Origin of the sequence: Algibacter miyuki (genome assembly GCF_030409805.1) — a bacterium.
Taxonomy (GTDB): domain Bacteria; phylum Bacteroidota; class Bacteroidia; order Flavobacteriales; family Flavobacteriaceae; genus Algibacter; species Algibacter miyuki.
In genome coordinates this window covers 1-44,094 of record NZ_JAUFQP010000019.1, presented here as the reverse complement: position 1 = coordinate 44,094, position 44,094 = coordinate 1, and the positions used below count along the sequence as shown (strand labels likewise).

The following is a 44,094-nucleotide window of genomic DNA, read 5'->3' as shown; positions in this document are numbered from 1 at the left end:
CCACTAATTTCTTAGTTGGATCCATACGCCATGCTGACGAATTATCAACCACCGTAGTACCTGCTGCAGCAAATTTGGAGCCCACTCTATTGATGTATCACCACCTGCAGAAAATATAGCAATCTCTGGCTTTGCAGCAACAGCATCAGCTAAACCAATTACGGTATATTCTTATTTTTTAAAGGTTAATTTCTTACCTACAGAACGTTCTGAAGCTACCAATAATAGTTCGGTAACAGGAAAGTTACGTTCTTCTAACACTTTTAGCATCACTTCGCCTACCATTCCAGTGGCTCCTACAACTGCTACTTTCATAATTTTATATTTAATAAATTTCTAAGAACAAAACTAAGTATTAATTCCATTGTAAAATCTAAAAAAAGCCCTCATTTTCGAAAAACGAGGGCTTTTTAACAACAAATAACACGATGTTATATAATTAACAGTTTGTTATTTTTTAAGTAAATCTCTTATTTCAGAAAGTAAATCTTCTTGAGAAGGTCCTGCTGGAGCCGCTTCTGCAACTTCTTCTTTCTTCTTCATTTTATTAACACCTTTTACAACCATAAACATAACAAAAGCAACAATAATAAAATCGATAATGTTTGTTAAAAACGCTCCCCAAAGTACAGCTACTTGTCCTTCCATAACACCTTCTGCATTTACTATTCCCTTTAACAACGTATTTTAAATCTTTGAAATCTGCATTGAAAATTAATCCAATTAACGGCGATACAATACCTCCTGTAAATGATGTTACCACTTCTTTAAAAGCTGCACCCATCACGAAACCTACTGCAATATCAACAAGGTTGCCCTTCATTGCAATTCTTTAAATTCTTTTAACATAATTAATTCTTTATTAAATTGTTTTGTAGCACAAAAATATGCAAAAATTATTTGTTAACTTAAAATAATGCGTTTTACACGTTGTGAAATACTCGTAATCAGCTCATAAGAAATAGTATTTGCTGTCTGAGCCAAGGTTTCGGCCGTAGAGTTAGCATCGAAAACAATAACCTCATCACCTTCAAAACATTGAATATTGGTTACATCCACCATAATCATATCCATGCAAACATTGCCAATTATGGGTGCTTTTGATTATTGATGGTTACAAAACCTTTACCATTTCCGTAGATTCGACCAATACCATCGGCATGTCCAATAGGTAATGTGGCCGTTTTTAAAACCGATTCACTTTTAAAAGCCGATTATACCCACCGTTTCACCTTTATTTATTTTATGAATTTGAGAAATACAGGTTTTCAATGCCGCTATGGGTTTAAAATTTTGATTTTCTACTTCGGAATTACCAAATCCGTACAAACCGATACCACTTCTAACCATATCGAAATGCGCCTCAGGGTAATTTAAAATTCCGAGGTATTACACATGTGAAGTAAAGGTTTGTATTAAAAACCTTTTGAAAATTATCAGCGATAGTTTTAAAAGTTTCTATTTGTTTTTAGTGAATTCTTTTCATTTAAATCTTCGCTAGCTGCTAAATGCGAAAAATAGATTTTACATAAATACTTTTGGTTTCACCTATAGTATTATTAACCATTTCAACATCACCTTGCCAAAACCCTAATCTATTCAATCCTGTATTAAACTTAAGATGTACAGGATAATTTATTTTATTTTTTTTAGAAACAGCAAGAATAAATTCTTTTAATATTTTTAAATTATATAGACTCGGCTCTAAGTTATATTTAATCAATATATCAAAATTTACAGCCTGTGGATGCAGCACTAAAATAGGCTTTGTAACCCTGCATTTCGTAGCGCCACACCTTCGTTTATATAAGCTACAGAAAATAATCGACACCCAAACGCTCTAAATATAAAGCCATTTCATCGGCATCATTTCCATAAGCAAACGCCTTTACAACTGCTAAAAACATGGTGTTTTTATCCAATTTCGATTTTAAATGCTTATAATTTTGTTCAGCTTAGATAAATCGATTTCAAGAACAGTTTCCGCTGCCTTATGCATTAGATTCTTTTTTATTCAATGCCACTTCATCAGCAGTGTTCATTTTCATGCTTCTCAGTTTATCACTTGCCATCGCCTTATAATATGCTGCTCGGCTTAATGGTTCGTACTCGTCCACTTCACCTAAAAGCACCAAATTATCGCTTTTTGCTTTACGGTAACTGTACTGCGCCAAATTCCCTGTGCGGGTACAAACGGCGTGCACTTTGGTTACATATTCGGCAGTAGCCATTAAATTTGGCATGGGACCAAAGGGGTTCCTTTAAAATCCATATCCAACCCGGCCACAATAACACGAACACCTTTATTGGCTAAATCATTACATACTCGAACAATTTCATCATCGAAAAACTGGGCTTCATCTATACCAACAACCTCGCAACCATCGGCCAAAATAGGTATGTTTGCTGCAGCTGGCACCGGTGTAGACCGAATTTCATTAGCATCATGAGACACCACTAACTCTTCGTCGTAACGTGCTACTATAGAAGGTTTAAAAATCTCTACTTTTTGCTTAGCAAATTCACGTTTTAGCGCGTTTTAGTCGGCGTATCAATTCTTCGGTTTATGCTCATCAAACGTTTTCACGCTGCCATCAGGTAATGTAATATGTATCATAAAATAAATTAAAATCCGAATGCAAAGATAATAGTATAAAGCCCCACGTACAACATATATAGTCATATAATTGAATCAATATCCTTTCAACAATAAAATTTGGGGCGTTCCCCTTCGGGTCGGGCTTTCCGCTATATCTTTTTTTCGCTAAAAACTCAAAAAAGGATGCCGCCTCAATCCCTAACGCGGGCCAAGCTACCAAAGTTGGTGTTGTAGTTTAAGGTTAAAGTTTAGCAGCTATCATATTAGTGATTGTTATGTATTACTTGATTTTTATTACAATATTAAATTTAGATCTTTTAGAGATTCTAAGGTTGTAAGAAAAAAAAACAACAATATCCGTTATAATTAATGCTTTAGTGAATCAATTTTATATATTTGAAATTATAATTTGTTAGCTCTCTTAATTTTTTACTTTTTCCGTTTTCACATGGTTCTTATACTCTCAATTATCATGACTAAAATTATAAAAAAAACATTCGGTTTTATTCCCCTTTATACTCATGCAGTGAGTGTACAACGTGTGATGAATAAGAGAGATTAGGATAAGAAATAACGACATATAAATTTTGAAAAACAACGAATTAAGCGATAAATTATGGGAGGAATTTGTGTCGGGGAATGCAAATGCTTTTCAGCAATTTTATATCACTTATTTTGAAGAACTTTACAGCTATAGTTTTAAAATTTTTCCAAACCAAGATTTCGCTAAAGATTGTGTGCAAGATGTGTTTGTAAGCTTATACGAGCGTAGAGCATTTCTCTCCAAACCTCAGAATTTAAGAAACTATTTATATCAATCGGTTCGAAATGGTGCTTACAGAAAACTCGAACGCGAAAATAAATATAAAGATTTAAAAGTAGATAAATCCGAACATATTGTAGAAAACGAAACCTTTAACGAGGAAATTTACGACAGAAAAAAAGAAGTTTTATCTATTTTAATCCGTAATTTATCAAAGAAACAACAAGAAATTTTGTTTTTAAGATTTTCACGTGGTTTTGATTACGAAGAAATAGGAGACTTACTTGGCATAGATAAAAGTTCGGTTAGAAAACAAGTTTATAGAGCCATTAAAAAAATTCGAAACAGTCAGGACTTTTCAAAATCTATCGATGTTATTTTGATGTTAATTCCTTCTTTTTATTAAAAAATATAGTATTCTTTTTAAATTAAAATAACGTTGTTTTGATTACAACTTTATACACGGCTAAATCTCTAAAAATAGTCGATTCTTCCTTTTTTTTTAAACTATCTGTAATTAAATATGTGCGTTTTTTGTGAAAATTCAACATTATTGCTTATGTTGCTAAATGGTGCTTTTGTTATTAACTAGATAAAATATTTTGTCTTTTTTTATGGATTTCTTAAAAATAATCATAAAAAATGTCCACATAATTACTTCTCGTGTATCTATAGGTTAGTTAGCTCCATAAAAATGAAAAAATATTTAAACAATCCAGACTTTATTAATTGGGTATATAACCCGAACAATGAAAATTCCAAACGTATGGAAGATTTATTGTTGAAACATCCAAAGGACGAACAATTAATAAACGATCTGAAAACAATTTTGTTAGCTATAGCAGACGAAAACAAAATTTCTATTCCCGATTTTAAGGATGAAGTTTTCGAGGCTATAAAACTTAAAATTGAAGCGAATGCAAAACAACGAAATAAACCACATGGGTTTTCTCGAATTTATAAATACGCTGCTATTTTAGTTATAATTTTTGGAGTGGCTGGTTTTGGTTTTTTAGCACAAGAAATCAATTTTTAAGTTATGACGATATAAAAATGGAAATCTAGATTCCATTTCTAATACGCAACTTATTTTAGGAAATAAAGACGCCTTAGTTATTGATGAGCTTAGCGATTCAAAAGAATCTGAGGTAGAGTATAAAAATGATGGAAATATTGTTGTAAACAATAAAGAAGCCGCAAAATCAACTAAGCAAAAAGAGGAACTCAACCAATTATTAGTGCCCTACGGGAAAAGAAGTAAAATTGTTTTAGAAGATAATACAATTGTGCACCTAAATGCCGGAAGTAAATTTATTTTCCCCTCTAGTTTTGCTGGAAAAGATAGTAGAACCGTGTTTTTAGAAGGTGAAGCTTATTTTGAAGTTGCTACTAATAAAGAACAACCTTTTGTAGTAAAAACCTTAAATGATGATTATGAGATTAGTGTTTTAGGAACCAAATTTAATGTTACGGCCTATGCTTCGGAAAATACAATTCAAACCGTTTTAAAAGAAGGCTCGGTAAAAATACTAAAGAAAGAAATATATTTTCTACTTCGGAAACCTTGTTAAAACCTGGGCAATTAGCGCACTGGAATAAACGAAATAAAGCTATCCAGCTATACGAGGTAAATCCAGATGTTTATTTTACTTGGATAAATGGATATCTCTCGTTTAACAGAGACCGATTACAGAAAATTGTTAGAATATTAAATAGGTACTATAATGTTTCTATTAAAATTGAGAATGACGCATTTAAAGAAAATAAAGTAACCGGTAAATTAGATCTTAATGACGATATAGAAACTACACTAAAAAATCTAGGATTAGCTTCCAAATTAACAATTAATAAACTTAAGAAAAATGAATATATCATAGAGTAGCAACACTAAGCGTGGGAAATACTAAGCTCTCATGCTGTATCTGTTAACAGTTAGCGGATACAAAACAAACAACTATAACCAACTAAATAAAATAAGATTTTATGAAACAAAAATTATTCGATTTTAATTTTGAATACAAAATTAGGGATAGTATAAAAAAATCAGTGAAGTGTTTTGCTGTTTTTCTCTTAATTAATGTCTGTTACGCTTTTACAGACTCTTACTCGCAGACTAAAACATTTAATATTCAATTTAAAGATGTTTCCTTAAAAAAGGTGATTTCAGAAATTGAAAAACAAAGTGAATTCGTTATTATTTACGACGATGAAGTTTGGGGGCTTTTAAATAAAAGAGTCCGAAACTTTGAAGTAAAAAATAAGAACATTAGAGAGGTTCTTAATAAAATATTAAGTGTCGATGAGTTTGCTTACACTATAAATGATAGGCAAGTTGTAATTCATAAAAGGGAAGGGAAACCCCTTGAGGTTACCGAAGCTCCTGTTTTACAAACAAGAACAATAAGTGGAACTATATTAGACGAAGGAGGCATGCCAGTGCCAGGTGTTAATATCTTAGTCGTGGGTACAAAACGTGGTACACAAACAGATTTTGATGGTCTATATAACATTAAGGCAGATAAAGGAGAAGTTATCGAGTTTAGTTTTGTGGGTATGGAAACCCAACGAGTAACGGTTGTAGATAAAGATGTTATTAATTTAACCTTAAAAGAAGATGCTGCTGCTTTGGATGAAGTGGTTGTTGTGGCCTTCGGAGAACAAAAAAAGGAAAGTGTTGTTGCCTCAATTACAACAATTAAACCAAGTGAACTTAAAATACCTTCTAGTAATTTAACTACAGCTTTAGCAGGACGTGTTTCCGGATTAATATCTTATCAACGTAGTGGAGAACCTGGAGCCGATAATGCGGAGTTTTTTGTTCGTGGGATATCTACTTTTGGTCAAGGGGCTAGTCCTTTAATTCTTTTGGATGGGTTTGAAATTTCAGCGAATGAGCTTTCTAGAGTACAACCAGATGATATTGCTAGTTTTTCCGTAATGAAAGATGCTACAGCAACATCCCTATACGGAGCAAGGGGGGCAAATGGTGTTATTTTAATAACAACAAAAGAAGGTAAAGAGGGGAAAGCTCAAATTTCTTTCAGACATGAAACTTCTTTTTCTAGACCAACGCAAATACCTCAAGTGGTTGGCGGGGTAGAGTATATGGAACTTTATAATCAAGCGCAGTTTAATGATGATCCATTATTGCCTAAGTTTTATAATGTACAACGTATTGAAAATACAAAAAACGGACTTAATCCATACGCATTTCCAGATGTGAATTGGTATGATGAATTGTTTAAATCGCAAACAGTAAATTCAAGATATAATATAAATGTAACTGGTGGAGGTAAAGTGGCAACCTATTATTTAGCGGGTTCTATACTAGTGATAACGGGCTATTAAGAGTAGATAAAAAGAATAATTTCAATTCAAATATTCAAATTAACAATTATAACCTGCGTTCAAATTTAAATATTAAGCTAAGCCCTAAAACTACGGTAGGATTAAAAATTAGTTCAGATTTTAATAGATCTAATACACCTACTTCTAGTGGAACAGCTATTTATAATAGTGTCATGGCTATAAATCCAGTGGAGTTTCCTAAGTATTATGCGGCAGATCCAGCCAATGAGTTTACAACACATATTTTATTTGGTAATTCTTCAACGGCAACTTCAGAGAATCTTTTTACAAATCCATATGCAGAAAGTGTAAAAGGATTTAAAGATTATTTTTCTGCAACGGTATTGTCTCAATTATCAATAAAATCTGAAATAACGAAGAATTTAACGTTTAGCGGTAATTTCTCAATTCAATCGTTTGGTGAGTTTTCGTCTTCAAGATCTTATGATCCTTTTTATTATAGATATAAAGATTACGATCAAATCACAGATACGTATACGTTGGAGCAAATTAATGATGATGGATCTGCTGCTTTAAGTAACCCATCGGTAAGTCGTAATTCTAATTCACGTAATTATTTTGAAGCACGTTTGTTATACAATAAAACTTTTGACGAAAAACATGCTGTAAGCGGTTTGCTTGTAGGGCGTGCAGAAGAGAAAATGAATCAAAGTGCTGGCAGCGGTATCTATGCAACATTACCGTCTAGAAATAATGGTATTTCTGGAAGACTTACGTATGGTTATGATTCTAGATATTTAATTGAAGCGAACTTTGGCTATAATGGGTCTGAGAAATTTTCAGAAAAAGAACGCTACGGATTTTTTCCAGCAATTGGGTTTGGTTATTTAATGTCTAACGAGGAATATTGGAAAGGGCTAGAAGATGTTGTTAATACCATGAAACTAAAATTTACTTATGGTTTAGTAGGGAATGATGCTATTACTTCAGCAGGCAATCGTTTTTTCTTTCTTTCTCAAATTAGTAACTCAGGAAATGGGTATACGTGGGGAAGTAATTATCAAACCAGTTATAGTGGGTATACTGTAGAGCGCTATGCAAACAACCTAATTACTTGGGAGGTTGCAGAAAAATTTAATTTAGGAGTTGAGATGAAAATATTAAATGCTATTAATCTTAATGTAGATTTCTTTAAAGAAAACAGATCGGATGTTTATTTAACTCGTGATTTTATTCCAAATTCTGTTGGATTAAGTGCTGCTATTTATGGTAATGTAGGGGAAGCAACCTCTCAAGGGATTGATGGCTCTTTAGATTTTAATCACTCTTTTACTCCAGATTTATGGTTAAGCGGTCGTTCTACATTTACGTTTGCAAAAAGTAAAATAATTGAAGATGAAAAACAATATCTTTATGATTACCAAGATCGTAAAGGAGCTTCTATAAAACAAGCCTGGGGATTAGTTGCAGAACGTTTATTTGTAGATCAAGCAGAAATAGAGAACTCTCCAGTTCAAGAATTTGGTCCTTACCAAGCAGGAGATATTAAGTATAAAGATATTAATGGTGATGGCTTAATTAATAGTAATGATGCAGTGGCTATTGGAGATCCAACAAGTCCAGAAATTATTTATGGTTTTGGGTTATCGGGAGGATATAAGGCTTTCGATTTGTCTTTCTTTTTCCAAGGGTCGGCTAAATCTTCTTTCTTTATTGATTCGCAAAAAGTAGCTCCTTTTGTTGGTAGACGAAATGCTTTAGATATTGTAGCTGATGATTATTGGAATTTAAATAATCCAAATCCAGAAGCCTTTTGGCCAAGATTGTCTACAACTGTAGTCGATAATAATACGCAACAATCTACTTGGTGGTTAAGAGATGGTGATTTTTTAAGACTTAAAAGTTTAGAAGTTGGTTATACTATACCTGAAAAGATATTAACTAGATTTCACTTAGAAAAATTTAGAGTATATGCTAGTGCAACTAATTTATTAACTATAAGTAAGTTCGATTTATGGGATATAGAAATGGGAGGAAATGGCCTAGGTTACCCAGTGCAACGTGTCTTTAATGTAGGGTTACAACTTTCATTGTAATAGCAAGCTTTTTTAAATTAGAAAAAAATAAAAATATGACAAAATTTATAAATTATATAAAGGTTTTAGTAATGCTTTTATTATGTGGCTCTTGTTCAGATTACCTAGACGTAGTACCAGATAACACAGTAGAAGTAGAGAATTTATTTGAAACAGAAATAAAAGCCTATCAAGCTTTGGCGGCATGTTATTCTTTTATGCCTCATAATGATGACGTAAACAGTAGTATGTTAATGTCTGGTGATGAGTTTCTTGGTAGATTAGACATAGAATATGCCGGTGAATCAGGTCGATTGAGAGGTTCAAAAATAATGAGAGGCGGTTGGCAAACAGCTAATGATCCACTATTAAACTTTTGGACTGGTAGGAATGGAGCTACAGGTCTTTATGATGGAATAAGGGTATGTAATACTTTTTTAGAAAATATTAATGATGTGCCAGATATGACAGAGGCAGATAAAATAGATTGGACTGCCCAAGTAAAATTCCTTAAAGGCTATTATCATTTTTATTTATTAAATAAATATGGCCCAATTATACTTGCAGATGTGAATATTGAAGCTTCCGAAGGTATTGATAAGGTAAGACAAGAGCGTCAACCAGTTGATGTTTGTTTTGATTATATCATTAATTTGTTTGATGAGGCTATTGATAATCTTGAAGATACTAGGTCTTTATCTTTTCTTGGACAAATAGATAAAACAATTGCTATGAGTGTTAAAGCAAAAGTGCTTATGTATGCTGCTAGTCCGTTATATAATGGTAATACAGAATATTATGGTTCATTTGTAAATGCAGAGGGTGTGCCTTACTTTAATTTAACAGCAGATCCAGAAAAATGGAAATTAGCATTAGATGCAACTGAGGAAGCTATTGCTCAAGCATCATCAGTAGGATATAAACTATATACCTATGAGGGAGGAGCTGAACTTTATGATGAGGAAGATTGGGATGTTTCAGGAGTAATGAAATATGCATATAATAATAGATTTTCAATTGTAGAAGAATGGAATAGCGAACTTATTTGGGGGCTTTCTAATATCAATGATAGATCTACTTCCGGATTTCAAGTAGCAACTAATATGCGTAGTGCTGTTAATACTACAAATAATAGAAGTGCTTGGCAATGGTTAGGAGCTAGTTACCGTATGGCCGAAATGTTTTATACCAAAAACGGTGTGCCAATAACAGAAGATATAACCTTTGATTACGATAATAGATTAGCAATTACGGTAGTTCCAGAAGAGGAAGATTATTATAGAGGGTATTTACAACCTTTAGAACGAACCATTAATTTACATTTAGATAGAGAGCCTCGCTTTTATGCATGGTTAGCTACAGATAGAGGAGTTTGGAGAGCGCAAGGTGCTCGTAATAATTTAAAAATGAGAAATGCCGAATTCCCAGGAGGAAGAGCGCATGCAACAGATTTTTATGCTTCAGGTATTGGAGTTAAAAAGTTTGTTCATCCAGAAACAACATCCGATCATTGGACTACAGTGGTGCATTATGCAAAACCACTTATGAGATTGCCAGAACTTTATTTAATGCGTGCCGAAGCTCGTAATGAATATAGTGGGCCTTCTCAGCAAGTGTACAGTGATTTGAACGTTATTAGAAGACGTGCGGGACTGCAGGATATTGAGATTGTTTATAATAATCCAACAATAGTTAAAACGGTTGGTAAGCATTTAGATAAATCAGGATTAAGAGATATTATTCATCAAGAAAGACTTATTGAGCTTAGTTTTGAAGGGCATCGATATGATGATATTAGACGATGGAAACGTGGTTCTGAATTTTTTACATTACCAATTCTTGGTTGGGATGTCGAGAAAAACTTAAGTACAGAGTTTTATACGTTACAAACTAAGCAAACCCGTCAATGGATTACCCCTCGTGATTATTTCTTCCCCCTAGAGTTAAACGAGTTAAGGTTAAATCCAAAGTTAATTCAAAACCCAGGTTGGGATAGATAATTTTTTAATTAACAAAATAATAATTATGAAAAAAAACATATTAAATTATAAAATAGGTGCTATTCGTTTTTTGGCATTGGTTTGTATAAGTATAGTATTCATGTTTAGTTCATGTAATAGTGATGATGACGGCAGTACGGATACAACAGCGCCTACACAGGTAGCTAATGTAACATTTAAACCTAATAATGGAGGAGGGACGTTTTTTTACGACGTACCTGTAGATGAGGATATTTTATTTGTAAAAGCAGTTTATACCTTAGATAATAATGAAACCATATATAGAGCATCGAGTTTTTACGCAGATTCATTGGGTATAGAAGGCTTAGGCTCGGTTAAACCTTATAATGTAAAGTTGGTTTCTGTAGACAGAACAGGTAACGAATCGGCACCAGTAACTCAAGAAATCACACCTTTAACACCATCTACAGATGTTGTTTTAGATGGATTGATAGTAATTCCTTCCTTTTCAAGTGTTTATGTTTCTTGGGAGAATCCACAAAGAAAAAACATGGTTATAGGGGTGACTTATGAGGTAGACGGACACTCTATTGTTGCTAAGTATGCAACTAATGATTTGAAAGATAATTTCTTAATTGATAATTTAGATATTAAAGCATACAATTTTACTGTAGATATAGCTGACGATTTTGGTAATGTAACAGGCTTAAAGGAGTATAATGACATTACACCCTTTAGTGATCAATTACTTGATAAAACAAAGTTTACTTTTCTAAGGGATGAATTATTACCGGACTCCATGAACGAAACCTGGGTTGATCTTGATGAATCTGGGCAAGAAGTTACAATGACTCGAACTTTGCTTCGTGCAGAAAAAGAAGGCGGATATAAAGGCGAATTGGGAGATGAGATTAATTGGAATGCAAGAGAACGTAGTTTAGATGGAGAAATTCAACTTTTTTGGGATGGTATTATAGATGATGGTATTTTAAGAAATAAGAACTTTTTTAGTACGGGTATTACAGGAACTATACCGTTTTCATATTATATTGATTTAGGTGAAGAAGTGCAAATGAGCAGATTTAAAGTATGGCAACGCGATTGGGATTATCGAAAATCAGGCGCAGACCAATCAGGATATGCCTATGATGGTGAAAATGTTGAAATATTCGAATTATGGATAAGTAATGACAAAGTGAATTGGGAACGCGTACGTAGAGCCAACATTGTCAAACCTTTTGATGAAGTTGAAGCTAGAGAAGAAGTACTTGCAGGACATCACTTTATTGCGTATCCAGAGAATCCTCAGTTTACAAAAACATTTAGATACCTTGAGTACAGAGGACTTAAACGTTTTGATGGCGGAACTAGTGTATGTGTAGGATCTGAGATTTCTATTTTTGGGAATTCTGTGAACTAAACTTTTGTTCAAAAAATACAATGTTATATTTAACAATATAAAAACAAAATATTATGAAAATTAATAACTTAATAATAATAGGACTCCTCTTGATCTTCTGTTTTTCTTGCGAAGAACAAGACGAGATTTATAAGCAATACCTAACGGAAACTGTATACCCAGGAAAAGCAGATAGTTTAAGGTCATACATCGGTATAGAAAAAGTCTATTTAGCTTGGGATGCACCTACAGATGCTAAGGCCGAAAGAATGGTAATAAAGTATAGTGCTACAGATAGTATTATTTCCGAAACAGTTATAGATACTATAGTGGTCACAGGACTTAATTCTGGTGAAACCTACAACTTTGAAGTTTTTAGTGTAGACGCAAAGGATAACCAGTCTATAAAGCAGTATGCCGATTTGTTCCCTGTATCTGAAGATTGGGTAAGTAAAAACATGTTTATTGCTAAACCCCAAATATTACCTACAGACGGGGTGAATGTTAATAGTCTTACTTTTAGTTGGGCGGCGTTAGATAATGATGTTATGAAATACAAGGATGGACTTGAATTTACAATGACGGATAATCAGGGTAACGCGCTAGTAATTGATCCTGCAAACATTAGTAATAATGTTGAAAATGGAAAACTATCCATTATAGTGCCTAACTTAGAAGAGGAAAGAGCTTATACAATTACGTATAAAATGCTTTTTAGTCCTCAAATAGATAATAAAGTTATTTTAGATACAACCCCGTTGTCTGGTGAAATAACGTTTGTGCCAGCTGATTATTCTTTAGATCCTATTTTTATGTTAGTAGAGTCTATTGGATGGGATGCAGCGTCATTTGTAACACTTTCAGCTCTTGAACCAGGAAGATACTTTGGTGAAAATATTTATTTAAAAGCTAATGATGTTATTAGAGCTTTTCATGATAAAGAATTAACGTCAGAAAAACAATACGGTTTTTCTTTCTTTAATACAATTGCCGATTTTATGAGAACCAGTGATGATGGAAATGATAATATACAATTGGATATTAATGACGGACCCTATGATATCATAGTAGAAACAACTAGCAAGGTTGTAAATATTACCGGTCCTTATAATGGGCCAATTGAAGTTCCAGGTATCGTTGAAGCGGAATTTTTTAATATTGGTGGTCAGGGCATAGCTTATAATGATGCAGATACAGCCAACCGTGGTAAAGGATGGAGGTCTGAAGGTGTAGATGTAGAGGGGAGTTTAACAGGTAGAAGTAACTTAGGATACACATCAGATGGAGAATGGATGATCTACACAATAAATGTTCTAGAAACAGGAACCTATCAGGTAGACGGTATGTTGAGTTCTAGTACAGGGTCTGGTAATTCGGTTGGGCAATTAGCTGTGTTTATCGATGATATTGAAGTAACACTTATTGAGGTGGAAGGTACAGGTAACTGGGGAACTTATAAACTTCAACCTGCTAATAATAATATTCAATTAGAAGCTGGTATTCATAAATTAAAGTTATTTATGAGAAGTCCTAAATATAATTTTGACTATACAGTTTTTACTAAAATAAATTAAGTAGTTTATATAGTGAGTTTGTGTAAAGGCCTGATAAGTTTACTTATCAGGCCTTTAGTATTAAAATAAAACCATAGTAAAATAAACATCGTTGAAAATCAAAATTTGGGCGTTCCCCTTCGGGTCGGGCTTTCCGCTATATCTTTTTTTCGCTAAAAAACTCAAAAAAGGATGCCGCCTCAATCCCTAACGCGGGCCAGTCCGCCGGGTTTGTTTTTTTTAAGTTAATACAAGTCCTATATATAGGAGGAGGTTTTTTGAAATCCAGGTCAGCAATTATAAGCATTATCAAATATTAGTCAACCCTCATCCCATTAACCCTTAGTCTATTAAAAACTAAATGATCTTAATCTAAAAAAAACACGAATAAAAAGGTTGTCAGAACCAAAAAGGTATCTATATTTGCACCCCGCTAAAAAAGGTAACACTTCAAAGCGTAACGTTCATATCAAGGTTAAATAATTCAGAAATTAAAAGGGAATAAATTTCTTTTAAAAAAAGGATTAAAAAGCATGGTGAGTTTCAGAAAAGGTTGTAAGTTTGCAGCCGCTAAAAACGGCAACGAATTTAGTGAGAAGTTCATAAAAAGATTATTGAATTGTTATAAAAAAGGGGTTTAAATCTTTTTTAAATAAAAGTTAAATAATTATTGTGGAAGTTAAAAAAGGGTTTTATATTTGCACCCGCTTAGCGAATTAGTTTGCTAGTAAAGATAGAGAAAAAAGTTCATAAACATATTGAATTGACAGCGTAAGATTAATTTGGAAACGAATTAATTTAACAAAGAGAATAGACCATTTTGAGTATTAGAGATTCTAATTAGTTGTTAAAAGTAATAGTGGAAACACTTAAAAATTTAACGATGAAGAGTTTGATCCTGGCTCAGGATGAACGCTAGCGGCAGGCCTAACACATGCAAGTCGAGGGGTAACATTGTGCTTGCACAGATGACGACCGGCGCACGGGTGCGTAACGCGTATACAATCTACCTTTTGCTGCAGGATAGCCCAGAGAAATTTGGATTAATACTGCATAGTATGCATTAGCTTCATGGCTTTTGTATTAAAGGTTACGGCAAAAGATGAGTATGCGTCCTATTAGCTAGATGGTAAGGTAACGGCTTACCATGGCAACGATAGGTAGGGGCCCTGAGAGGGGGATCCCCCACACTGGTACTGAGACACGGACCAGACTCCTACGGGAGGCAGCAGTGAGGAATATTGGACAATGGAGGCAACTCTGATCCAGCCATGCCGCGTGCAGGATGACTGCCCTATGGGTTGTAAACTGCTTTTATACAGGAAGAAACATCTCTACGAGTAGAGACTTGACGGTACTGTAAGAATAAGGATCGGCTAACTCCGTGCCAGCAGCCGCGGTAATACGGAGGATCCAAGCGTTATCCGGAATCATTGGGTTTAAAGGGTCCGTAGGTGGATAATTAAGTCAGAGGTGAAAGTTTGCAGCTCAACTGTAAAATTGCCTTTGATACTGGTTATCTTGAATCATTATGAAGTAGTTAGAATATGTAGTGTAGCGGTGAAATGCATAGATATTACATAGAATACCAATTGCGAAGGCAGATTACTAATAATGTATTGACACTGATGGACGAAAGCGTGGGGAGCGAACAGGATTAGATACCCTGGTAGTCCACGCCGTAAACGATGGATACTAGCTGTTCGGAACTTGTTTCTGAGTGGCTAAGCGAAAGTGATAAGTATCCCACCTGGGGAGTACGTTCGCAAGAATGAAACTCAAAGGAATTGACGGGGGCCCGCACAAGCGGTGGAGCATGTGGTTTAATTCGATGATACGCGAGGAACCTTACCAGGGCTTAAATGTAGATTGACAGGTTTAGAGATAGACTTTTCTTCGGACAATTTACAAGGTGCTGCATGGTTGTCGTCAGCTCGTGCCGTGAGGTGTCAGGTTAAGTCCTATAACGAGCGCAACCCCTGTTGTTAGTTGCCAGCGAGTCAAGTCGGGAACTCTAACAAGACTGCCAGTGCAAACTGTGAGGAAGGTGGGGATGACGTCAAATCATCACGGCCCTTACGTCCTGGGCTACACACGTGCTACAATGGTAGGGACAGAGAGCAGCCACTGGGCGACCAGGAGCGAATCTATAAACCCTATCACAGTTCGGATCGGAGTCTGCAACTCGACTCCGTGAAGCTGGAATCGCTAGTAATCGCATATCAGCCATGATGCGGTGAATACGTTCCCGGGCCTTGTACACACCGCCCGTCAAGCCATGGAAGCTGGGAGTGCCTGAAGTCCGTCACCGTAAGGAGCGGCCTAGGGTAAAATCGGTAACTAGGGCTAAGTCGTAACAAGGTAGCCGTACCGGAAGGTGCGGCTGGAACACCTCCTTTCTAGAGAAAGACGACTAATTAAGTATCAAAAACTATTATGAGAGATAGTTTATTCTCAAAGCTGTTAATTTAAACAAACAATTTAGTAGAGTCTCATAGCTCAGCTGGTTAGAGCGCTACACTGATAATGTAGAGGTCGGCAGTTCGAGTCTGCCTGAGACTACTAAGTACTAAATAAAGGAAATTCTAGAACTGAGAATTCTAAATTCACATTAAGATTCTACAAGTTAGGATTTATTAATGGGGGATTAGCTCAGCTGGCTAGAGCGCCTGCCTTGCACGCAGGAGGTCATCGGTTCGACTCCGATATTCTCCACAACGTTATCGCAAGATAACAGAAAGTTCATTGACATATTGAAACAAGATACATGAAATTAAATTAGATAATAATCTAAATTAAATATAATAATTGTATGATTAGAGTTGTGCACCACGAGCGCACAATATCTAATTAAGTTATTATTTGTTATATCGTAACAAATAGTAACGAAACTCATTAAAAAAGCAAAAAGTACAATAAGCTAAATAAGGGCGTATGGGGAATGCCTAGGCTCTCAGAGGCGATGAAGGACGTGATAAGCTGCGAAAAGCTACGGGGATCGGCACACACGATTTGATCCGTAGATATCCGAATGGGGCAACCCACTATATTGAAGATATAGTATGCAGTAATGCAAGCAAACCCGGAGAACTGAAACATCTAAGTACCCGGAGGAGAAGAAAACAAAAGTGATTCCGTTAGTAGTGGCGAGCGAACGCGGATTAGCCCAAACCAGTATTGTTACGGCAATGCTGGGGTTGTAGGACCACGATATTAGAAGCATGATGAATTAGAATTGTTTGGAAAGACAAGCCAAAGACGGTGATAGCCCGGTATAAGTAAAGAATGTGGATATAGTGGTATCCTGAGTAGTGCGGGACACGAGTAATCCTGTATGAAACAGTCGGGACCATCCGATAAGGCTAAATACTCCTGAGAGACCGATAGTGAACTAGTACCGTGAGGGAAAGGTGAAAAGAACCCTGAATAAGGGAGTGAAATAGAACCTGAAACCATACGCTTACAAGCGGTCGGAGCGGAATTTATTCTGTGACGGCGTGCCTTTTGCATAATGAGCCTACGAGTTACCGTTGCTAGCAAGGTTAAGGACTTCAGGTCCGGATCCGTAGCGAAAGCGAGTCTGAATAGGGCGCTTAGTTAGTAGTGGTAGACGCGAAACCGTGTGATCTACCCATGGGCAGGTTGAAGCTGTAGTAACATACAGTGGAGGACCGAACCGGTTGACGTTGAAAAGTCTTCGGATGACCTGTGGGTAGGGGTGAAAGGCCAATCAAACTCGGAAATAGCTCGTACTCCCCGAAATGCATTTAGGTGCAGCGTTGATTTATAGTTTTATAGAGGTAGAGCTACTGATTGGATGCGGGGGCTTCACCGCCTACCAATTCCTGACAAACTCCGAATGCTATAAAATGTTAATCAGCAGTGAGGGCATGGGTGCTAAGGTCCATGTCCGAGAGGGAAAGAACCCAGACCATCAGCTAAGGTCCCAAAATATATGTTAAGTTGAAAAAACGAGGTTGAACTGCTTTGACAGCTAGGATGTTGGCTTGGAAGCAGCCATTCATTTAAAGAGTGCGTAACAGCTCACTAGTCGAGCGGTTCGGCATGGATAATAATCGGGCATAAACATATTACCGAAGCTATGGGATAGAAATATCGGTAGGGGAGCATTGTAGTGTCGTCGAAGGTGTGATGTGAGTCATGCTGGAGAAGCTACAAAAGAAAATGTAGGCATAAGTAACGATAATGCGGGCGAGAAACCCGCACACCGAAAGACTAAGGTTTCCTCAGCTATGCTAATCAGCTGAGGGTTAGTCGGGACCTAACGCGAACCCGAAAGGGGTAGTGGATGGACAACAGGTTAATATTCCTGTACCTGCTCTCATTAAAAGTGACGGAGGCGAAAAGTTAGTGCGCACAGACGGAATTGTGCGTTGAAGCGAGTGGTAACACCGCGATAGTACACTGAGACTTCGGTCAAGGTGATAATCTAGCAAATCGACTTCCAAGAAAAGCAAGAGAAGCAGCCCGTACCCTAAACCGACACAGGTAGTTGGGATGAGAATTCTAAGGTGCTCGAGAGATTCATGGCTAAGGAACTAGGCAAAATAGACTCGTAACTTCGGGAGAAGAGTCGCCACCCTTCGGGGTGGCCGCAGTGAAAAGGTCCAGGCGACTGTTTATCAAAAACACAGGGCTATGCTAAATTGAAAGATGATGTATATGGCCTGACACCTGCCCGGTGCTGGAAGGTTAAGTGGAGATGTTAGCTTCGGCGACGCATTCAAATGAAGCCCCAGTAAACGGCGGCCGTAACTATAACGGTCCTAAGGTAGCGAAATTCCTTGTCGGGTAAGTTCCGACCTGCACGAATGGTGCAACGATCTGGACACTGTCTCAGCCATGAGCTCGGTGAAATTGTAGTATCGGTGAAGATGCCGATTACCCGCTGTGGGACGAAAAGACCCCGTGCACCTTTACTATAGCTTAGTATTGGTTTTGGATAAGTAATGTGTAGGATAGGTGGGAGACTTTGAAGCGGCGTCGCTAGGCGTTGTGGAGTCATTGTTGAAATACCACCCTTTGCTTATCTAGAGTCTAACCTTCTTTTGAAGGGACAGTGCTTGGTGGGTAGTTTGACTGGGGTGGTCGCCTCCAAAAGAGTAACGGAGGCTTCTAAAGGTTCCCTCAATACGGTTGGTAATCGTGTGTAGAGTGCAATGGCATAAGGGAGCTTGACTGAGAGACCTACAAGTCGATCAGGTACGAAAGTAGAGCATAGTGATCCGGTGGTTCCGTATGGAAGGGCCATCGCTCAAAGGATAAAAGGTACGCCGGGGATAACAGGCTGATCTCCCCCAAGAGCTCATATCGACGGGGGGGTTTGGCACCTCGATGTCGGCTCGTCACATCCTGGGGCTGGAGAAGGTCCCAAGGGTTGGGCTGTTCGCCCATTAAAGTGGCACGCGAGCTGGGTTCAGAACGTCGTGAGACAGTTCGGTCTCTATCTACAGTGGGCGTTAGAAATTTGAGTGGATCTGACTCTAGTACGAGAGGACCGAGTTGGACTAACCTCTGGTGTATCAGTTGTTCCGCCAGGAGCATTGCTGAGTAGCTACGTTGGGAAGGGATAAGCGCTGAAAGCATATAAGCGCGAAACCCACCACAAGATGAGATTTCTTTAAAGGGTCGTGGAAGATTACCACGTTGATAGGCTATAGGTGTAAAGGCAGTAATGTCATAGCCAAGTAGTACTAATAACCCATAGGCTTATTGTACGCCTGTTTTTTTAAAAGTTATACAATGCATTATATAAATTAAGTTCATGATTTTTGTTTCAATATGTTAAGATATTTGTTTATCCAAAGTGATAAACGCTGTATGCTAAAGGATTAATATCCAATAGCGAGCAGCTATAACTTAAGGTGGTTATAGCGATGGGGCTCACCTCTTACCATTCCGAACAGAGAAGTTAAGCCCATTAGCGCCGATGGTACTGCATTTGTGGGAGAGTAGGTCGTTGCCTTTTTTAATCCTCAACATTTATTTGTTGAGGATTTTTTTTGCCCTAAACTCAAATCTAAGAAGACAAAGGGGGATGTAAAACTATTCTTGCTGTTCGTCTCATCTTGTCTCTCTTTTTTTATGTGTCGAAAGTTATGAGTAGATACTTCTTCTGGATACTTAAGATATAGCTATATATTTAATTATGGACTAAGTCTGCAAGAGGGATAGCAGCGGCATCCTTTTTATGGTGTTGAAAGACTTTAATTTGGTATGGTGCTTTAGATACTATAGATCTACCCGTTCAAAGCTATTAAACAATCAACTAAATAAAAAGATATAGCGGATAGCCCGGTTTTTATGAGAATAAAAACTTGCCCTAAGGCTATTTATCTTATTTTAATTGAGCCGTCTTGTTTTCTGTTAAAAGAATATTTTCATAAATAAAACACCCCTTATTCTGAAAATACAGATTAAAGGGTGTTTGGTCTTAGAATTAAGTCTAACGTATTTTTATTGTTTACTTAAACGTTTTGCTATGTGTCCTTTGTCTGATTCTACTATTAAAACATAAGTGGCACTTGCCAAATTAGTTATATTAATAGGTTGTTGTTCTCTCGTATTACTTAAATCAAAATATTCAATTAATCTCCCACTCATGTCATACAGGGAGGCATTTTTTAGATTAATTAATTGAGGATTGCTTAAGTAAACGATATTACTGCTAGGATTTGGGTGCAGGTTAACGGAATTAAGTCCAATTTCGCTATCGGCAAGGCTGAGTGATGTATCAATAATTAGTTCAAATGTGCAACTATTCATATTAGCGTTTGCATCTTGCGTATGTAGGCTTACAGTATAGGTACCCGGGGTTAGTTCTATTCCTGCTGCAGGGGTTTGAGATGTGATAGTAACGGGGTTTGTACAATTATCTGTTACTTGTGCTTCGCCTGTACTAAAGTAGTCTGGAATGGTATAGAGTTGCGAGGTTTGCACTTGATTGGCAGGGCAGGTAATTACGGGAGCTATATTATCAGATATTGTTATGGTGCTAACACAACTAGAGGTATTTCCTTCTTGATCAAAGGTATATAATGTTTGGTTAACAGTACTCCCTAAATTTGTACATGTGTAAGCAGAGCTTGCTGCGGTGGTTATAATAGGTATATTTGTGGTTATCGAATAGGTGCCGAAACCGGCTTGAACATCACTAATTGACATATAATATGTATGCCCTTCTGAAAGAGTAATTGTAGGATCGGTAAGAGCATCTCCGTTGTTACTTATTAATATTCTTGTTAAATATTCAGGTCTAGAATCATAGAGCGTACTATTAGGAATAGGTGTATCTTTCCAAATAAAAATATAGAATATTTCACTAGACATTGTTCCTGTGCCGTTAAAGGTATAAGTCCCTGTGGTTGGAACTGTAAATGCAGATGCTTGATAAGGGTACATTACACCTGTTCCGGGATCGATAATATCAGTAGGGCTAGTTGCTGTTGTTTCTCCGGAAAAACTCGTCGTTTCGAATGCCAAAAATACGGAGCCTCCATCATCTGTCGATCCGTTGTCTACCAAGTCAGGTGTTAAGGTGGTAGTACCCATGGCGTCTAACGGCAAGGTTATATTTTTGCACACTACCATGGGTGGTTGGTTTCCAATAGCCAGGTTGTTAAAAGGTACAGGTGATAATTCTGCAGGGCTAGATTGCGCATACAACCAGTTTGCGGTGTTTTTGAAATCAGCATTAGTAACCAATATGTTACGTTTTGTTTCGTCATATTCAATTCGTTTCGGAGCTGTTGAAGGAAAGCCATCTATTACTAAGGCGCTTAAGTATATTTGTGAAGGATCTTGTTTAGTAGGAATAAAGCCTCCTGAAATTGGTGAACTGCCTGTGTAGAGTACGGCGTAAATATCCGTTATGCCGTCTGAAGGATCAGAATTAATATCAGAGTAAGCATAGAATGATTCTCCTGAGGTATTTATTGAAAAAGTACCACTAACCGTCGTCATAGTTCCGCAACTATTTCCCGTAGCTCCATTGCATGTTATGTTGAATATATTTGTTGATGTGCCTGTTTCCGTGGCCACTATAACATCGCCTGCCGGAATTATTGTTGCTGGTGAGATATACTGTATAACAGCTTCACCATCTGTCTCAAAAGTTAATGTCGTATTATCGAATTCTTCTTCAGTAAAATAGATAGTAGTATTGGCAGGAATGTCTTTAATAGCTACGAATGAAAATGCATCTTGTACTGAAGCATCATGGCTTAGACCGGTAATAGCAACAAGCGGATTGGATTTACTCGTATCATCATTGGTGATACTGCCAATGGCATCATTTGGAGAACCTCCATTATACCCTGTGCCAGAAGTTAAGGCTAGTTGAACAGTTTCGATAGGTTCGAGAGTCATATCTGTTAAAGGAGTAGCTGTTATGGTAGCATACGTGCTGCCACTTGGAATTACAACAGAACCTGCTGTTGCACCAAAAGTATTAGCGCCAGTTACACCATAATCATCGGAGAATGTTGCTGTACCTCCAACGGCGTAATTAATAGTAATATCATTAGGAACAGCTGTGGATAAGGAGAAGGTATATACTAGGCCTATTCCTGAGTCTTCGGCGACACTATTGGGTGTTACGGATACAGTAGCAATAGGGTTAGCAGATCCGGTTGATATTATGATATTATTAAATGGAATGGTTGATAAAGTTATATTTTCTTCCCCATACAACCAATTGCTTGTATTTTGAAAATTGGCTTGATCAACATCAAGGGCACGTTCATTTCCTGCAAATTTATATTCAGCTCTGTTGGGGTTTACCCCTAAAGTAAAACCATCGACAAGAACACTACCTGTATAGACACTAGTAGGATTTTGTAATGCTCCGATATTGCCACCTCCGGTAGTACCGTTTCCTGTGTGTAATACAGAATGAATTTCGGTAATACCGTCGAAAGGGTCGTCGTTAGAATCCTTGTAGGCATAAAAGCTTTCACCGGCTGTAGCTAAAGAGAATAGACCATAGACAATATCAATAGTTCCACAAATATTATTGTTACAAGTTGTTGACAAGATGTTTGAAGTCGATTCTGTAGCTACAATAACTTCTCCACGCTGTATTATTGAGTTGGGTGATGTCCATCTACATATTGCATCGCCATTATTTACAAATTTGAGTATACTGGTGTTAAATTCTTCAGCTGTAAAGTATATGATGGTATTTGCAGGAATATCATCCAAAGCCACAAAAGAAAACCCTTCATCATTATTGTTATTGGTTCCTGTAACCGCTACCATTGGAGTAACGGTTTGGGTATCATCATTAAGTATAATTACGGTGGCCGAGCTTGGACTTCCTCCATCATATCCAGCACTAGGAGTTATAGCAAGTATTACCAGTTCGTCTGCCTCTAAGGTAGTATCTCCGATTGGTGTAATAGTAACTGTTTTTGAGGATGTACCATCTGCAATAGTTACCGTACCGTTGCTAGCAGAAAATGTTGTTGCTCCTGAAACAGAATAGTCTGTGGTGTAAGCAGCTGTACCTCCAACTGAAAAATTAACAACAAGGTCTCCCACAGCTGGAGAATCTAAGGTAAAGGTATATACCATTGAGGTAGCACTATTTTCATTTACCGATTTTGGGGTTGGGGAAATTGTTAATACTGGTTTAGAACCGGTTAGGTTTAGATTTGTGAATTCTACTATTGATAGGTCATCGAAGCTTACATATTGTAAGTAGTTTTCGGCATTTTCGAATGCTGTTTTACTTATACCGTCTCTTAGATTACTAGGAGAGAATTTAAACTCTATTCTGTTAGGTCCTGTAAAGTCATCACCGTCGTTATTAAAACCATCTACAACTATAGCATTAGGGAAATTGCCAATAGGATTTTGATTCGTAGGAATATTACCTCCATTTTGAGAAGGGGCTTCTCCTGATCCAGTATACATTACGGAGTAAATTTCAGTAATGCCATTTACAACATTATCATCGGTATCAGAATAAGCGTATAACCCATCACCATTCGTGGCTAGGTTGAAAGATCCATTTGAGACGCTGTTTGATCCACAGTTGCCAGAAGTACAGCTTATTACAAAAGTATCTGTACTAGTTTCTCTCATGTAAACTACAACACCTTTGCTAAGGCCTCCAGTACCTACGGTGTATTTTATAACGGCTTCTTCCGAATTTGTGAAATTATTTGTTACTACGTCGTATTCGTTATCTGTAAAGTAGATAATTTCACCCGCAGGAATGTTTTCGGTTGCTACAAAGGTAAATCCATCATCAGGTGCACCACTTGAGAGATGATTCATACCTACAATTACCACTTTTTGCGAAAAGGAGAGAGAGGTTACCATTAAGGTAAAAAAGAAGATTATAAAGGGGTATTTTTTTTTCATAATATTTATTTTAAAGTATAATCTTTTTAAGAACATCTGTAATATTATATTCAGAAAACTACCATGATATGGTTTTATAATAAAGCATTGTGAATCTTTGATGATTACAGATGTTTCTTGATTAAGCTTTTATTTATTAATTTCTAGATGGATAAACACCTTCTAGAGCAATACAAAAATTTATTCCTAAAAAAGGGGAGCGATTTGAAAATGACATGTTACTTCCAGCGTTAGCTGTATTAAACGGAGCTAAACTTTGTCCAACAGTTGTGTCTTCACTAAAAGCATTGGCATAATTGGCAATATGTGCCCCAACAGGCGAACTTTCTTCACCTCCAGAAATATGTACAGGAATATTAACGACATGGTTGTGTGCAGGGATGTTTTGTGTTGTAAGTGTGGTGTTTTCACTACCTCCTTTTTCTCCTAATCTAATAGTAGTTAATCCCGGTTCCTTTCCAATATTTATCATTGTACGTCCTCTTAAATCTGGTAAAGCGAATGTAGTTCGACCATCACCTCCGTAGGTTGTTCCTAATAATGAAAACAGTGCTGGATTTTGAGCAATTGGCATGATTTGTCCTTCGCATTTTGCCCAATCACGGGGTGCGAAATTAAACCCGAATGCTTGAATTTGTCCTATAAATGGAATCATAATTTGAATTTTTATTGGTTAATATTTTTAATTTTTATTGTTAACTTCTAGACGGAAAAATACCTTTTAAAGCAATGCATATATTCATACCTAAAAAAGGGTCACGATTTGAAAATGAAGTGTTACCTCCGGAGTTAGCCGTATTAAATGGAGCTAAACTTTGTCCAGGAGAGGTATCTTCACTAAAAGCATTGGCATGATTTGCAATATGTGCTCCAGCAGGCGAACTTTCTTCTCCACCAGCAATATTCACAGGGATATTAACAGCATGGCTGTGAGCAGGTATGTTTTGTGCTGTAAGTGTAATGTTTTCACTACCTCCTTTTTCACCTAATCTAATAGGACTTAGTCCTGGGCCGTTCCCTTCATTTACCATAGAGCGGCCTCTTAAATCGGGTAAGGCAAAAGTGGTTCGACCATCACCTCCATATATTGTTCCTAATAATGAAAATAAGGCCTCGTTTTGTGAGATTGCTAAAAGTTGTCCTTCGCATTTTGCCCAGCCAAGTGGTGCAAAATTACATCCGAAAGCTTGAATTTGTCCTAAAAATGGTTCCATAATGTTAAATGTTTTGGTTAGTATTACGTGTTAAATTGATTATTAGTTATTGTCTTGATAACATTTATTAAATAAGAAATATTAATGTCCGTAATTAGGAAAGTCAACATAAGAAGAAGCGCTGTCTCTATATAATGAAACGCTTTAAGGAAGCCATTTAAATAAATGGCAGAAGTTACTTTAGAAAGTAAATGTGAAAAAAATAATAGCGACATATAGTTTTATTTTTGATTGATTAAAGAACTTTGATGGTTCGATAAATCAAACAATTTGTTAATTATGAAACTTGTTTTATAAAACAGTTTCCTTAACTCTAATGTGCTTTTAATTCTCTTAGGATTAGAAAGATATAAAAAAAAGATAAATACTACACTATGTTGTTTAATAATAAATATTGAAATTTAGTTTTGAAGATAATTGGAAGAGAAAAGGGGGAAGCTTGGGCTCCAATCAATATAAGCTTAATTCTTTTTATGCCTTAAAGGGACATAGTCTTGTTTGGAAGAAAATATTTAGAAGTGCTTTGTTATTGAAATTAAGACATATCACTATTGGTTGAAATGTATCTTATATATGTACAAAAAAAGTTAAAGACAAGGAGTCCGTTTATTTATAGAGGAAATTAATGAAGATGTTTAAATTTAACGAAAAAAAAGCAACATTAAATACGTTTGTAAACATATTTAATGTTGCTTTTTTTATACTTAGTATTTTGCTTTAATAAAACAAAACCTGTCGCATGTAATATTACGGCCTTCCTTTTAGCCTTTTTTCAATTTTTTGTTTAACTGCAGTTAAGCGTTTCATTAAGTCCATAATCTCTTGGTCTTTATCAACTTTGTATATGTCGTTTAAGCTCAAAATTAAATCCTTTACTTCTCTAGAAGCTTCAATGCGTTCGCTAGTGGTTTTAAATGTATGTTTGCGTTGTTCGAATTCAACCGCTTTTTCAATTAGTTCCATAAATAATAATCGTTTTTCTAAAAATTTATTGGAATAAAACAGGTTGTGTATTATTCACAATTCGACAATATAATAAAATATTATAATTTTTTTGATTTTATAGCAAAAATTTAGGTAAAATTTAATGTTTTATTTTGGTTTTTGGCTCATTTTTGATTGTTTCCTAGATTTTTCTACCTTTTTAGTATTTTTTTACAAGGCTTAAGTAGGCTTGGTTTGTTGGCTTGTAAACTATTATTTTAACTTCTATAGGTGTAGAATAAAAAAGGATTTATAATTTTAAGATGTTGATATGATGGCGGTTCAAGAAGGTTTAAAAGTGAAATAGTAGAACCCTTTTTTAATAAAATTTATAGTGTAATAATAATATTTTTTTCAAAGATTCGTGTTAAAATAAAATCGAAGTTCTGCTTCGGAAATAGTGTTATAAAATTGTCATATTTAAGCTTTTGTTAACATAAATAGATAATTGGATGCGTAATTTTATACTTTAAAAATTAAAAAAAGTTAAAATGAAAAAATTACTACTGATTGTATTGGCATTTACTACAGTTTATACTGTTAATGCACAGATTGAAACTCCACAACCTAGCCCAAAAGCAAAGTTTGAACAAAAAGTGGGTTTAACCGATGTAACTATTGAATATTCTAGACCAAGCGTTAGAGGACGTGAAATTTTTGGCGGATTAGAAAGTTACGGAACCACTTGGAGAACTGGTGCTAATGAAAATACAATTATTACATTTAGTGATAATGTAGAAGTTGCAGGACAAGCCCTTAAAGCAGGATCGTATGCGTTATTCACAAAGTTAATTTCTGCAACCGAGTGGGAATTTATTTTTTATAGCGATACTTCAAACTGGGGAACACCAAAGCAATGGGACGATTCAAAAGTGGTTGCAACGGCAAAATTAGCTGTTGAAGAAATTCCTTTTAATGTAGAAACACTAACTATTGATATTAATAATATAACTAATAATGGCGCTACGTTAGAGTTAATTTGGGAAAACTCTTATGTAGCAGTACCTTTTACTGTACCTACAGAAACAGCGGTTTTGAAGGCTATTGATAAAGTCATGAATGGACCTGGTGAAGCCGATTATTATGCAGCAGCAGCGTATTATCTTGCAGAAGGTAAAGACATGAAAAAAGCAACAGAATGGATTGATAAAGCGGTTGAAATGACTAAAGATAATCCTCGTTTTTATTACTTACGTCGTCAAGCATTAATTCATGCTGCAAATGGTGATAAAGCCGGAGCTATTAAAGCAGCGAAAGAATCTTTAAAACTTTCTAAAGCAGCAGGAAATGATGGTTATATTAAAATGAATACAGCATCTCTAAAAGAATGGGGCGCTCTATAATTATTTAAACAGCGTAACATACATTTACTTTTTAAAAAGTAAAAATAATTTATAAACAGCTCAACAATAAATATATTGTTGAGCTGTTTTGTTTTAAAGAATTTAGTAATTTTTATTTCGGCTTACGCTATTAAAGATACACGAGGTTATTTATATGAAACTATTCTACATAACTTTTTAAATTATTTTTTACGCCAAGTTGTATTTATAAGTATATTAGCTCGGTTATTGTGTCATCTTTCACGATTATTATGAGAAAATTAGAGTTTTTAAAAACAATAATTAATTTTCACCTCATAGGGGTATTAATTACAACACTTAGTCGGTTTATTTTATTTCTAGCCTTTTTACCTCGAATAACAGACACCGAAAGTTATGGCTTATTATTCCCAATTGGACTGCGTATTGATATTGTTTTATTATCCTACATGGCTGCTTTATCTGCCGTATTAATTCTATTACAAGCGGGAAAAGAAGCCGTACAATTTAATGTTGTAGAGAAAGATACTTTAACAGCTGAAACCAACGTTAATCAAGAACTTGTAAAAGATGCTATTAGCCATATTTTAACAGCTTCAAAAGCGTATAATGGAATAGAATATAGGTTGCCAGAGGTAAACTTGGAAAGTGAATAATGAAAGGCAAATGAATTTCAAGTTGGGATAATTATTGCTTCCAAAGGAAGATTTTTAAAAATTAAGAAAAGACATTGACACAGATACATTTTATTGTTAATCCCATTTCGGGCAACGGAAAACACAGACTTTCCGAAGCATTCCTTGAAGATTTTTTTGATGTAAACCATTACACATTAAAGGTGAAGTTTTCTAATCATCGTGGGCATGCCATCACGTTAACAAAAGCATCTATTGCAGATGGAGCAAATATTATTGTGGCCTGTGGTGGCGATGGTACCATAAATGAAGTGGCTTCAACCTTGGTAGGTAAAAATATTCCGTTAGGCATTATTCCTGTAGGTTCTGGTAATGGTTTAGCGTCTAATCTTAATATTCCTCAAGATATCAATAAAGCCATTAATATTATTTTAAAAAATGCGCAAACATGGATTGATGTGGGCTGTTTAAATAATCAGTATTTTTTCAGTAATATGGGGTTTGGTTTTGATGGTAATGTGATTAAAAATTATGAAGCTTCGGAACACAGAACGCTTTATTGCTATTTAAAAGCATCCATCAAATCGTTTCGTAATTATAACAAAAAGGAAACAATATCTGTTAAAATTAATGATAAAGACGTTTTAATAAATCCATTTTTAATTTTTATTTCAAACTCTAACGAAATGGGGTATAACGTGAGTTTAACCCCAAAAGCGTCATTGCAAGATGGCTTGCTAGATGTTGTTATTGTACCACAAATAAGCAAAGCAAAAATGTTGCTTTTTTGCTTATCTATGCTGTTTAGAAAGCCTGATTTTTTTAAGGAATCCTCATGTTTTCAAACTAAATCGTTTAAAATAAAAAGAATAGAAGGCGATTGTTTTGAAACTCAGATAGATGGTGAATTTTTAAAAATAGAAACGGTTTCTGTTGCTATTTCAGTAAAATCTAAAGCCCTTGTTGTTATCGCTTAACGGTTCAAAAATGAAGTAAAATTTATACTTCTAGTAGTACTATATTTTTTATATGGAGAGTAAAATCATGATTTTTGATTATTTCCACAAATCATCATAAGTTAAATAACCCGTATTTATTAATGTTGATTTCAAATAAAACTGATTTAATTTTTTGTTTTTTGTCAATTGAATAATATCCTTTTCAATAGGTTTAGTAAGATTTCCTAGATTTTGAAGTGTGGCATAGGCAATGAAATAATCATTTGTTACTTCATCTAAAATATATTTTAATGCTTCTGGGTTTGAATTTTGTTTTATAAGAATTTCGGCACTCATTAAACGTACTTCGGTATTCTCGTTTTGGTTTCTGAAGTTTTTGGTAACCGCCTCAGGAACTTTGGATATTAAATGTCTTTCTAATAATTGAAGCACGCCAATACTGCCCCAATAACGAATAGCTGGATTGTCTGAATTTAAAAAAGTAACAAGTTTGTTTAAGTCCGATGGTTGTGCCGTACTAGCATAAGCTGCGGCATCGATAATAGCATCAATAGGTTGTTTCGTGTTTCTAACGTAGTTGTAAAAAGGCGTTTTTTCATCTTTTCTACGCATAGACCACGGGTATAATCCAAGGTCTTTATTGGTTTTCATAAAATCTAATAACTTATGTTTTAGCTCTGCAATTTTTTCTTGATGTTGAGAGGAGTTAATTAAATTATTGACCTCATACGGATCGGTTTCTGTATCGAAAAACTCTAAAGCATCGGCTGGTTTCCAAAATAGTTGTTGAAGTGTATTCACTTCACCTTTAATATTTGCAACATCCCAAGCTTGGTATGATGGCATTTGCCATTGGTATGATTGACGAGTGCCATTAGGGTAAGCCGAGTTAAAATTCCAAATTAATTTATAACGACCATCGGTAAGCGCACGCGCCGGAATGTAATTTTGTTCTTGGTTGGCTTTATATAAAAACAATTCAGATTTTGGTTCGGGTAGGTTCTGTCCTAAAAATGGTTTTCCCATCATAAAATCTGGAGTTTCAATGTCTAGTAAATTGAAAACGGTAGGTGCAAAATCTACAAAACCTACAAGCTTGGTGTTTATAGATGGAATTTCAGCACCAGCTAAATGTTTATATTTTTCAGGAAAATGTACTATTAACGGTACACGCGTTCCTGTATCGTACAAAAAAGCTTTTCTAATAGAGCAAGTGCTGCAAAGAAGATTAAAGTATTGGTTTTAGAAAAGACGATTCCATTTAAAAATGATGTGGCGTTTCTTTTTAATAGTTAAGCACTTTTTTTAAAAAGTCTAAATAACGCTCATAAAAATCGACAATGCAATATCTTCTTTTTTTTTGGTATGAAGTTGTTTTTAGCTGTAATGGATGTCTTAAATAACATGTGTTAATGTTGCGGATGTTCTAAACAGAAGTCTATAGGTTGGTTTCCAACATTTTTTGCGCAGTAAAAGAGATTTTTTGTACATGGCATTGGTTAACTCTAAAAGAGGTGCAGACAATGTTTGTAGAGTACGATCCAATTAATAAAAGGATATAGCTAGGAGTCTTGTTTTTTGTAAATGACCGATTAAAATTATTAAACCAGAATTTATTATGATGTTTCAACACGATTATAAATGATGCATTTTGTCCGTTTAATATACCAGAAGTTTTAGTGGGTGAAAACAAATAAAATAGGAGTAAGGTTTTAAAAATGGGGTTTTCTCAAATTATACACAATAATATGTTAACTGTAATTTGATATTAAAACCGCTATATTATTATCATTAACGTAAAATCTGAATACGATTATTGCTGTTTTATTAAAAAAAGGTTTTGTTTAACAAATAAATAACATATATTTGGAAAACCAATCTGGAAAACCAATTTGGTTTACCAGGAATTAAAACAAAACTAAAACGAAACATTAACTTAAAAAGCATGATGAAAAAAGACTTGAAAACTAAATAAAAACGAAAGATACACACGCTACTCTTTTAATTAATTATTCCCTTTTAAAAAGAGTGTATGACTAAAATCAACAAAAATTATAATCCATTCAGCCGAAAAAATAGAAATTCTGTTGTTTTAGCTGAAATTTTTTTTGTTAATCAGGGATAAAGCACTTGTAGCTTTTGAATAAATATAAAAGCCAACCTAAAAAACATTATTAACATAACACAAACACAAATGAATTTAAAAACTAAACTAATTTTAGCAGGTATATTGATATTCAATATGTCGTTGTTTGCTCAAGATGGTTACGTCTTGTCAGGTACCGTACTAAATGAATCAAAGGTGCCAATTCCTGGAGTAAACGTAATTGTAGCCAATACGTCTAGAGGAAGTGCTACCGATTTTGATGGAAATTTCCAACTTGAAGTTTCTAAAGGAGATAAACTTAATTTTTCTTTCGTTGGGTATGTTACTCAAACAGTAAGTATTAATGGACAGAAAACGCTAAGTATTGTAATGGCTGAAGATGCTAGTAAGCTAGACGAAGTTGTAGTTGTAGGTTATGGTGCTCGTAAAAAGAGTGACATTACAGGCGCTGTATCTTCCGTTAAGGCTGATGAGTTAACTGCGTTTCCCGTATTAGATGCAGCTCAAGCACTTCAAGGTCGTGCAGCAGGTGTTGTTGTTCAATCTAATAATGGTGGAGAGCCAGGCGCACCTATCAGTATAAAAATTAGAGGAAATACGTCTATTAGTGCTAATAGTTCTCCACTTATTGTTGTCGATGGTTTTGTTGGAGCATCAATGCCTCAACCTAATGATATTAAGTCTTTAGAAGTATTGAAAGATGCCTCAGCAACGGCAATATATGGTTCTAGAGGATCTAATGGTGTAGTTTTAGTCACCACTAAAAAAGGTAGAAGTGGAAAATTAACTGTTGAGTTGAATTCAACTTATGCTGTTCAAAACATTGCAAATCAATTAGACTTGCTTAATGCCGATGAATTTGCAGATTATCAACAACAAGTAAATAATAATACAGCTATAACAACTGGACAAGCTCCTGCTACTTATTCTCAAGGAACTGGAGATACAGATTGGCAAGATTTAATTTATAGATCTGGTAGTACTGCTAACCATCAACTTGCTTTTTCAGGAGGAACAGATAAAATAAATTTTTATGCTTCTGGAAACTACTTTAAACAAGAAGGTATTATTGTTAATTCGGATTTTGAAAGAGCAACATTTTTATCAAATATAGATGCTCAGGTAACCGATAAACTTAAATTTGGGATGAACCTTTTTGGTTCTAGAGGTATTAAAAATGGTGTTGCTACGCAATCTACAGGTTCATCTATATTTGATAAAAATGTTGCTCTTTCAAAATCCGAATTAACAATAATACCTTCTTGTTTAAAGTAGTTTCCAGAAGCATAAAAATTTATTTTATCTGTTCCTCCTGAAAAAGCAAGTTGATGGTTAGCAGTACTACCAGATCTATAAATTAAATCTTGCCAATCTGTATCTCCAGTTCCTTGAGAATAAGTAGCAGGAGCTTGTCCAGTTGTTATAGCTGTATTATTATTTACTTGTTGTTGATAATCTGCAAATTCATCGGCATTAAGCAAGTCTAATTGATTTGCAATGTTTTGAACAGCATAAGTTGAATTCAACTCAACAGTTAATTTTCCACTTCTACCTTTTTTAGTGGTGACTAAAACTACACCATTAGATCCTCTAGAACCATATATTGCCGTTGCTGAGGCATCTTTCAATACTTCTAAAGACTTAATATCATTAGGTTGAGGCATTGATGCTCCAACAAAACCATCGACAACAATAAGTGGAGAACTATTAGCACTAATAGACGTATTTCCTCTAATTTTTATACTGATAGGTGCGCCTGGCTCTCCACCATTATTAGATTGAACAACAACACCTGCTGCACGACCTTGAAGTGCTTGAGCTGCATCTAATACGGGAAACGCAGTTAACTCATCAGCCTTAACGGAAGATACAGCGCCTGTAATGTCACTCTTTTTACGAGCACCATAACCTACAACTACAACTTCGTCTAGCTTACTAGCATCTTCAGCCATTACAATACTTAGCGTTTTCTGTCCATTAATACTTACTGTTTGAGTAACATACCCAACGAAAGAAAAATTAAGTTTATCTCCTTTAGAAACTTCAAGTTGGAAATTTCCATCAAAATCGGTAGCACTTCCTCTAGACGTATTGGCTACAATTACGTTTACTCCAGGAATTGGCACCTTTGATTCATTTAGTACGGTACCTGACAAGACGTAACCATCTTGAGCAAACAACGACATATTGAATATCAATATACCTGCTAAAATTAGTTTAGTTTTTAAATTCATTTGTGTTTGTGTTATGTTAATAATGTTTTTTAGGTTGGCTTTTATATTTATTCAAAAGCTACAAGTGCTTTATCCCTGATTAACAAAAAAAATTTCAGCTAAAACAACAGAATTTCTATTTTTTCGGCTGAATGGATTATAATTTTTGTTGATTTTAGTCATACACTCTTTTTAAAAGGGAATAATTAATTAAAAGAGTAGCGTGTGTATCTTTCGTTTTTATTTAGTTTTCAAGTCTTTTTTCATCATGCTTTTTAAGTTAATGTTTCGTTTTAGTTTTGTTTTAATTCCTGGTAAACCAAATTGGTTTTCCAGATTGGTTTTCCAAATATATGTTATTTATTTGTTAAACAAAACCTTTTTTTAATAAAACAGCAATAATCGTATTCAGATTTTACGTTAATGATAATAATATAGCGGTTTTAATATCAAATTACAGTTAACATATTATTGTGTATAATTTGAGAAAACCCCATTTTTAAAACCTTACTCCTATTTTATTTGTTTTCACCCACTAAAACTTCTGGTATATTAAACGGACAAAATGCATCATTTATAATCGTGTTGAAACATCATAATAAATTCTGGTTTAATAATTTTAATCGGTCATTTACAAAAAACAAGACTCCTAGCTATATCCTTTTATTAATTGGATCGTACTCTACAAACATTGTCTGCACCTCTTTTAGAGTTAACCAATGCCATGTACAAAAAATCTCTTTTACTGCGCAAAAAATGTTGGAAACCAACCTATAGACTTCTGTTTAGAACATCCGCAACATTAACACATGTTATTTAAGACATCCATTACAGCTAAAAACAACTTCATACCAAAAAAAAAGAAGATATTGCATTGTCGATTTTTATGAGCGTTATTTAGACTTTTTAAAAAAAGTGCTTAACTATTAAAAAGAAACGCCACATCATTTTTAAATGGAATCGTCTTTTCTAAAACCAATACTTTAATCTTCTTTGCAGCACTTGCTCTATTAGAAAAGCTTTTTTGTACGATACAGGAACGCGTGTACCGTTAATAGTACATTTTCCTGAAAAATATAAACATTTAGCTGGTGCTGAAATTCCATCTATAAACACCAAGCTTGTAGGTTTTGTAGATTTTGCACCTACCGTTTTCAATTTACTAGACATTGAAACTCCAGATTTTATGATGGGAAAACCATTTTTAGGACAGAACCTACCCGAACCAAAATCTGAATTGTTTTTATATAAAGCCAACCAAGAACAAAATTACATTCCGGCGCGTGCGCTTACCGATGGTCGTTATAAATTAATTTGGAATTTTAACTCGGCTTACCCTAATGGCACTCGTCAATCATACCAATGGCAAATGCCATCATACCAAGCTTGGGATGTTGCAAATATTAAAGGTGAAGTGAATACACTTCAACAACTATTTTGGAAACCAGCCGATGCTTTAGAGTTTTTCGATACAGAAACCGATCCGTATGAGGTCAATAATTTAATTAACTCCTCTCAACATCAAGAAAAAATTGCAGAGCTAAAACATAAGTTATTAGATTTTATGAAAACCAATAAAGACCTTGGATTATACCCGTGGTCTATGCGTAGAAAAGATGAAAAAACGCCTTTTTACAACTACGTTAGAAACACGAAACAACCTATTGATGCTATTATCGATGCCGCAGCTTATGCTAGTACGGCACAACCATCGGACTTAAACAAACTTGTTACTTTTTTAAATTCAGACAATCCAGCTATTCGTTATTGGGGCAGTATTGGCGTGCTTCAATTATTAGAAAGACATTTAATATCCAAAGTTCCTGAGGCGGTTACCAAAAACTTCAGAAACCAAAACGAGAATACCGAAGTACGTTTAATGAGTGCCGAAATTCTTATAAAACAAAATTCAAACCCAGAAGCATTAAAATATATTTTAGATGAAGTAACAAATGATTATTTCATTGCCTATGCCACACTTCAAAATCTAGGAAATCTTACTAAACCTATTGAAAAGGATATTATTCAATTGACAAAAAACAAAAAATTAAATCAGTTTTATTTGAAATCAACATTAATAAATACGGGTTATTTAACTTATGATGATTTGTGGAAATAATCAAAAATCATGATTTTACTCTCCATATAAAAAATATAGTACTACTAGAAGTATAAATTTTACTTCATTTTTGAACCGTTAAGCGATAACAACAAGGGCTTTAGATTTTACTGAAATAGCAACAGAAACCGTTTCTATTTTTAAAAATTCACCATCTATCTGAGTTTCAAAACAATCGCCTTCTATTCTTTTTATTTTAAACGATTTAGTTTGAAAACATGAGGATTCCTTAAAAAAATCAGGCTTTCTAAACAGCATAGATAAGCAAAAAAGCAACATTTTTGCTTTGCTTATTTGTGGTACAATAACAACATCTAGCAAGCCATCTTGCAATGACGCTTTTGGGGTTAAACTCACGTTATACCCCATTTCGTTAGAGTTTGAAATAAAAATTAAAAATGGATTTATTAAAACGTCTTTATCATTAATTTTAACAGATATTGTTTCCTTTTTGTTATAATTACGAAACGATTTGATGGATGCTTTTAAATAGCAATAAAGCGTTCTGTGTTCCGAAGCTTCATAATTTTTAATCACATTACCATCAAAACCAAACCCCATATTACTGAAAAAATACTGATTATTTAAACAGCCCACATCAATCCATGTTTGCGCATTTTTTAAAATAATATTAATGGCTTTATTGATATCTTGAGGAATATTAAGATTAGACGCTAAACCATTACCAGAACCTACAGGAATAATGCCTAACGGAATATTTTTACCTACCAAGGTTGAAGCCACTTCATTTATGGTACCATCGCCACCACAGGCCACAATAATATTTGCTCCATCTGCAATAGATGCTTTTGTTAACGTGATGGCATGCCCACGATGATTAGAAAACTTCACCTTTAATGTGTAATGGTTTACATCAAAAAAATCTTCAAGGAATGCTTCGGAAAGTCTGTGTTTTCCGTTGCCCGAAATGGGATTAACAATAAAATGTATCTGTGTCAATGTCTTTTCTTAATTTTTAAAAATCTTCCTTTGGAAGCAATAATTATCCCAACTTGAAATTCATTTGCCTTTCATTATTCACTTTCCAAGTTTACCTCTGGCAACCTATATTCTATTCCATTATACGCTTTTGAAGCTGTTAAAATATGGCTAATAGCATCTTTTACAAGTTCTTGATTAACGTTGGTTTCAGCTGTTAAAGTATCTTTCTCTACAACATTAAATTGTACGGCTTCTTTTCCCGCTTGTAATAGAATTAATACGGCAGATAAAGCAGCCATGTAGGATAATAAAACAATATCAATACGCAGTCCAATTGGGAATAATAAGCCATAACTTTCGGTGTCTGTTATTCGAGGTAAAAAGGCTAGAAATAAAATAAACCGACTAAGTGTTGTAATTAATACCCCTATGAGGTGAAAATTAATTATTGTTTTTAAAAACTCTAATTTTCTCATAATAATCGTGAAAGATGACACAATAACCGAGCTAATATACTTATAAATACAACTTGGCGTAAAAAATAATTTAAAAAGTTATGTAGAATAGTTTCATATAAATAACCTCGTGTATCTTTAATAGCGTAAGCCGAAATAAAAATTACTAAATTCTTTAAAACAAAACAGCTCAACAATATATTTATTGTTGAGCTGTTTATAAATTATTTTTACTTTTTAAAAAGTAAATGTATGTTACGCTGTTTAAATAATTATAGAGCGCCCCATTCTTTTAGAGATGCTGTATTCATTTTAATATAACCATCATTTCCTGCTGCTTTAGAAAGTTTTAAAGATTCTTTCGCTGCTTTAATAGCTCCGGCTTTATCACCATTTGCAGCATGAATTAATGCTTGACGACGTAAGTAATAAAAACGAGGATTATCTTTAGTCATTTCAACCGCTTTATCAATCCATTCTGTTGCTTTTTTCATGTCTTTACCTTCTGCAAGATAATACGCTGCTGCTGCATAATAATCGGCTTCACCAGGTCCATTCATGACTTTATCAATAGCCTTCAAAACCGCTGTTTCTGTAGGTACAGTAAAAGGTACTGCTACATAAGAGTTTTCCCAAATTAACTCTAACGTAGCGCCATTATTAGTTATATTATTAATATCAATAGTTAGTGTTTCTACATTAAAAGGAATTTCTTCAACAGCTAATTTTGCCGTTGCAACCACTTTTGAATCGTCCCATTGCTTTGGTGTTCCCCAGTTTGAAGTATCGCTATAAAAAATAAATTCCCACTCGGTTGCAGAAATTAACTTTGTGAATAACGCATACGATCCTGCTTTAAGGGCTTGTCCTGCAACTTCTACATTATCACTAAATGTAATAATTGTATTTTCATTAGCACCAGTTCTCCAAGTGGTTCCGTAACTTTCTAATCCGCCAAAAATTTCACGTCCTCTAACGCTTGGTCTAGAATATTCAATAGTTACATCGGTTAAACCCACTTTTTGTTCAAACTTTGCTTTTGGGCTAGGTTGTGGAGTTTCAATCTGTGCATTAACAGTATAAACTGTAGTAAATGCCAATACAATCAGTAGTAATTTTTTCATTTTAACTTTTTTTAATTTTTAAAGTATAAAATTACGCATCCAATTATCTATTTATGTTAACAAAAGCTTAAATATGACAATTTTATAACACTATTTCCGAAGCAGAACTTCGATTTTATTTTAACACGAATCTTTGAAAAAAATATTATTATTACACTATAAATTTTATTAAAAAAGGGTTCTACTATTTCACTTTTAAACCTTCTTGAACCGCCATCATATCAACATCTTAAAATTATAAATCCTTTTTTATTCTACACCTATAGAAGTTAAAATAATAGTTTACAAGCCAACAAACCAAGCCTACTTAAGCCTTGTAAAAAAATACTAAAAAGGTAGAAAAATCTAGGAAACAATCAAAAATGAGCCAAAAACCAAAATAAAACATTAAATTTTACCTAAATTTTTGCTATAAAATCAAAAAAATTATAATATTTTATTATATTGTCGAATTGTGAATAATACACAACCTGTTTTATTCCAATAAATTTTTAGAAAAACGATTATTATTTATGGAACTAATTGAAAAAGCGGTTGAATTCGAACAACGCAAACATACATTTAAAACCACTAGCGAACGCATTGAAGCTTCTAGAGAAGTAAAGGATTTAATTTTGAGCTTAAACGACATATACAAAGTTGATAAAGACCAAGAGATTATGGACTTAATGAAACGCTTAACTGCAGTTAAACAAAAAATTGAAAAAAGGCTAAAAGGAAGGCCGTAATATTACATGCGACAGGTTTTGTTTTATTAAAGCAAAATACTAAGTATAAAAAAAGCAACATTAAATATGTTTACAAACGTATTTAATGTTGCTTTTTTTTCGTTAAATTTAAACATCTTCATTAATTTCCTCTATAAATAAACGGACTCCTTGTCTTTAACTTTTTTTGTACATATATAAGATACATTTCAACCAATAGTGATATGTCTTAATTTCAATAACAAAGCACTTCTAAATATTTTCTTCCAAACAAGACTATGTCCCTTTAAGGCATAAAAAGAATTAAGCTTATATTGATTGGAGCCCAAGCTTCCCCCTTTTCTCTTCCAATTATCTTCAAAACTAAATTTCAATATTTATTATTAAACAACATAGTGTAGTATTTATCTTTTTTTTTATATCTTTCTAATCCTAAGAGAATTAAAAGCACATTAGAGTTAAGGAAACTGTTTTATAAAACAAGTTTCATAATTAACAAATTGTTTGATTTATCGAACCATCAAAGTTCTTTAATCAATCAAAAATAAAACTATATGTCGCTATTATTTTTTTCACATTTACTTTCTAAAGTAACTTCTGCCATTTATTTAAATGGCTTCCTTAAAGCGTTTCATTATATAGAGACAGCGCTTCTTCTTATGTTGACTTTCCTAATTACGGACATTAATATTTCTTATTTAATAAATGTTATCAAGACAATAACTAATAATCAATTTAACACGTAATACTAACCAAAACATTTAACATTATGGAACCATTTTTAGGACAAATTCAAGCTTTCGGATGTAATTTTGCACCACTTGGCTGGGCAAAATGCGAAGGACAACTTTTAGCAATCTCACAAAACGAGGCCTTATTTTCATTATTAGGAACAATATATGGAGGTGATGGTCGAACCACTTTTGCCTTACCCGATTTAAGAGGCCGCTCTATGGTAAATGAAGGGAACGGCCCAGGACTAAGTCCTATTAGATTAGGTGAAAAAGGAGGTAGTGAAAACATTACACTTACAGCACAAAACATACCTGCTCACAGCCATGCTGTTAATATCCCTGTGAATATTGCTGGTGGAGAAGAAAGTTCGCCTGCTGGAGCACATATTGCAAATCATGCCAATGCTTTTAGTGAAGATACCTCTCCTGGACAAAGTTTAGCTCCATTTAATACGGCTAACTCCGGAGGTAACACTTCATTTTCAAATCGTGACCCTTTTTTAGGTATGAATATATGCATTGCTTTAAAAGGTATTTTTCCGTCTAGAAGTTAACAATAAAAATTAAAAATATTAACCAATAAAAATTCAAATTATGATTCCATTTATAGGACAAATTCAAGCATTCGGGTTTAATTTCGCACCCCGTGATTGGGCAAAATGCGAAGGACAAATCATGCCAATTGCTCAAAATCCAGCACTGTTTTCATTATTAGGAACAACCTACGGAGGTGATGGTCGAACTACATTCGCTTTACCAGATTTAAGAGGACGTACAATGATAAATATTGGAAAGGAACCGGGATTAACTACTATTAGATTAGGAGAAAAAGGAGGTAGTGAAAACACCACACTTACAACACAAAACATCCCTGCACACAACCATGTCGTTAATATTCCTGTACATATTTCTGGAGGTGAAGAAAGTTCGCCTGTTGGGGCACATATTGCCAATTATGCCAATGCTTTTAGTGAAGACACAACTGTTGGACAAAGTTTAGCTCCGTTTAATACAGCTAACGCTGGAAGTAACATGTCATTTTCAAATCGCTCCCCTTTTTTAGGAATAAATTTTTGTATTGCTCTAGAAGGTGTTTATCCATCTAGAAATTAATAAATAAAAGCTTAATCAAGAAACATCTGTAATCATCAAAGATTCACAATGCTTTATTATAAAACCATATCATGGTAGTTTTCTGAATATAATATTACAGATGTTCTTAAAAAGATTATACTTTAAAATAAATATTATGAAAAAAAAATACCCCTTTATAATCTTCTTTTTTACCTTAATGGTAACCTCTCTCTCCTTTTCGCAAAAAGTGGTAATTGTAGGTATGAATCATCTCTCAAGTGGTGCACCTGATGATGGATTTACCTTTGTAGCAACCGAAAACATTCCTGCGGGTGAAATTATCTACTTTACAGATAACGAATACGACGTAGTAACAAATAATTTCACAAATTCGGAAGAAGCCGTTATAAAATACACCGTAGGTACTGGAGGCCTTAGCAAAGGTGTTGTAGTTTACATGAGAGAAACTAGTACAGATACTTTTGTAATAAGCTGTACTTCTGGCAACTGTGGATCAAACAGCGTCTCAAATGGATCTTTCAACCTAGCCACGAATGGTGATGGGTTATACGCTTATTCTGATACCGATGATAATGTTGTAAATGGCATTACTGAAATTTACTCCGTAATGTATACTGGATCAGGAGAAGCCCCTTCTCAAAATGGAGGTAATATTCCTACGAATCAAAATCCTATTGGCAATTTCCCTAATGCTATAGTTGTAGATGGTTTTAATAACGACGGTGATGACTTTACAGGACCTAACAGAATAGAGTTTAAATTCTCTCCTAGTAATCTAAGAGACGGTATAAGTAAAACAGCATTCGAAAATGCCGAAAACTACTTACAATATGTAAGCTTCGATGACCTATCAATAGTAGAATTCACAAATCTAAACCTAACCGGTTCTAAACCAGTATTAACAATTTCCCCAACCCCAAAATCGGTAAATGAAAATAGTGCTACCTCAATGGTATATACCTTTACCTTAGATTCTCCAGCTGTGGGAGACCTTGTTGTTAATTTTTCAGTTGGAGGTACAGCTGCTTACACCACAGACTATTCTGTTTCAGGAGCAACAACATTTTCTGCTAGCAACGGTACGGTAACTATTGCAGATGGTACATCCTCAAAAACAGTTACTATTACACCAATCGGAGATACTACCTTAGAGGCAGACGAACTGGTAATACTTGCTATAACTCCTAGTGCTGGATATGATGGAGGAAGTCCAAGCTCGGCCACCGTAATTATACTTAATGATGATACCCAAACCGTTACTCCAATGGTAGCGGTTACAGGAACCAATAACAATAATGATGAAGGGTTTTCTTTTGTGGCTTTGGATGATATTCCTGCAAATACCATCATATACTTTACAGCTGAAGAATTTAACACCAGTATACTCAAATTTGTAAATAATGGCGATGCAATATGTAGATGGACATCACCCAACTCAATAATACAGCGTGGAGAAGTTATTGTAGCTACAGAATCGACTTCAAACATCTTGTCAACAACTTGTAACAATAATATTTGTGGAACTATTGATATTGTCTATGGTCTATTCTCTTTAGCTACAGCCGGTGAAAGCTTTTATGCCTACAAGGATTCTAACGACGACCCTTTCGACGGTATTACCGAAATTCATTCTGTATTACACACAGGAAACGGTACTACCGGAGGTGGCAATATCGGAGCATTACAAAATCCTACTAGTGTCTATACAGGTAGTGTTCTTGTCGATGGTTTTACTTTAGGGGTAAACCCCAACAGAGCTGAATATAAATTTGCAGGAAATGAACGTGCCCTTGATGTTGATCAAGCCAATTTTCAAAATACAAGCAATTGGTTGTATGGGGAAGAAAATATAACTTTATCAACCATTCCATTTAATAATATCATAATATCAACCGGATCTGCTAACCCTATTGCTACTGTATCCGTAACACCCAATAGTGTCGCCGAAGACTCAGGAATAGGCCTAGTATATACCTTCTCCTTATCCACAGCTGTTCCTAATGATATTACTATTAATTACGCCGTTGGAGGTACAGCAACATTCTCCGATGATTATGGTGTAACTGGCGCTAATACTTTTGGTGCAACAGCAGGTTCTGTTGTAATTCCAAGTGGCAGCACGTATGCTACCATAACAGCTACTCCTTTAACAGATATGACTCTCGAACCTATCGAAACTGTTCAACTAGCCTTAACTTCTGGCACAGGGTATAATGGAGGTTCTCCAAATGATGCCATTGGCAGTATCACCAATGATGATACGAGTAAATCCAATCCGCTTGTTGCTATTACCGGTCTAAGCCATGATGCTTCAGTACAAGATGCATTTTCATTCGTAGCTATTAAAGACATTCCTGCCAATACTACTATCTATTTTACTGAAGAAGAATTCGATAATACGACATTAACTTTTGAGACAGATGGTGAAGCTGTTATACAGTATATCTCACCAGCAACAATAATTCCGGCAGGCGATGTTATAGTGGCCACGGAAACAGGCACATCAACAAATATATTCAACATAACATGCAATGGAGCTACGGGAAATAGTTGCGGAACTATGACGACGGTTAGTGGTACTTTTTCAATAAATACCTCAGGAGAATCATTCTATGCTTACTCTGATATTAATTCTGATCCTTCAGACGGCATAACGGATATTTACGCCGTACTCTACACAGGCAGTTCACCAATTTCAGGAGGCTTTATTCCTACTAAACAAGATCCTTCACAAATATACTTAAGCGCCTTAGTAATAGATGGCTTTCCTTCAACAGCTCCGAAACGAATTGAATATGACGAAACAAAACGTAACATATTGGTTACTAATGCTGATTTCAAAAACACCGCAAACTGGTTGTATGCGCAATCTAGCCCTGCAGAATTATCACCTGTACCTTTTAACAACCTGGCTATTGGAAACCAACCACCCATGGTAGTGTGCAAAAATATAACCTTGCCGTTAGACGCCATGGGTACTACCACCTTAACACCTGACTTGGTAGACAACGGATCGACAGATGATGGAGGCTCCGTATTTTTGGCATTCGAAACGACGAGTTTTTCCGGAGAAACAACAGCAACTAGCCCTACTGATATTATCGATCCCGGAACAGGTGTAATGTACCCTTATCAAGCATCTGCATTTACAGTTCCAACCACAGGGACTTATACCTTTAACGGCACAGGAACAATGTCTAGTGAAATATTCTATATTTTTATTTGGAAAGATACACCTATTCCTAATAGTACGCTCTATGATTCTAGACCTGAATATTTAACAAGAATATTAATAAGTAACAACGGAGATGCTCTTACCGATCCTACAATTACTCTTTCAGAAGGGCATACATATTATATGTCAATTAGTGATGTTCAAGCCGGTTTCGGCACCTATTCGATAACCACAAATATACCTATTATAACCACCGCAGCA

At 34.9% G+C, this 44,094-nt stretch carries 24 protein-coding genes, 2 tRNA genes, 3 rRNA genes and 6 pseudogenes; 22 read left to right on the top strand and 13 right to left on the bottom strand.

Annotated features, from left to right (window positions below; translation table 11 throughout):
* From QWY92_RS19820 to QWY92_RS19805, 4 pseudogenes are all read right to left on the bottom strand, one after another.
* Window positions 1–315 (bottom strand): annotated as a pseudogene (locus tag QWY92_RS19820) (aspartate-semialdehyde dehydrogenase); the annotation flags it as partial.
* Between the two features lie 135 nt (window positions 316–450).
* Window positions 451–849, bottom strand: a pseudogene (gene mscL / locus QWY92_RS20685) (large conductance mechanosensitive channel protein MscL).
* A gap of 54 nt (window positions 850–903) precedes the next feature.
* Window positions 904–1,999, bottom strand: a pseudogene (gene alr, locus QWY92_RS19810) (alanine racemase).
* Window positions 1,992–2,564 (bottom strand): annotated as a pseudogene (locus QWY92_RS19805) (thymidine kinase); the annotation flags it as partial. The pseudogenes QWY92_RS19805 and alr, both read right to left, overlap by 8 nt.
* A 622-nt stretch (window positions 2,565–3,186) precedes the next feature.
* On the opposite strand from QWY92_RS19805, the gene QWY92_RS19800 reads away from it, so the two are divergent.
* The 13 genes and pseudogenes from QWY92_RS19800 to rrf all read left to right on the top strand — a co-directional run bounded on the left by QWY92_RS19800 (window position 3,187) and on the right by rrf (window position 19,648).
* A complete protein-coding gene (locus QWY92_RS19800) occupies window positions 3,187–3,768 on the top strand; it encodes an RNA polymerase sigma factor (protein ID WP_290270111.1) in 582 nt (193 codons plus the stop codon).
* Between the two features lie 288 nt (window positions 3,769–4,056).
* The gene (locus QWY92_RS19795; RefSeq protein ID WP_290274925.1) at window positions 4,057–4,398 is read left to right on the top strand and encodes a hypothetical protein; all 342 of its coding nucleotides are present in this window, start codon (window positions 4,057–4,059) and stop codon (window positions 4,396–4,398) included.
* Window positions 4,399–4,600: 202 nt separating this feature from the next.
* Window positions 4,601–4,933, top strand: coding sequence for a FecR family protein (locus QWY92_RS19790; RefSeq protein WP_290274923.1), 333 nt, complete (start codon window positions 4,601–4,603; stop codon window positions 4,931–4,933).
* Window positions 4,927–5,244 carry a FecR domain-containing protein gene (locus QWY92_RS19785; protein WP_290274922.1) on the top strand — a complete coding sequence of 106 codons (318 nt, stop codon included), beginning with the start codon at window positions 4,927–4,929 and terminating at the stop codon, window positions 5,242–5,244. The genes QWY92_RS19790 and QWY92_RS19785 overlap by 7 nt, the downstream gene beginning before the upstream one ends.
* Before the next feature lie 101 nt (window positions 5,245–5,345).
* A pseudogene (locus QWY92_RS20680) lies at window positions 5,346–8,767 on the top strand (SusC/RagA family TonB-linked outer membrane protein).
* Between the two features lie 35 nt (window positions 8,768–8,802).
* The gene (locus QWY92_RS19770) at window positions 8,803–10,746 is read left to right on the top strand and encodes a RagB/SusD family nutrient uptake outer membrane protein (RefSeq protein ID WP_290270104.1); all 1,944 of its coding nucleotides are present in this window, start codon (window positions 8,803–8,805) and stop codon (window positions 10,744–10,746) included.
* A gap of 25 nt (window positions 10,747–10,771) precedes the next feature.
* On the top strand, window positions 10,772–12,127 hold the full coding sequence (locus tag QWY92_RS19765; RefSeq protein ID WP_290270103.1) for a DUF4959 domain-containing protein: 1,356 nt from the start codon (window positions 10,772–10,774) through the stop codon (window positions 12,125–12,127).
* Between the two features lie 53 nt (window positions 12,128–12,180).
* Window positions 12,181–13,680 carry a carbohydrate-binding protein gene (locus QWY92_RS19760; RefSeq protein WP_290270101.1) on the top strand — a complete coding sequence of 500 codons (1,500 nt, stop codon included), beginning with the start codon at window positions 12,181–12,183 and terminating at the stop codon, window positions 13,678–13,680.
* 859 nt (window positions 13,681–14,539) lie between these two features.
* Window positions 14,540–16,058: ribosomal RNA gene (locus tag QWY92_RS19755) — 16S ribosomal RNA — on the top strand.
* A gap of 89 nt (window positions 16,059–16,147) precedes the next feature.
* A tRNA-Ile gene (locus QWY92_RS19750) sits at window positions 16,148–16,221 on the top strand.
* A 79-nt stretch (window positions 16,222–16,300) separates the two neighbouring features.
* Window positions 16,301–16,374: transfer RNA gene (locus tag QWY92_RS19745), tRNA-Ala, on the top strand.
* 198 nt (window positions 16,375–16,572) lie between these two features.
* Window positions 16,573–19,397 (top strand): 23S ribosomal RNA (locus QWY92_RS19740).
* Between the two features lie 143 nt (window positions 19,398–19,540).
* Window positions 19,541–19,648, top strand: a 5S ribosomal RNA gene (gene rrf, locus QWY92_RS19735).
* Together the 16S, 23S and 5S rRNA genes with 2 tRNA genes alongside form the textbook arrangement of a ribosomal RNA operon.
* A 488-nt stretch (window positions 19,649–20,136) precedes the next feature.
* Here the strand turns inward: rrf and QWY92_RS19730 are convergent.
* The 4 genes from QWY92_RS19730 to QWY92_RS19715 form a co-directional block, all read right to left on the bottom strand.
* Window positions 20,137–23,961, bottom strand: coding sequence for a T9SS type A sorting domain-containing protein (locus tag QWY92_RS19730; protein WP_290274919.1), 3,825 nt, complete (start codon window positions 23,959–23,961; stop codon window positions 20,137–20,139).
* Between the two features lie 223 nt (window positions 23,962–24,184).
* On the bottom strand, window positions 24,185–24,703 hold the full coding sequence (locus tag QWY92_RS19725; RefSeq protein WP_290274910.1) for a phage tail protein: 519 nt from the start codon (window positions 24,701–24,703) through the stop codon (window positions 24,185–24,187).
* Window positions 24,704–24,743: 40 nt separating this feature from the next.
* Window positions 24,744–25,262, bottom strand: coding sequence for a phage tail protein (locus QWY92_RS19720; RefSeq protein WP_290274912.1), 519 nt, complete (start codon window positions 25,260–25,262; stop codon window positions 24,744–24,746).
* A 747-nt stretch (window positions 25,263–26,009) separates the two neighbouring features.
* Window positions 26,010–26,225, bottom strand: a complete 216-nt coding sequence (locus tag QWY92_RS19715; RefSeq protein WP_290274915.1) for a hypothetical protein — start codon at window positions 26,223–26,225, stop codon at window positions 26,010–26,012.
* Between the two features lie 512 nt (window positions 26,226–26,737).
* Between QWY92_RS19715 and QWY92_RS19710 the strand changes: the two genes are divergently transcribed.
* From QWY92_RS19710 to QWY92_RS19700, 3 genes are all read left to right on the top strand, one after another.
* Window positions 26,738–27,589: a DUF2911 domain-containing protein gene (locus QWY92_RS19710; protein ID WP_290274917.1), complete on the top strand. Its 852-nt coding sequence runs from the start codon at window positions 26,738–26,740 to the stop codon at window positions 27,587–27,589.
* Between the two features lie 251 nt (window positions 27,590–27,840).
* Window positions 27,841–28,224, top strand: a complete 384-nt coding sequence (locus QWY92_RS19705) for a hypothetical protein (protein WP_290267559.1) — start codon at window positions 27,841–27,843, stop codon at window positions 28,222–28,224.
* Between the two features lie 74 nt (window positions 28,225–28,298).
* Complete coding sequence (locus tag QWY92_RS19700; RefSeq protein ID WP_290267561.1) at window positions 28,299–29,180, top strand: diacylglycerol/lipid kinase family protein; 882 nt, start codon at window positions 28,299–28,301, stop codon at window positions 29,178–29,180.
* Between the two features lie 78 nt (window positions 29,181–29,258).
* On the opposite strand, the gene QWY92_RS19695 is transcribed toward QWY92_RS19700, so the two are convergent.
* The gene (locus QWY92_RS19695) at window positions 29,259–30,353 is read right to left on the bottom strand and encodes a sulfatase/phosphatase domain-containing protein (RefSeq protein WP_290267563.1); all 1,095 of its coding nucleotides are present in this window, start codon (window positions 30,351–30,353) and stop codon (window positions 29,259–29,261) included.
* 1,003 nt (window positions 30,354–31,356) lie between these two features.
* Between QWY92_RS19695 and QWY92_RS19690 the strand changes: the two are divergent.
* Window positions 31,357–32,424, top strand: a pseudogene (locus QWY92_RS19690) (SusC/RagA family TonB-linked outer membrane protein); the annotation flags it as partial.
* Here the strand turns inward: QWY92_RS19690 and QWY92_RS19685 are convergent.
* The gene (locus tag QWY92_RS19685) at window positions 32,388–33,455 is read right to left on the bottom strand and encodes a SusC/RagA family TonB-linked outer membrane protein (RefSeq protein ID WP_290274927.1); all 1,068 of its coding nucleotides are present in this window, start codon (window positions 33,453–33,455) and stop codon (window positions 32,388–32,390) included. The pseudogene QWY92_RS19690 and the gene QWY92_RS19685 overlap by 37 nt on opposite strands.
* A gap of 1,051 nt (window positions 33,456–34,506) precedes the next feature.
* On the opposite strand from QWY92_RS19685, the gene QWY92_RS19680 reads away from it, so the two are divergent.
* Window positions 34,507–35,601: a sulfatase/phosphatase domain-containing protein gene (locus QWY92_RS19680; protein WP_290267563.1), complete on the top strand. Its 1,095-nt coding sequence runs from the start codon at window positions 34,507–34,509 to the stop codon at window positions 35,599–35,601.
* 78 nt (window positions 35,602–35,679) lie between these two features.
* Here QWY92_RS19680 and QWY92_RS19675 read toward each other — a convergent pair whose 3' ends face one another.
* From QWY92_RS19675 to QWY92_RS19665, 3 genes are all read right to left on the bottom strand, one after another.
* Window positions 35,680–36,561, bottom strand: coding sequence for a diacylglycerol/lipid kinase family protein (locus QWY92_RS19675; RefSeq protein WP_290267561.1), 882 nt, complete (start codon window positions 36,559–36,561; stop codon window positions 35,680–35,682).
* A 74-nt stretch (window positions 36,562–36,635) separates the two neighbouring features.
* The gene (locus QWY92_RS19670; protein ID WP_290267559.1) at window positions 36,636–37,019 is read right to left on the bottom strand and encodes a hypothetical protein; all 384 of its coding nucleotides are present in this window, start codon (window positions 37,017–37,019) and stop codon (window positions 36,636–36,638) included.
* 251 nt (window positions 37,020–37,270) lie between these two features.
* The gene (locus tag QWY92_RS19665) at window positions 37,271–38,122 is read right to left on the bottom strand and encodes a DUF2911 domain-containing protein (protein ID WP_290274917.1); all 852 of its coding nucleotides are present in this window, start codon (window positions 38,120–38,122) and stop codon (window positions 37,271–37,273) included.
* Between the two features lie 512 nt (window positions 38,123–38,634).
* Here QWY92_RS19665 and QWY92_RS19660 point away from each other — a divergent pair.
* The 4 genes from QWY92_RS19660 to QWY92_RS19645 form a co-directional block, all read left to right on the top strand.
* Complete coding sequence (locus QWY92_RS19660) at window positions 38,635–38,850, top strand: hypothetical protein (RefSeq protein ID WP_290274915.1); 216 nt, start codon at window positions 38,635–38,637, stop codon at window positions 38,848–38,850.
* 748 nt (window positions 38,851–39,598) lie between these two features.
* Window positions 39,599–40,117 (top strand): phage tail protein, encoded by a 519-nt coding sequence (locus QWY92_RS19655; protein WP_290274912.1) that lies wholly within the window; start codon window positions 39,599–39,601, stop codon window positions 40,115–40,117.
* Window positions 40,118–40,157: 40 nt separating this feature from the next.
* Window positions 40,158–40,676 carry a phage tail protein gene (locus QWY92_RS19650; protein ID WP_290274910.1) on the top strand — a complete coding sequence of 173 codons (519 nt, stop codon included), beginning with the start codon at window positions 40,158–40,160 and terminating at the stop codon, window positions 40,674–40,676.
* 223 nt (window positions 40,677–40,899) lie between these two features.
* On the top strand, window positions 40,900–44,094 hold a 3,195-nt coding region (locus QWY92_RS19645; RefSeq protein ID WP_290274908.1), incomplete at its 3' end, for a hypothetical protein.

Bases quoted from the DNA above. Each gene is read 5' to 3' on its own strand.
- QWY92_RS19795 (WP_290274925.1), top strand. From the start codon at position 4,057: ATGAAAAAATATTTAAACAATCCAGACTTTATTAATTGGGTATATAAC.
- QWY92_RS19770 (WP_290270104.1), top strand. From the start codon at position 8,803: ATGACAAAATTTATAAATTATATAAAGGTTTTAGTAATGCTTTTATTA.
- QWY92_RS19765 (WP_290270103.1), top strand. From the start codon at position 10,772: ATGAAAAAAAACATATTAAATTATAAAATAGGTGCTATTCGTTTTTTG.
- QWY92_RS19760 (WP_290270101.1), top strand. From the start codon at position 12,181: ATGAAAATTAATAACTTAATAATAATAGGACTCCTCTTGATCTTCTGT.
- QWY92_RS19730 (WP_290274919.1), bottom strand. From the start codon at position 23,961: ATGAATCATCTCTCAAGTGGTGCACCTGATGATGGATTTACCTTTGTA.
- QWY92_RS19725 (WP_290274910.1), bottom strand. From the start codon at position 24,703: ATGATTCCATTTATAGGACAAATTCAAGCATTCGGGTTTAATTTCGCA.
- QWY92_RS19720 (WP_290274912.1), bottom strand. From the start codon at position 25,262: ATGGAACCATTTTTAGGACAAATTCAAGCTTTCGGATGTAATTTTGCA.
- QWY92_RS19715 (WP_290274915.1), bottom strand. From the start codon at position 26,225: ATGGAACTAATTGAAAAAGCGGTTGAATTCGAACAACGCAAACATACA.
- QWY92_RS19710 (WP_290274917.1), top strand. From the start codon at position 26,738: ATGAAAAAATTACTACTGATTGTATTGGCATTTACTACAGTTTATACT.
- QWY92_RS19705 (WP_290267559.1), top strand. From the start codon at position 27,841: ATGAGAAAATTAGAGTTTTTAAAAACAATAATTAATTTTCACCTCATA.
- QWY92_RS19685 (WP_290274927.1), bottom strand. From the start codon at position 33,455: ATGTCGTTGTTTGCTCAAGATGGTTACGTCTTGTCAGGTACCGTACTA.
- QWY92_RS19670 (WP_290267559.1), bottom strand. From the start codon at position 37,019: ATGAGAAAATTAGAGTTTTTAAAAACAATAATTAATTTTCACCTCATA.
- QWY92_RS19665 (WP_290274917.1), bottom strand. From the start codon at position 38,122: ATGAAAAAATTACTACTGATTGTATTGGCATTTACTACAGTTTATACT.
- QWY92_RS19660 (WP_290274915.1), top strand. From the start codon at position 38,635: ATGGAACTAATTGAAAAAGCGGTTGAATTCGAACAACGCAAACATACA.
- QWY92_RS19655 (WP_290274912.1), top strand. From the start codon at position 39,599: ATGGAACCATTTTTAGGACAAATTCAAGCTTTCGGATGTAATTTTGCA.
- QWY92_RS19650 (WP_290274910.1), top strand. From the start codon at position 40,158: ATGATTCCATTTATAGGACAAATTCAAGCATTCGGGTTTAATTTCGCA.